The sequence below is a fragment of the Fervidicola ferrireducens genome (assembly GCF_001562425.1).
Taxonomy (GTDB): domain Bacteria; phylum Bacillota; class Thermosediminibacteria; order Thermosediminibacterales; family Thermosediminibacteraceae; genus Fervidicola; species Fervidicola ferrireducens.
The window spans coordinates 115,344-173,014 of sequence record NZ_LOED01000001.1; the positions used below are offsets into that span (position 1 = coordinate 115,344).

59 protein-coding genes and 4 pseudogenes (2 of these 63 cut by a window edge) are annotated in these 57,671 nt (G+C 43.4%); 10 read left to right on the forward strand and 53 right to left on the reverse strand.

The genetic code is table 11. The annotated features are described in order from the left end of the window. The 11 genes from AN618_RS00515 to AN618_RS00565 form a co-directional block, all read right to left on the reverse strand. Positions 1 to 321: the 5' end (the start) of an amino acid ABC transporter ATP-binding protein gene (locus AN618_RS00515; RefSeq protein ID WP_066350750.1), read on the reverse strand. The gene continues 402 nt to the left of window position 1, outside the view; only the first 321 of its 723 coding nucleotides appear in the window; its start codon is at positions 319 to 321; its stop codon lies beyond the left edge, outside the window. Beyond that, a complete protein-coding gene (locus AN618_RS00520; protein ID WP_066350751.1) occupies positions 314 to 976 on the reverse strand; it encodes an amino acid ABC transporter permease in 663 nt (220 codons plus the stop codon). Before AN618_RS00520 ends, AN618_RS00515 begins: the two co-directional genes overlap by 8 nt. A 27-nt stretch (positions 977 to 1,003) precedes the next feature. Then, on the reverse strand, positions 1,004 to 1,846 hold the full coding sequence (locus AN618_RS00525) for a basic amino acid ABC transporter substrate-binding protein (RefSeq protein ID WP_066350752.1): 843 nt from the start codon (positions 1,844 to 1,846) through the stop codon (positions 1,004 to 1,006). Positions 1,847 to 1,974: 128 nt separating this feature from the next. Then, positions 1,975 to 2,283 (reverse strand): zinc-ribbon domain containing protein, encoded by a 309-nt coding sequence (locus AN618_RS00530; protein ID WP_066350757.1) that lies wholly within the window; start codon positions 2,281 to 2,283, stop codon positions 1,975 to 1,977. 197 nt (positions 2,284 to 2,480) lie between these two features. Next, on the reverse strand, positions 2,481 to 3,038 hold the full coding sequence (locus tag AN618_RS00535) for a lytic transglycosylase domain-containing protein (protein WP_066350763.1): 558 nt from the start codon (positions 3,036 to 3,038) through the stop codon (positions 2,481 to 2,483). A gap of 27 nt (positions 3,039 to 3,065) precedes the next feature. Continuing rightward, a complete protein-coding gene (locus tag AN618_RS00540; protein ID WP_066350764.1) occupies positions 3,066 to 3,470 on the reverse strand; it encodes a hypothetical protein in 405 nt (134 codons plus the stop codon). A 41-nt stretch (positions 3,471 to 3,511) separates the two neighbouring features. Continuing rightward, a complete protein-coding gene (gene fliS, locus AN618_RS00545; protein ID WP_066350765.1) occupies positions 3,512 to 3,898 on the reverse strand; it encodes a flagellar export chaperone FliS in 387 nt (128 codons plus the stop codon). 24 nt (positions 3,899 to 3,922) lie between these two features. Then, a complete protein-coding gene (fliD, locus tag AN618_RS00550; RefSeq protein WP_066350767.1) occupies positions 3,923 to 5,503 on the reverse strand; it encodes a flagellar filament capping protein FliD in 1,581 nt (526 codons plus the stop codon). Between the two features lie 31 nt (positions 5,504 to 5,534). After that, entirely contained in the window at positions 5,535 to 5,906 is a 372-nt protein-coding gene (locus tag AN618_RS00555; RefSeq protein WP_066350768.1) for a flagellar protein FlaG, read from the reverse strand. Positions 5,907 to 6,055: 149 nt separating this feature from the next. Continuing rightward, a complete protein-coding gene (locus AN618_RS00560; RefSeq protein ID WP_066350773.1) occupies positions 6,056 to 6,781 on the reverse strand; it encodes a hypothetical protein in 726 nt (241 codons plus the stop codon). Beyond that, on the reverse strand, positions 6,778 to 7,698 hold the full coding sequence (locus AN618_RS00565) for an ABC transporter substrate-binding protein (RefSeq protein WP_066350774.1): 921 nt from the start codon (positions 7,696 to 7,698) through the stop codon (positions 6,778 to 6,780). The genes AN618_RS00560 and AN618_RS00565 overlap by 4 nt, the downstream gene beginning before the upstream one ends. A gap of 153 nt (positions 7,699 to 7,851) precedes the next feature. Here AN618_RS00565 and AN618_RS00570 point away from each other — a divergent pair, with 153 nt between their 5' ends. The 4 genes from AN618_RS00570 to AN618_RS00585 all read left to right on the forward strand — a co-directional run bounded on the left by AN618_RS00570 (position 7,852) and on the right by AN618_RS00585 (position 10,940). Further along, positions 7,852 to 8,130, forward strand: coding sequence for a response regulator (locus tag AN618_RS00570; RefSeq protein ID WP_066350776.1), 279 nt, complete (start codon positions 7,852 to 7,854; stop codon positions 8,128 to 8,130). Positions 8,131 to 8,253: 123 nt separating this feature from the next. Further along, the gene (locus tag AN618_RS00575) at positions 8,254 to 9,099 is read left to right on the forward strand and encodes a fumarate hydratase (RefSeq protein ID WP_066350777.1); all 846 of its coding nucleotides are present in this window, start codon (positions 8,254 to 8,256) and stop codon (positions 9,097 to 9,099) included. Between the two features lie 22 nt (positions 9,100 to 9,121). Further along, on the forward strand, positions 9,122 to 9,673 hold the full coding sequence (locus AN618_RS00580) for a Fe-S-containing hydro-lyase (RefSeq protein WP_187694851.1): 552 nt from the start codon (positions 9,122 to 9,124) through the stop codon (positions 9,671 to 9,673). A gap of 19 nt (positions 9,674 to 9,692) precedes the next feature. Beyond that, positions 9,693 to 10,940 (forward strand): NAD(P)-dependent malic enzyme, encoded by a 1,248-nt coding sequence (locus AN618_RS00585; RefSeq protein WP_066350780.1) that lies wholly within the window; start codon positions 9,693 to 9,695, stop codon positions 10,938 to 10,940. 109 nt (positions 10,941 to 11,049) lie between these two features. Here AN618_RS00585 and AN618_RS00590 read toward each other — a convergent pair whose 3' ends face one another. The 10 genes and pseudogenes from AN618_RS00590 to AN618_RS00635 form a co-directional block, all read right to left on the reverse strand. Further along, positions 11,050 to 11,790: an SIS domain-containing protein gene (locus AN618_RS00590; protein ID WP_066350783.1), complete on the reverse strand. Its 741-nt coding sequence runs from the start codon at positions 11,788 to 11,790 to the stop codon at positions 11,050 to 11,052. 18 nt (positions 11,791 to 11,808) lie between these two features. Then, the gene (locus AN618_RS00595) at positions 11,809 to 12,102 is read right to left on the reverse strand and encodes a PTS sugar transporter subunit IIB (protein ID WP_066350789.1); all 294 of its coding nucleotides are present in this window, start codon (positions 12,100 to 12,102) and stop codon (positions 11,809 to 11,811) included. Positions 12,103 to 12,131: 29 nt separating this feature from the next. Next, entirely contained in the window at positions 12,132 to 13,406 is a 1,275-nt protein-coding gene (locus AN618_RS00600) for a PTS ascorbate transporter subunit IIC (protein WP_066350791.1), read from the reverse strand. A 23-nt stretch (positions 13,407 to 13,429) separates the two neighbouring features. Next, a complete protein-coding gene (locus tag AN618_RS00605; protein ID WP_066350792.1) occupies positions 13,430 to 15,556 on the reverse strand; it encodes a PRD domain-containing protein in 2,127 nt (708 codons plus the stop codon). Between the two features lie 149 nt (positions 15,557 to 15,705). Beyond that, the gene (locus tag AN618_RS00610) at positions 15,706 to 16,695 is read right to left on the reverse strand and encodes an ornithine cyclodeaminase family protein (protein WP_066350793.1); all 990 of its coding nucleotides are present in this window, start codon (positions 16,693 to 16,695) and stop codon (positions 15,706 to 15,708) included. Positions 16,696 to 16,955: 260 nt separating this feature from the next. Beyond that, positions 16,956 to 17,756 (reverse strand): zinc transporter ZupT, encoded by an 801-nt coding sequence (gene zupT, locus AN618_RS00615; protein WP_066350794.1) that lies wholly within the window; start codon positions 17,754 to 17,756, stop codon positions 16,956 to 16,958. 117 nt (positions 17,757 to 17,873) lie between these two features. Next, positions 17,874 to 18,290 (reverse strand): annotated as a pseudogene (locus AN618_RS00620) (DEAD/DEAH box helicase); the annotation flags it as partial. After that, positions 18,266 to 18,640: an SWIM zinc finger family protein gene (locus AN618_RS00625; protein ID WP_066350796.1), complete on the reverse strand. Its 375-nt coding sequence runs from the start codon at positions 18,638 to 18,640 to the stop codon at positions 18,266 to 18,268. The gene AN618_RS00625 and the pseudogene AN618_RS00620, both read right to left, overlap by 25 nt. Positions 18,641 to 18,750: 110 nt before the next feature. After that, entirely contained in the window at positions 18,751 to 19,158 is a 408-nt protein-coding gene (locus tag AN618_RS00630) for a type II toxin-antitoxin system VapC family toxin (protein ID WP_066350801.1), read from the reverse strand. Then, on the reverse strand, positions 19,155 to 19,403 hold the full coding sequence (locus AN618_RS00635; RefSeq protein ID WP_066350806.1) for a hypothetical protein: 249 nt from the start codon (positions 19,401 to 19,403) through the stop codon (positions 19,155 to 19,157). The genes AN618_RS00630 and AN618_RS00635 overlap by 4 nt, the downstream gene beginning before the upstream one ends. A gap of 319 nt (positions 19,404 to 19,722) precedes the next feature. Between AN618_RS00635 and AN618_RS13935 the strand changes: the two are divergent. Beyond that, a pseudogene (locus tag AN618_RS13935) lies at positions 19,723 to 19,770 on the forward strand (hypothetical protein); the annotation flags it as partial. A 44-nt stretch (positions 19,771 to 19,814) separates the two neighbouring features. Here AN618_RS13935 and AN618_RS12985 read toward each other — a convergent pair. After that, entirely contained in the window at positions 19,815 to 21,374 is a 1,560-nt protein-coding gene (locus AN618_RS12985; protein WP_066350807.1) for an MBL fold metallo-hydrolase RNA specificity domain-containing protein, read from the reverse strand. Positions 21,375 to 21,537: 163 nt separating this feature from the next. On the opposite strand from AN618_RS12985, the gene AN618_RS00645 reads away from it, so the two are divergent. Together AN618_RS00645 and AN618_RS00650 are read left to right on the forward strand one after the other, a co-directional pair. Continuing rightward, positions 21,538 to 22,380, forward strand: a complete 843-nt coding sequence (locus tag AN618_RS00645; RefSeq protein ID WP_066350809.1) for a sulfurtransferase — start codon at positions 21,538 to 21,540, stop codon at positions 22,378 to 22,380. Positions 22,381 to 22,432: 52 nt separating this feature from the next. After that, a complete protein-coding gene (locus AN618_RS00650) occupies positions 22,433 to 23,008 on the forward strand; it encodes a Uma2 family endonuclease (protein WP_066350811.1) in 576 nt (191 codons plus the stop codon). 63 nt (positions 23,009 to 23,071) lie between these two features. Here the strand turns inward: AN618_RS00650 and AN618_RS00655 are convergent, their stop codons facing one another. The 25 genes and pseudogenes from AN618_RS00655 to AN618_RS00770 form a co-directional block, all read right to left on the reverse strand. Further along, positions 23,072 to 23,698, reverse strand: a complete 627-nt coding sequence (locus AN618_RS00655; protein WP_066350812.1) for a DUF1847 domain-containing protein — start codon at positions 23,696 to 23,698, stop codon at positions 23,072 to 23,074. Between the two features lie 77 nt (positions 23,699 to 23,775). Then, positions 23,776 to 24,339, reverse strand: a pseudogene (locus AN618_RS00660) (Uma2 family endonuclease). Between the two features lie 76 nt (positions 24,340 to 24,415). After that, positions 24,416 to 24,964: an AAA domain-containing protein gene (locus AN618_RS00665; protein WP_222926191.1), complete on the reverse strand. Its 549-nt coding sequence runs from the start codon at positions 24,962 to 24,964 to the stop codon at positions 24,416 to 24,418. 22 nt (positions 24,965 to 24,986) lie between these two features. Further along, entirely contained in the window at positions 24,987 to 25,574 is a 588-nt protein-coding gene (locus AN618_RS00670) for a class I SAM-dependent methyltransferase (RefSeq protein ID WP_066350822.1), read from the reverse strand. Further along, positions 25,559 to 28,249, reverse strand: a complete 2,691-nt coding sequence (locus tag AN618_RS00675; RefSeq protein ID WP_066350826.1) for a DEAD/DEAH box helicase family protein — start codon at positions 28,247 to 28,249, stop codon at positions 25,559 to 25,561. Before AN618_RS00675 ends, AN618_RS00670 begins: the two co-directional genes overlap by 16 nt. Positions 28,250 to 28,332: 83 nt before the next feature. Then, entirely contained in the window at positions 28,333 to 28,572 is a 240-nt protein-coding gene (locus tag AN618_RS00680; protein ID WP_066350827.1) for a hypothetical protein, read from the reverse strand. Positions 28,573 to 28,661: 89 nt separating this feature from the next. Next, entirely contained in the window at positions 28,662 to 29,954 is a 1,293-nt protein-coding gene (locus tag AN618_RS13850; protein ID WP_066350829.1) for a flagellin N-terminal helical domain-containing protein, read from the reverse strand. Positions 29,955 to 30,178: 224 nt separating this feature from the next. Beyond that, on the reverse strand, positions 30,179 to 33,973 hold the full coding sequence (locus AN618_RS12525) for a glycosyltransferase (RefSeq protein WP_083514964.1): 3,795 nt from the start codon (positions 33,971 to 33,973) through the stop codon (positions 30,179 to 30,181). A gap of 76 nt (positions 33,974 to 34,049) precedes the next feature. Next, positions 34,050 to 34,247, reverse strand: a pseudogene (locus tag AN618_RS14115) (transposase); the annotation flags it as partial. A 294-nt stretch (positions 34,248 to 34,541) separates the two neighbouring features. Further along, the gene (locus AN618_RS00695; protein WP_066350830.1) at positions 34,542 to 37,721 is read right to left on the reverse strand and encodes a glycosyltransferase; all 3,180 of its coding nucleotides are present in this window, start codon (positions 37,719 to 37,721) and stop codon (positions 34,542 to 34,544) included. Between the two features lie 15 nt (positions 37,722 to 37,736). Next, positions 37,737 to 37,973: a carbon storage regulator CsrA gene (csrA, locus tag AN618_RS00700; protein ID WP_066350831.1), complete on the reverse strand. Its 237-nt coding sequence runs from the start codon at positions 37,971 to 37,973 to the stop codon at positions 37,737 to 37,739. Positions 37,974 to 37,975: 2 nt separating this feature from the next. Next, on the reverse strand, positions 37,976 to 38,416 hold the full coding sequence (gene fliW / locus AN618_RS00705) for a flagellar assembly protein FliW (RefSeq protein ID WP_245628320.1): 441 nt from the start codon (positions 38,414 to 38,416) through the stop codon (positions 37,976 to 37,978). Between the two features lie 26 nt (positions 38,417 to 38,442). Continuing rightward, positions 38,443 to 38,838: a nucleotidyltransferase substrate binding protein gene (locus tag AN618_RS00710; protein ID WP_066350832.1), complete on the reverse strand. Its 396-nt coding sequence runs from the start codon at positions 38,836 to 38,838 to the stop codon at positions 38,443 to 38,445. Beyond that, positions 38,819 to 39,157, reverse strand: a complete 339-nt coding sequence (locus AN618_RS00715) for a nucleotidyltransferase family protein (RefSeq protein WP_066350835.1) — start codon at positions 39,155 to 39,157, stop codon at positions 38,819 to 38,821. The genes AN618_RS00710 and AN618_RS00715 overlap by 20 nt, the downstream gene beginning before the upstream one ends. A gap of 42 nt (positions 39,158 to 39,199) precedes the next feature. Then, complete coding sequence (locus tag AN618_RS00720) at positions 39,200 to 39,778, reverse strand: DUF6470 family protein (RefSeq protein ID WP_066350836.1); 579 nt, start codon at positions 39,776 to 39,778, stop codon at positions 39,200 to 39,202. A gap of 171 nt (positions 39,779 to 39,949) precedes the next feature. After that, positions 39,950 to 41,197: a flagellar hook-associated protein FlgL gene (gene flgL / locus AN618_RS12530; protein WP_083514965.1), complete on the reverse strand. Its 1,248-nt coding sequence runs from the start codon at positions 41,195 to 41,197 to the stop codon at positions 39,950 to 39,952. Positions 41,198 to 41,207: 10 nt separating this feature from the next. Then, the gene (gene flgK / locus AN618_RS00730; RefSeq protein ID WP_245628321.1) at positions 41,208 to 42,623 is read right to left on the reverse strand and encodes a flagellar hook-associated protein FlgK; all 1,416 of its coding nucleotides are present in this window, start codon (positions 42,621 to 42,623) and stop codon (positions 41,208 to 41,210) included. Positions 42,624 to 42,631: 8 nt separating this feature from the next. Beyond that, positions 42,632 to 43,117 (reverse strand): flagellar protein FlgN, encoded by a 486-nt coding sequence (locus tag AN618_RS00735; RefSeq protein ID WP_066350841.1) that lies wholly within the window; start codon positions 43,115 to 43,117, stop codon positions 42,632 to 42,634. Positions 43,118 to 43,130: 13 nt separating this feature from the next. After that, positions 43,131 to 43,427 carry a flagellar biosynthesis anti-sigma factor FlgM gene (gene flgM / locus AN618_RS00740; protein ID WP_066350843.1) on the reverse strand — a complete coding sequence of 99 codons (297 nt, stop codon included), beginning with the start codon at positions 43,425 to 43,427 and terminating at the stop codon, positions 43,131 to 43,133. Positions 43,428 to 43,557: 130 nt separating this feature from the next. Further along, the gene (locus AN618_RS00745) at positions 43,558 to 43,965 is read right to left on the reverse strand and encodes a TIGR03826 family flagellar region protein (protein WP_066350845.1); all 408 of its coding nucleotides are present in this window, start codon (positions 43,963 to 43,965) and stop codon (positions 43,558 to 43,560) included. A 19-nt stretch (positions 43,966 to 43,984) separates the two neighbouring features. Beyond that, complete coding sequence (locus tag AN618_RS00750) at positions 43,985 to 44,707, reverse strand: ComFC family protein (RefSeq protein ID WP_066350846.1); 723 nt, start codon at positions 44,705 to 44,707, stop codon at positions 43,985 to 43,987. Between the two features lie 109 nt (positions 44,708 to 44,816). Next, positions 44,817 to 45,359 (reverse strand): ribosome hibernation-promoting factor, HPF/YfiA family, encoded by a 543-nt coding sequence (hpf, locus tag AN618_RS00755; RefSeq protein ID WP_066350847.1) that lies wholly within the window; start codon positions 45,357 to 45,359, stop codon positions 44,817 to 44,819. An 81-nt stretch (positions 45,360 to 45,440) separates the two neighbouring features. Beyond that, complete coding sequence (locus tag AN618_RS00760) at positions 45,441 to 47,096, reverse strand: nucleoside kinase (protein WP_066350994.1); 1,656 nt, start codon at positions 47,094 to 47,096, stop codon at positions 45,441 to 45,443. 30 nt (positions 47,097 to 47,126) lie between these two features. After that, positions 47,127 to 47,972: a TPM domain-containing protein gene (locus AN618_RS00765; protein ID WP_066350849.1), complete on the reverse strand. Its 846-nt coding sequence runs from the start codon at positions 47,970 to 47,972 to the stop codon at positions 47,127 to 47,129. Positions 47,973 to 47,977: 5 nt separating this feature from the next. After that, positions 47,978 to 48,535: a LemA family protein gene (locus AN618_RS00770; protein ID WP_425402665.1), complete on the reverse strand. Its 558-nt coding sequence runs from the start codon at positions 48,533 to 48,535 to the stop codon at positions 47,978 to 47,980. A 400-nt stretch (positions 48,536 to 48,935) separates the two neighbouring features. On the opposite strand from AN618_RS00770, the gene AN618_RS00775 reads away from it, so the two are divergent. The 3 genes from AN618_RS00775 to AN618_RS00785 are packed head-to-tail and all read left to right on the forward strand — an operon-like array spanning position 48,936 to position 52,400. Continuing rightward, positions 48,936 to 49,919, forward strand: a complete 984-nt coding sequence (locus AN618_RS00775) for a TAXI family TRAP transporter solute-binding subunit (protein WP_066350856.1) — start codon at positions 48,936 to 48,938, stop codon at positions 49,917 to 49,919. A gap of 45 nt (positions 49,920 to 49,964) precedes the next feature. Then, positions 49,965 to 50,462 carry a DUF1850 domain-containing protein gene (locus AN618_RS00780; RefSeq protein ID WP_066350860.1) on the forward strand — a complete coding sequence of 166 codons (498 nt, stop codon included), beginning with the start codon at positions 49,965 to 49,967 and terminating at the stop codon, positions 50,460 to 50,462. A 6-nt stretch (positions 50,463 to 50,468) separates the two neighbouring features. After that, positions 50,469 to 52,400, forward strand: coding sequence for a TRAP transporter permease (locus AN618_RS00785; RefSeq protein ID WP_066350861.1), 1,932 nt, complete (start codon positions 50,469 to 50,471; stop codon positions 52,398 to 52,400). A gap of 41 nt (positions 52,401 to 52,441) precedes the next feature. On the opposite strand, the gene AN618_RS00790 is transcribed toward AN618_RS00785, so the two are convergent. From AN618_RS00790 to grdD, 6 genes are all read right to left on the reverse strand, one after another. Next, positions 52,442 to 53,308, reverse strand: a complete 867-nt coding sequence (locus AN618_RS00790) for a response regulator (RefSeq protein ID WP_066350862.1) — start codon at positions 53,306 to 53,308, stop codon at positions 52,442 to 52,444. A gap of 2 nt (positions 53,309 to 53,310) precedes the next feature. Further along, positions 53,311 to 54,609 carry a sensor histidine kinase gene (locus AN618_RS00795; RefSeq protein WP_245628323.1) on the reverse strand — a complete coding sequence of 433 codons (1,299 nt, stop codon included), beginning with the start codon at positions 54,607 to 54,609 and terminating at the stop codon, positions 53,311 to 53,313. Between the two features lie 88 nt (positions 54,610 to 54,697). Continuing rightward, entirely contained in the window at positions 54,698 to 55,501 is an 804-nt protein-coding gene (locus AN618_RS00800) for an ABC transporter ATP-binding protein (protein WP_245628324.1), read from the reverse strand. Continuing rightward, positions 55,498 to 56,334 (reverse strand): ABC transporter permease, encoded by an 837-nt coding sequence (locus tag AN618_RS00805; protein ID WP_083514966.1) that lies wholly within the window; start codon positions 56,332 to 56,334, stop codon positions 55,498 to 55,500. Before AN618_RS00805 ends, AN618_RS00800 begins: the two co-directional genes overlap by 4 nt. A gap of 59 nt (positions 56,335 to 56,393) precedes the next feature. Further along, positions 56,394 to 57,476: an ABC transporter substrate-binding protein gene (locus tag AN618_RS00810; RefSeq protein ID WP_066350871.1), complete on the reverse strand. Its 1,083-nt coding sequence runs from the start codon at positions 57,474 to 57,476 to the stop codon at positions 56,394 to 56,396. Positions 57,477 to 57,606: 130 nt separating this feature from the next. Next, on the reverse strand, positions 57,607 to 57,671 hold the 3' end of the coding sequence (grdD, locus tag AN618_RS00815) for a glycine/sarcosine/betaine reductase complex component C subunit alpha (RefSeq protein WP_222926194.1). Its footprint extends 1,084 nt past the window's final position; 65 of the gene's 1,149 nt are visible here — the last part of the coding sequence; its start codon lies off the right edge, out of view; its stop codon occupies positions 57,607 to 57,609.

Consider the following 57,671-nt stretch of genomic DNA (forward strand, 5'->3'; position numbering starts at 1 on the left):
TCCCTTTACCTTTATCGGCGCGAGAGTTATATTTTCTACCACCGTCTTGTGGGGGAAAAGGTTAAAGTGCTGGAAAACCATCCCCACGTCCTGCCTCACCTTGTTTATATCCGTCGACGGGTCGAGAAGCGACTTGCCCTCGATTTTTATCTCTCCTCTTGTGGGTTTTTCCAGGAGGTTAAGGCACCTCAAAAAGGTGCTCTTTCCGGAACCGCTGGGGCCTATGACCACCACGACTTCTCCTTTTTCTATCCTGGCGTTGATGCCTTTCAATACTTCGAGTTTTCCGAAATTCTTATAAAGGTCTTTAACTTCAATCACTGGCCGCCAGCCTCCTTTCGATAAGCGACATCAGCCACGAAAAACTGACCGTCATAACGAAGTAAAATGCAGCCGCCGTCAAGTAAGGCTCAAAAGGCCTGTAGGTGTTTCCAGCCACTATCTGGGCCGCCCTGGTAAGTTCCGGAAATCCTATCGTAGTGGCAAGAGATGAGTTCTTTAAAAGCGTCACAAATTCGTTGCCCAAAGGAGGAATCATTTTTTTAAAAGCCTGCGGCAGGATTATATACCTCATGGCCTGACCGTACGTCATCCCCAGGGACCTTGCCGCTTCCATCTGCCCCCTGTCTACGGCGAGGATTCCCCCCCTTACTATTTCAGCCACATAACCTCCGCTGTTAATTCCCAGTGCCAGCACAGCTGCCGGGAACTCGGGTATGGTAAATCCCAAAATCTGCGGAAGTCCGAAATAGAATATGAGAAGTTGTACAAGGAGCGGAGTGCCCCTTATAACCTCGACGTAAGCGCTGCAGAGAAATCTCACCGGGAAAAGCCGGGACATCTTCCCTATTCCCATAAACGTTCCTATGACGATGCCGATGAGCACCGCAAGCAGGGTAATTTCAAAGGCCGTGAGCGCTCCTCTGAAAAATAGATGGATGTAAGGTAGAACTATTGAAAAATTCAATTTATCCAACTGGATTTTCTCCTTTCGGTCCTAAACCTAATTCGAGGGTTTGTAGTCTATAAACCATTTTTTAACGAGTTTTTCATGCTCGCCGCTTCCCTTTAGCTGCTTTATGACCTTGTTTACTACTTCAAGGAGTTTTACATCCTCCTTTCGCAATACGACTGCTTTTGCCGCATCGTCCAGCATCTCACCTACGAGCTCCAATTTGTCCGGATTATTGGCGGCATAAGCCTGAGCTACGGCAAAGTCTACAATCACAGCTTCGATGCGCTTGTTCAAAAGGTCCATCATCGCTGCATCTACCGTGTCAAACTGCTTTAGTTTTGCACCTTCTATTTTCTTCGCCTCTTCTTCTCCAGTCGTGCTAATCTGCACTCCTATGGTCTTGCCCTTCAGGTCTTCTTTGCTTTTTACACCGCTTCCTTTATAGGTTATAATTTGCTGTCCTCCTTCGAGATAGGGATCGGAAAAGTTGACGCTCTTTTTCCTTTCTTCAGTTATGGTAAAACCGGCAATCCCTATGTCGACCGTCTTTGTGAGCACAGCGGGAATTATGCTCTTAAAGTCCATATCCTTTATTTCCAGCTCCACTCCCAGTTCGTCCGCTATGGCTTTGGCCAAATCGATGTCAAAGCCCACTATTTCATCCTTCCCGTTTACCACCTGGTGAAACTCAAAAGGCGGGTAGTCGGCGCTGGTCCCAACCACCAATTTCCCGGCCTTCTTTATTCTTTCAACCGCATCTTCCTGGGCGCTTCCCTGGGCATTTGTAGTCCCCTGGGAACTTTGCTGATTCGCCGTTTGCTTTTGTCCACACCCGACAGCGAACACCGCTGCAAAAACCAGAATCAATAGTATTGCGAAGATTTTTTTCATTCCAGCTTTGCCTCCTTTTTCACGCTTTTGGGTATAATTATACATTGCCCGGAATAATATTTCAATACGTTTTTAAAAAAATAAAAGGCCCGGTATCCCGGACCTCTATTTACGTTAGTTAATCTTACTTAAATTTCGCTTGCAACTCTGTGCTTCCTGAAGCATTCGCTGCAGTACACCGGCCTGTCGTTCCTGGGCTTGAAAGGTACCTTTGTTGGCGCGCCGCAGTCGGCACAAACTGCATCGTACAGTGTCCTCTGCGCTGCTTTCCTCCCGCCGAAATCCCTCCTGCTTGCCTTTCTCGCGTCCCTGCATGCCTTGCAGCGGCTGGGCTCGTTTTCAAAGCCCTTCTGCGCGTAGAATTCCTGTTCGCCTGCTGTAAAGACGAACTCCTTCCCACAGTCTTTGCATACTAATACCTTGTCCTGGAATGCCATTAAAAAAACCCCTCACTTTGATTTAGATTCTTCCGGCATTCCTTAGCTGACCTGGTCATCCCCTCCACCGGCCGCCGTGGGTATCAAATACCCGGAGGGAGTCGCTTTGCCCGCGGCAGGCTTCGACTTTCAACCACAGACCTAAGCAATGCCTTATGCTAATTATATACCTTAAAAAGAAAAAAAGCAAGAAAAATTTATTTTTCTTTCATGCTCATGTAATATTTCATTACCTTTTCCACATATTCCTGAGTCTCCCTAAAGGGGGGAATTCCTCCATATTTCTCGACATTAAAAGGCCCGGCATTGTATGCCGCCAAAGCTTTAACTACATCACCGTCGTAGCGTTCGAGGAGCTTTTTTAGATAAAAAACCCCTCCCAGCACGTTTTCTTCTACGTCGTAGGGATTCACCCCTAGACTCGCTGCAGTCGTCGGCATGAGCTGCATTATTCCTACTGCGCCTTTACTGGACACGGCATTCTGCTTAAAATTGGACTCCACCTTGGCTACTGCAAGAGCTAAATCCGCATCCACACCCAAAGCTCTTGCCGTTCGTTCTATTATTTCCTTCGCCTTCTTTTCGGGGATATCTGCCTCCTGTACATTATCTTTCGCTTTGTTTAGCTTTGTCTCATATTCACTTATCGCATTTTCTAAAATTTCGCCGAAACTCTTTTCTACATTTACGTTAAACCTTGCTTTTATCTCCTCTATTCGAGAGATTACCCGGTGTACGCCCGTCAAATCAACCATTTTTAAACCCCGCTCCCAAAAAAAGTACTATTCCCTTTTATCGATAAAAAAACCTTCGCCGAAATTCGCTTTACTGAATGGATCGGTATATCGTTGCGTTACCTTTTTAGCAAAATTTAAATCGTTAATTTTTCTCTCAATGTCTGTATAAAGTTTTTTTGCCAGCTTTACGACTTCTTCATCGTGCATTTTTATTTCCAAAAGCTTTTCTCTTATACTTCTCTTAAAGCTTTCAATGCCCTCATCCATACCGGCAAATTCTCTTTTTATTTTCTCATCTATCTTCTCGGATATTTCTATGAGCTGCCTTCTTTTTTCCACCAGCTCCAGCAATGCTGAAGTGTCCTCAGCAATTACCGCTTCTTTCATTTTTAAGGTAATGGCTAAAATTTCCTCAAGGTTTTTTATCTTTTCGCTAAATAGCACTTCCATACAATCGTCTCTTTTCCGTTTTTTATATTATTATAGCATAATTATAACGCCGTCTTTTTTGCCTTCATGACCTCGACGTAGGCCCCCTGCCATGCTTCCTTTAGCCCTTCGAGCAACCCTTCTACCTCTTCCAACTTACTTAAATCCTTTTTTATATTCGCCTCTATCAGCTTCTCGTAGATGAAGTTGTAAAGGCTTCTCAGATTTTTCGAAAGCTCGTAATTCATGTCGAGGCTCATGTTGAGTTCCATTATTATATCTTCCACTCTCACAATGTAGTTGTTTGCATCGGCATAATTTTTTTCTTCTACGGCCTTTTTGGCAAGTCTCAAAAACCTAAGCGCACCTTCATAAAGCATCAGCACCAGCCTTTCCGGCGGTGCCGTCATTACTTGATTTTCCTGATACTGCTGGTACGGATTCACCACCGAAGACCCCCCCTTTTTTTTTCTTTATGAATTTGAGCTATAAAGCCCCAGCTGGTTTGCGAGCCACATGCTCTGCTGATTCATGGCCGCTATGGCCTTTTCCATCTCCGTAAACTGCCGCCAGTAGCGGTCCTCGATTTCTTTGAGCTTTTCTTCCATTACTTTAATTTTATCGTCTACTTCCCTTATCCTCCTTGCGAGAAAACTGTTGTCGAAAACCTCAAAATCTCCGCCTCCTGCCTTATCTGTAATGCTCTTAATCCCTGCTTTAAGCACATCGTAAAGGCTTACCGCTATTCCCTTTCCGGTAGAGCTGTCACCCGCGTTCGTAAATAGCCTCATTACCGCTTCGGGGTCCTTACTCAGGGCTTCCCGTAATTTTGCCTCATCAAGGTACAGTTTTCCTTTTTCGTAATAAGATCCGGTTTTTATGCCTATGTCCAGAAGCGAATCGAATTCGGCAGGAAGCCCTTTTACCGGAGTGTACAGTATTTCTCTCATCTTATCCCGTATGGACATCACAAGCTGGTCCGAACGCAAAAGGCCGCTCCTTGCCTTTTCCTCCCATAACTTAATCTCGTCTTCCTTCATTTCCTTTTTTTGCTCCTCGGTAAGGGGAAGGTAATCCCTATAGCGCTGCTCGCTGAGCTCTTTGTTTATGTAGTCTATGGTTTCGTTGTACAACTCCACGAACTTCTTTATCGTATCGACGACACCGTCGATATCCCGCTCCACTTTGAGTATAGCGCTTTCCCCCGGAGCCATCTCCTTTCTCAGATTGAATGTAATACCGCCTATGGTAAAGGTATTGGAGGTTTTTTCTATGGTGATTTCATTCGTTCCATCTATATCACTTATTTTTACAACAGCGTTTTTACCTGTACCTGAGCCACTTATCTTAAAGGCACCTGTTTCTCCAAACAGGTTGCCACCGCCATTTTCATTTATAATGCTGATACTTGTACTTGCCCCGGTATCCTTGGTCTTAAATACAACCTTATCGGTGATAGGGTCATAATACGCTGAGACATTTATCGTGCTGTCTGATGATATTGTTGAAAGTATGTAATTCAAAGAGTCAGTCGTCTTGAAGATGAAGGTTTTGGACTTACCGTTTGCCGTGATGGTAAACTTAAATTCACTCAATGTATCGTTTCCGCCGAACGGGTCGTTTGCAAAGTAATCTCGCTGATCCTTTATGGATTTTGAGGGATCTATTTGCTTATAAGTTACTGATATAGGACTTCCGCTTTCAAGCTTCGCGCTTTCGGCAAGACTTACTACACTTACCTTATACTCCCCTGGAATGGCGGAAGCGCCGGCGCTGGCAGTAAAATAAGTGTCTGCCGATTGCCCGGAAGAAAGCGTACCCGTCGTCTTGTACTTCAAATACGTACCCTGAAGCTTCATGTTAAAGACGAAATCGTACAAAGACTTAAGCTTCAGATTGATGTTCCGGTAATCTTCTTTTTGCCACTCCAAAATCTTTTTTTGCTGGTAGAGCTTGTCAACCTTTGTGCGCTCTACTTTCATGAGGTCCGAAATTATCTGGTCAATGTCAATTCCCGAGGCAAGGCCACCTATCCTCAAGTTGCTGTAAGCCATATTTTCACCACCTGCCTTAATTTTAAACCAATCATACCTTTTTATCTATAATTAACCCCACTTGTTTCCAGATGTTCGCTATGAGGTCTAAAAACTTTTCCGGAGGTATCTCGCTTATGAGCTCGTTGCTTTCCCTGTCGTATATCCTCACTATGACCCTTTTGGTTTCCTCATGGATGGAAAATTCAAACCGCATATCTTTTATTTCTATCGCCAGATCCTCCAGGTCCTCGGCAAGATTTTTGAAGTCGCCTTCCGTAAATTCTCTGACCGGAGCATCTAAAACCTCTTTCGCATTCCTCAGACCTTCCCTGGAGTTCTCCGCGAGAACCTCCGCTTCTTTTGACCACCTGTTTGTGCCGACAAGGTGAATATCAACGCTTTTTGCGCCCTCGATACGCATAGCCTTCACCCTCTTTGATTTTCTTCCTTTTTTATATCGAATAAAAAAATAAATAAATTAAGCCGAAATATCGGCAATTTCGGCTTAATTTTTTCTAAAATCAGGGCATATTCCTCATTTTCTTTGCTAATTATTCTTTTACAAAATTTTCATTCCTTCACTGTCATAATAATTTTTATATCTCCCTTTTCAAAGCCCTTCAATTGGGACAGGAAAGCCGTTATCACCGCTTCAAAAGTTTTCTGGACAAAAGGCACCATCGGGACTTCTCTGCCATTTATCCATACCTTTACGGAGTTCTTCGCCCGGCAATCCTCCCTGGACGCCCTTTTTTTCAGTATATCTTCGGCCATCTTTCCGCAGCTTTTCCCACAACTTCCGCAACCTTTCCCTTCCAGATCGGGAAGCTTCTCAAATACCCTTTCCTCAATGAGGTCCACGAGCTCCCCTATGTTTGTCTCGGCATTAATAACTGGAACATCACCATATCTTTTCATCTTGAGTGAAACAGCACCGCTAATCGCGAAAACGGTCCCGTCCAAAACCTTCGCTATTTCCTCCTCACTTTCTGCACAAAGCAGTTTCGGAACCGCAGCAGCCAACACATCTTCCAATATCACAAAATCCTGCTTGTAAAAACCTATAATTTCGTTGAGAGAAAACTTCCTCGGAAAAGAAATTGCCGTGCTCTCTCGGCCCAAGAAAGCGATCATATCTGCACCCTCTATTTTTTCATAATTACTAATAAAATTATTCTCGCCCTTCAAAACGCCAACGGTATAACCCCGAAGCTTAAGTTCTTTTGCAATTTTGCCAGCAAGCCCATTCTTGCCTTTAACGCGACCTATTATGGAAAATACTTTCAGAAATATCACTCCCCTTTTAAAAGCTCTCCTTCATCCTTTCCGGCGTCGGGGAAAAACAGAGGTTGTCCGAATTTATCCTTCCCGAATTCCCCAATAATTTTTTGAGCTTCTTCGCTTACCATGAAATCCACAAAAGCTTTTGCACCTTCAGAGTTTATCATCCTGGCCGCATTCGGATTGGTCTTTTTTACGTATTCGGGATTTGTCTGCATGACATGGTATATATTGAGAAGCTCTTTCGCCCCTTCCACCAATATTTCCAGGCGAAGGTCATCCTTTTTTGCAAGGTACGTCCCCCTGTCGGTGAGGGTGTAGCCTCCTTTTTCGGAAGCTATATCGAGCGTAGCTCCCATGCCCTGGCCCGTCGATTGGTACCATTTACCCTCCGGATTTTCAACCCCCGCCTGTTTCCATATCTGGAGTTCCTTTTTGTGAGTGCCAGAATCGTCGCCCCTCGATATGAAGAGAGCCTGCTTTTGCGCAATCAATTTGAAGGCTTCCGCAGCGCTTTTGGCCTTTCTTATTCCTGCGGGGTCTTCCGGGGGTCCTACCACCACGAAATCGTTGTGCATGACCAGCATCCGGTTAATCGCAGCGCCTTTTTTAACCAGTTCCATCTCCGCTTCCGGCGCATGAACCAGCATTACATCGGCATCGCCCCTTTCTCCCATCGCAAGGGCCTGCCCCGTCCCCACCGCTATGGTCTTAACCTTGTAACCGGTCTTTTGTTCAAAAAGCGGGATGAGCACGTCTAAAAGTCCCGTGTCCTGGGTACTCGTGGTGGTGGCAAGAATTATTTCTCCTTTACCTTGATTTTCGCCCTGCGAATCCGAAAGACTTTTATTTCCGCAGGATGTCACGATAAACACCATCAGCAACGTCGTTAAAAAAAACACCATAAAAGCGGACTTTTTTCTTAAGTGCATAGTTCCCCCTCCATCGTTATGTATTTTTAAGCATATCGCTTTTAAATAAAATATACCAAATAATAGACGACCTGTAAAGTAAATATATCGTTTTATCAAAAAAAGTGCTAAAATTGACATAGACTATACGCAGTATTGAAAGGTGGAGGGCCCATGAGCATAAACTATACCGTCAAAATCCTGCTCGTAGAGGACAGTAAATTGAGCACCAAGATGACTGGAGTTGATTCAGAAAATCATCGACATCTCCATAGTATTTTTACGGCACACGTCGACAAGGAAATTATGGATAAAATCAAGGCTGTCACCAGTTACGGCTATATCAAAAATGGTTTCGAGGAGAATGTACTGAATTTATATACCATAGAAACGGCCTTAAAGCTTTACAGGGCTAATGTTTTGTTAACAGCAGCAGGACTGAGGATAACGTAGATGCCATCATTTCTAGGGCCGACGAGCTTTTGTATAAAGCCAAGGCCTCAGGGAGAAACTGCGTGATAAGCGAGGGTACTTAAAATATAAAAATATACTCAATCGGACAAAGGAGGAATTCAAATGCGGGAAATTCATGTGGACCAAATAATCTCCGCAGTTGAAAGGCTCTGCATCGATGCGAATGTTAAGCTTCCCGAAGATGTAAAGGCCGCCTTAAACCGCGCGCTGGAAAAAGAAACCTCCCCTCTCGGCAAAGAAATATTGAGCGATATAATCAAAAACTACCAGATTGCCGAAGAAAAAGATCTGGCAATATGTCAGGATACCGGGTTTGCCGTATTTTTCGTCAAATTAGGACAGGACGTCAGAATAGTCGGCGGCAATTTTTCGGACGCCATAAATGAAGGAGTTAGAAGAGGTTACAAGAACGGCTATCTAAGGAAATCGATAGTAGACGATCCCCTAATCTATAGAAAAAATACCGGCGACAATACTCCGGCTATAATCCACCTTGAAATGGTTCCCGGAGATAAAATCCATATCACCTTTGCTCCAAAAGGCGGCGGAAGCGAAAACATGAGCGCCCTGCGTATGTTAAAACCGGCCGACGGCGTGGAAGGCGTTAAAAAATTCGTATTGGAAACGGTAAGGCAGGCCGGCCCTAATCCGTGTCCACCCATAGTCGTCGGTGTTGGAATTGGCGGCACCATTGAAGTTGCCACATTGATAGCGAAAAAAGCGTTACTGCGCCCGATCGGCGAACATCATCCGATGCCCGAGATAGCCAAGCTGGAAAAAGAACTGCTGGAAGAGGTGAACAAACTCGGCATCGGGCCACAAGGTTTCGGCGGCAAAACCACCGCACTTGCGGTAAATATAGAAACTTTCCCGGCCCACATTGCCAGTCTGCCAGTCGCGATTAATATCCAGTGCCATGTGGCGAGACACATGGAAATAGAAATCTAGTACTCGGGAGGTGTGGTAAATCATGATAAAGCACATAACCACCCCGTTGACGCCGGAAACGATAAGTTCCCTGCAGGCGGGAGACAAAGTTTTGATAAGCGGGATAATTTATTCAGCAAGGGACGCTGCCCACAAGCGACTTTTCGAAATGATAAAGAAAGGAGAAAAAATTCCGATAGAATTAGAAGGACAGATAATATATTACGTTGGACCGTGTCCGGCAAAGCCGGGAACTGTCATTGGTTCCGCCGGTCCTACAACTAGCGGAAGGATGGACGCTTACACTCCCCTGCTCCTGGAAAAAGGTTTGAAAGGCATGATCGGCAAGGGCTTTCGCTCTAAGGAAGTCGTGGACGCCATAGTGAAAAATGAGGCCGTATATTTTGGAGCGATAGGCGGCGCGGGGGCGCTTCTTGCGGATTCTATAAAGAGCTCTAAAATAGTGGCTTTCGACGACCTGGGTCCCGAAGCTATTTACGAATTCAAAGTGGAAAACTTCCCCGCCATCGTAATTATAGACAAATACGGCAATGACCTTTATAAAATAGGCGTGGAAAAGTACAGGGAAATTTAAACTTGAGGAGGTATAACGTATGTCATTGAGAGAAGATGCATTAAAACTTCATTTTGAAAATAAAGGGAAAATCGAAGTTATAAGCAAGGTCCCGGTAAGCAGCAAGGAAGACCTTAGCTTGGCTTACACTCCGGGTGTGGCCGAACCCTGTAAGGAAATTGCTGCGGACCCCGGAAAGATATACGACTATACCGCAAAAGGAAATATGGTGGCCGTGGTAACCAACGGTACGGCTGTACTTGGCCTCGGAAACATTGGAGCAAAGGCGGCCCTCCCGGTTATGGAAGGAAAAGCCGTCCTTTTCAAGTGTTTTGCAGGTGTTGACGCTTTCCCAATATGTATAGATTCTACAGACATAGATACCATCGTCGAAACGGTAAAGCTTATTGAGCCGGTCTTCGGCGGCATCAATCTGGAGGACATCGCCGCTCCCTCCTGTTTCGAAATCGAAAACCGCCTGAAGGAAAGCCTGTCCATTCCCGTATTCCACGACGACCAGCACGGAACAGCCATAATCACTTTAGCAGCTCTCTTAAACGCTCTGAAACTGGTAAAGAAGGACATCAACGATATAACGGTGGTCATTAACGGAGCTGGCGCCGCGGGGGTCGCCATCGCGAAAATTCTATTAACCGCGGGCGTCAAGGACATCCTGCTCTGCGACCGCCAAGGAATAATATACGAGGGCAGAAAAGAGGGTATGAACTGGGCTAAAGAAGAGCTCGCAAAAGTGACTAACAAAGAAAAGAGGACTGGGAAACTAGCCGATGCGTTTGTGGATGCCGACGTCTTTATAGGCGTATCCACCGCTAACATAGTGAGCAAGGAAATGGTAAAGAGCATGAAAAAAGATCCCATAATCTTCGCAATGGCAAACCCCGTTCCCGAAATAAATCCGGCAGATGCCTTCGAAGCAGGCGCGAAGATCGTCGGCACCGGAAGGTCGGACTACCCCAACCAGATAAACAACGTCCTCGCCTTCCCCGGCGTATTCAGGGGAGCCCTCGACGTAATGGCTTCCGATATAAACGACAAGATGAAGCTGGCAGCTGCCTATGCCCTAGCCGATATAATCCCCTACAGCGAGCTGAAGGAAGACTACATAATTCCTAAGCCCTTTGATCCCAGAGTAGCACCAACCGTCGCAAAGGCCGTAGCCGTCGCCGCCATGGAGTGCAACATCGCAAGGAAAACCGTAGATCCCGCCGAAATCGAAAAGAGAACGGTAGAACTGGTAAAGAAAGCAAATTCCTATTTCAATAAATAACAAAAATCGCTACTAATCCTTAGATTTCATTTTTTAGAAATGACGTCAATCGCTTTTTTATGGGTTGGCGTCACTTTTTTATAAAAAAAACGGGCTTATCAGCCCGCAACTAAAGATGCTTAACTCTTCTTCTATATCTTTCAACTAATTTCAAGTTGTATTCTTCCGCACCGTCGACGTTTCCGCTCATGAAAACGGGAGGAACTATTCCCCTTTGCAGCATTATGGAAACTACCTCGGCAACCAACATATTGAGTATTACCGTATTAAGCACGGTCGAAAGTGGAGCAAAGGAAGTGTTAAAGCCCTCTTTTTCTATTTTCAGCGATGCATCGCCGTAGTTCCCACAGTTGTCTATTACTACATCAGCCACATCTTCCAGAAATTTACCCGAAGAATGCCTGGAAGATGTTCTTCCCTTATACTCCCTTGAAGTCACCGCCACCACTTTCAAGCCCCTTCTTTTTGCTTCATAAGCCGCTTCTACCGGAGCACCATTTCTACCCGAGTGGGATACTATGATGATGCATTCACCTTCTCTCATATCATACCTATCAAAAATTAAACTTATGATATCTTCCTTCCTTTCATAATGAGAACTTTTCAGAGCTCCTTCATGGAGCATCAACTCTGCCGGCAAAATAGGATTTACGCAAGCGAGGCCACCGGCTCGATAAAAGAGTTCCTCTGCGGCCATGTGCGAATGGCCGCAGCCGAATACGTGAAAAACGCTGTCCTCTTTTTTTAGCGAATCGGCTATTAATTCCGCTGCCTTTTTTATATTTTCAACCTGAGTTGTCTTTATTCTTTCTATACCTTTACTGACTTTTTCCAGATAATTATATAGCAAATTCCCTCCCTCCCAGTTTCACATTCCTTTCAATTCGTTAACCGCAGCTATAAGTTTTTCCCGCAATTTATCTTTATTGAAAAAATCATCGATGGCAACCACGACCTTTGCGGCATCCTTGACCTTTTCTTCGTGGAAGGTCTGAACCACCACTATGTCAGGATTTGCACTCTTTACACTCCCTATATCCGCGTGTTCTACCGATGCGTTTATACCCAATTCCCTTACAATATCTTCTATCGTCATTTTTAATATTAAACTGCTCCCCATCCCTACACCGCAGGCTGCGACGATTTTTATTTTTTCGCTCATCAATAAAAACCTCCTGTGTTAGAATTATGTTAGAATATCGATCCAATCAATTTGCCAGCTCCTATTATTATCCATGTTATTATATACCAGTCGGGGTCTGCGAGAACCGCAAGCTCAGGTGCAGTATTGCTAAGCATTGGCCATGTCAGCGCTTGACCGAAGGCCAAAAACACTCCGTTTATCGCTCCACCCAATACGGCTCCCTTCCAGCCGCCAACCGCGTTTCCAAAAACCGCAGCACCGGCCGCCGGGAAAAACAGCATTATCATCGATGGGACGATAGTGGCAAAACCCGTCAAGCCAAATATAACCATGAAAATCAAGAATACAACTGTGGAACTGATGAATCCAATCAAAACAGCTGTTGGTGCATAGGGAAATACTACCGGAACGTCCAGGGCCGGCTTGCCACCGGGAATGAGTTTTTGAGAAATTCCTCTAAAAGCGGGAACAATTTCCGCAAGAAATAGTCTCACGCCGTAGAGCAAAATCGTTATACCCGCTGCAAATCTAAATCCCTGTATCACGGACCACACTACAAAGTTTAGATCCCCGGCCTGTTTGGAAACTACGGCTTTTTCGGCAAAGAAGCTGGCAACCAACATTATAATAGTAATTATAAACGCGGTTCCAACAGTTATATCCTTCATAAACTCGATTTTCTTCGGTATTTTTATTTTTTCTGTGCTCTCCTCGGGTTTTCCAAAAAGATGCCCAAAACGTCCTGCCAGGTAAGCCGCAATAGAAGAAGTATGGCCGTATCCTATTTCGTCGCTATTGGTCACTTTTTTCATGTATCTGTGCACGTAAACCGGTTGAAAAGTAAAGTAAAGAGCTATCAAAATTGCCCCTACCAGTATTAAAGTCCCCTGATTGATATCGGGAAATGCCTCCAGCAAACTTGCGGTAATGACGAGAGAAATCCACCACATCAAATGTCCCGTAAGATATACGAACTTAGTGTTGAACACTCTTACTATTATAAGATGAATTAAAAATCCCAAAGCCATTATAGAAACTGCAGTGCTGCCGAATTTGCTCGTGAAGTCCTGCAAAGTATTGTTGGCAACGGGCGGTGCAATTTTAAATGCCGAAGATACTATAGTTTGAAAAGATGTAAGGCCGGCTATAAAGACGTCCGTTCCGGCAATCATTATCAGTATGCCAACCATCGCCTTTATGGTGCCAGAAATCGTTTCTTCAAAGCTTTTCTTCTGTAAAAGAAGTCCGATCAAGGTTACTAAACCTATTAAAACTGATACCTGGTTAAAAATATTTTTAACCAAAAAATCAATAAGTGCCATTAAAATCTACCTCCTATATTTTATTATTGGCTTATCAGACTAATAACTTCTTTTACTTCCTTAGCTTCTGATATCTTTTTAACCTTTTCTTTTTCTTTATCTCCCAAAAGCTGCACCAGTTCTGCTAAGGCCTTCAGGTGAGACGAATGGTCAACCGCACAAAGACAGACCACTATTTTTACAGGGTCATTATCCTTATTTCCAAAATTGACCGGATTTTTAAGGGTAATGAGGCTCATACCTACCCTTTTTGCACCTTCCTCAGGTCTTGCATGGGGCATGGCTATACCGGGTGCTATTACGATATAAGGTCCGGTCTTTTTTACATTATTGATCATAGCCTCTATATAACTCGGCATTGCATATCCTTTTTTTACAAGAAGCTCACCCCCTATCCTTATAGCTTCTTCCCAATCCTTTGCCTCTACGTTGAGTTTAATCGTATCCTCCACTAATACATCTTTTAACACGGGCTGAACATCTCCTCTCTCGCAGCTGTGAATACTCGGTATTTTAAACAATCTCATTAAATCCTTCTTTAACTTTTCTCTCTCCTTTATGTCCGCATATTTTTCAACAACTTTTATAATTTCATCAACCTTATTTTCTCCGTCGTATTGCCGTTTGACAGTCGTAATATAACTTTTTAGCCGCCGTATATCCCCTTCTTTCAACAAAGGATTAACAACTAATACTTTCAAACCCATTTCCTCTTCCCGCACGGGAATACTAGACACTATCAAATCAACCTTTTTTTCTTTCAAAACCTCCTTAGCCTGCCTGTAGGATACAGCATCTACAATATCTATATCAAAGATAGATTGCAATCTCGACGACAAAAGCTTTGCCGTGCCTATTCCTGTCCCGCAGACTACCAAAATTTTAGGTTTTGCGATATCCTTACTCTTTAGCCTTTCCAAAGCTGCACCAAAATGTAGCACAAAATAACCTACTTCTTCGTCGGGTATGCTTTTTTGGGTGTAGACCTCTAAAGGCTTTAACGATACTTTTACAATCTCGAAAAGCTCTTTATAATTCAACTTAATTTCGTCCAGTATAGGATTTTTTATACTAAGGTCGTGCCTCAACCTGTAAACTGTGGGTCTCAAGTGCTCTAACAACCCATCGAATAACTGTTTATCCTGGAACAAATCTACCCCCATATTATTGCTTACGAGAGAAATAATTTGCTGAACCAATATCTGATATTCCATCCAATTTTCATCTTCTATATCTTTAACTCTTGCTGTCGTACTTCCCAGCAAGTGAATTGCTATATATCCAATCTCTTCGATGGGGATCGAAATCCTATAGTGTTCTTCCAGCATTTTCGCTATATTCGAAGCTACAGCAAATTCCTTCGTTATCTTTAAAGACTCCAGTTCCTCCTGCGGCATTACTATATCCTTGCCCAACTTTATCCTCTTGATAGCCATAGCAAGATGCACTACAAACCCGGAAAAAGCGGCATCGGAAAAAACTATGTCCAGTTCCTTTTCTGCAATTTTTAAACATTCTTCGATATACTTGATGTCTATATCTTTAAAAAGCTTTGCTCCATAATTATCGAACAAATTTTCTCTTGAGAAGTGCATTGTTTCTTTAAATACATCCAAAAATCTGTATATATCAAGATTTTCCGTTAAAAGTTCAATTGCCGCCCGCCTAAGTTGTTTTTCTTCTCCTGCTATCTTCAATCCGCGCCTCGGTACCGCAGACAGTTCCAGGCCGTGACTTCTCAGCCATTCCCTTACTTTTCTAAGGTCCTTTACAACTGTACTTCTAGAAACACTGAGTTTATCCGCAAGATAATTAATATTTGTATAATCCTTCTGCTGTATGAGCTCGCTTATTATAAAATTAATTCTTTCTTTTTGAGATAAGACGTAATTTGTAAAATTGACTTGATCGAGAAGAGAAAATAGTTTCTCTTCATCTTCCAGCGTTCCATCGAACTTAACGCCTACCTTCGGCTTTCGCAATAATTGTGGCAAATTGTTATCCTTTAAAAAATTATCGATTGCATCTAAATCATACCTTACAGTCCTTTTGCTGACCTGAAACATCCCGGCAAGTTCCGCTATTTTAAGCGGCCTTTTTGAGTTTATAAGTTTTTTGAGAATCTTAATAGATCTTTCATTGAGAGGAATAGCAAATCACCTCTTCAATTTTTATTTTATTTCAACAATATTCCTCTTAAAAGCTTAACCTTTTGCAATACATTTGTGGCAAAGTGTGCACTAAATATAAAAAGGGAGCATATAAAAGCCCCCTTTTGTCAACTTTGCCATATCCATTTTTATATCTCCAGATTGCTTCCCAACCCCTGCTCCACAGCTTTCTCGTATATTTTTGCCGCCGTCACTATATCCTGCACGGCAATTCCTACGGACTTAAATATCGTTATTTCATCTTCCGAGGTCCTTCCCCGGATTTTCCCCAAAAGAACCTCTCCTATTTCCCCTGTTATCTTCTCCTCGCCCATCAACCCCTTCTTCATGGGCACAATCAAGTCTCCCGCTTCGGCAAGACAGGCCTCCCTTGAATCGACGAAAACCCTATCGGCTTTCAAAACTACCTCTTCCGGAAGCTCCTGCATTTCCGGAGTGAAGGAACCTATTGCATTTATATGAACCCCTTTTTTGACAAGCGAACCGTCGAACACGGGCGTTCTCGAAGTCGTCGCGGTCGTTATAATGTCCACCTCTGAAAGCACCCCATCCGCTTTTTCAACCGCCGTTATTTTAGCGCCATAGTCCTCAAATTCCCGACTCATTCGCCCGGCAAACTCCTTCGCCTTTTCAAAGTCCCTGCTGCAAACGTACACTTCTTCAAGCTTTCTCACTGAAAGCAGGGCCCAAAGCTGCTCCCTTGCCTGTCCTCCGGTGCCGAAAAGGATCGCCTTTTTTGCATCCTTTTTCGCAAGGAGTTCCGTCGCCGCTCCTGAAGCCGCACCGGTCCTGAGCCTCGTCAGGTACGTGCCGTCCATTACCGCCTTTACAATGCCGGTCGTGCCATCTATCAAAACCATGGTGGCCGGCACCGACGGCAACCCCTTTTTTGCATTTTCGGGATATACCGAAACTATCTTTACCCCCGCGAAACCAATTCCATCCACATAGCCCGGCATGAAGAGGATTTGTCCGCCGTGTCTTTCCGCGCTTATGTTGGTCCTAAGCGGGACATAGCACTTCCCTTCCGAAACCATTTTGTAGGCTTCCTTTACGGCTTCGATGGCCTCCTTCATGGGAAGGAGTTTTTTCATTTTTTCAGCAGTTATAATAAGCATGCGGATCACGCTCCTTTTACACGCACATTAATTTAACATTAATATTTATACTGGAGAACGAACGCCACGGAGACTTTCCGGCTAATTTTATTTGCATTTTCATTGCTATCAAAACATCTTGTTTTATGGTATTATATATGACAAAAGGTGATAGGCATATGAAAACCACATTGTATGTCAATAGAAAACTGCATTTAATTTAGACAAATCTGATTTGGAGGAAATGCGCCGGGACGAAAGATAAATATCTCGTCGAACTTTTACACAAACGCCAATAAACTGAAGGCCATGATGGCCATACCGGCCACGAAGCCGTAAACTGAAAGGTGGTGCTCACCGTATTCGCGGGCCGAGGGGAGAAGCTCATCAATGGAAATAAAAACCATTATTCCCGCGATGCAGGCAAATATCACTCCTATAACAAGGTCGTTCACGAAGGGAAACAGTATCAGATAAAATATCGCGGCGCCAAGGGGTTCCGAAAGGCCGGAAAGAAAGGAATAGAGGAAGGCCTTTTTCTTGTCCCCGGTGGCGTAGAAAATCGGCACCGATACCGCTATCCCCTCCGGGATATTGTGAATGGCTATAGCAAAGGCGATAGGGATGGCGATGGATACTTCCTGCAAGGCAGATGCGAAAGCCGCAAATCCTTCCGGAAAGTTGTGCACTGCCACCGCAACTGCTGTCAAAAATCCGGTCCTCAGAAGTTTTCCTTCTACTGCACCGCTTTCTCTTATTTTCTCCACCCGCTGCATTTCGTGGGGGTTTCCCTCGCTGGGGACAAGTTTATCGATGAGTGCTATAAGAAAAACTCCGGTAAAAAAGGAGATGATGCTGATAAAAGAGCCCAATTTTGCCCCCAAAGCTTTACTTAAAATCTCCATCGATTTCGAGAGCAATTCAACGAATGAAACGTAGACCATAACACCGGCCGAAAGGCCAAGGCTCACCGACAGAAATTTCGTGTTGGTCTTTTTGGCATAGAAGGCTATGGCACTTCCTATTCCGGTGCTCAACCCCGCAAAAAGAGTCAATAAAAAAGCCCTTATAATGTTGTTCATTATCTCCACCCTTTTTGAGTGATATAACTTTGATTGAATTCCGGTGCATAACCACATGTTATATTATATGACGGCACCAACATTTTGGTTTCCTGTAAGGCCTGTTGCTGGTCGAACTCATCCCACCCTGAAAAGCTCCATTATCTCTTCCTTCGAAAGGGCGTTTATGAATACCTCGCCTTCCGATACTATAGAGCTTATGAGGTCCTTTTTTCTTTTCTGGAGCTCGTCTATTTTTTCCTCGATGGTTCCCCGGGTTATAAGCCTGAAGACCTGCACGTTGTTCTCCTGCCCTATTCTGTATGCCCTGTCGGCGGCCTGCTCCTCCACGGCGGGATTCCACCACGGGTCAAAGTGAATCACTGTATCCGCCGATGTAAGGTTAAGGCCCACTCCGCCAGCTTTGAGCGAAAGCAGGAAGACCTGACCCTTGCCGCTATTGAAATCATCCACAATCCTTTTTCTTTCGGAGACGTCGGTGCTCCCATCAAGATAGGCGTAATCTATTTTCAATCTATCCAGGCTTCTCTTGATTTAGAAAAAAGCTCGCTTAATACTTCCGCCTCCACATCCTTCCTTTTTATCGCCCAGGGCCTTTTCAGGTCACCCTTGCTTTTATGAATATACCAGAGCGCCGCGACCACGTGTTTGCACATACTATCGTACTGTCTTACATACGGGCAGGTGCATCTGAATGCTGTCAAAACATTGCCTCTAAGCTCCAGCAAAACCTCGTAGTCACGGGTACCCCTCACAACGGCTCGAAATGTGTTCCCATGGAAGACCCCGCTTTTCACCGCTCCGACTTCGTAATACACCAGCCCTCTTTTTACAATTTCGGGTGGAATAGAGCTTAATACGTCCTGCAAATTTGCAATTTCCATAGCAACTTCCTCCAGCCGGCTTTTTTAATGAAAGATATACGACGGTCACATGTGCCTTGGAGTACGATGAACTTTCATCCCAGGCGTTTCCTCTTCATGATTTAAAATAGTTACTCGTCAATTGCTGCCACAGGAATATCCAATTTTTGAGCAATATCTATTAACTTTGAATCTAATGTTACTAATGTGGCATTCTTTCTGCGGCTTACAACTAAATACATGATATCATAGGTGGGATGTTTAAGTTTACATGCTAATGGAATTGCCTCTTCATAAAGATCCTCAGCTTTTATAAACTGATCAACCATTTCTATCATATGTCTGATTTTATGAAGCAGATCCTCAACAGGATATTTCTGAAGAATATTGTATTTCCACATTACATTGGAGGCCTCATATATGTAAAGAGAGGGGGCGATAATCCATTCCGCTTTTTCAAGAATATCTATTATTTTTTTCTGCTTTGGCCGCCCCATTACAACTTCAACTGCAGCACTTACATCGATTGTAATGATCATCTTTCACGATCCTCTCGTATTAATTTTACTGGATCTAAAGCATCTTTATAATTTTTATCCTTGGTTTCCTGGATTATATGGTTAAAAAGTAATGAACGACGTTTTTTGTTACTTTTTTCTAGTTGTAATGCTTTTTCCAACAAAATTATTGTTTCCTGGGCAATACTTCGCCTTTCAGCTTCTGCCAGTTGAATAATTTGTTGGTAAATATAATCAGGTAAATCACGCACCTGTAAAGAAGGCATCACAACCCCTCCTTTCATTGTTCTTGCTATAGTATATCAAAAAATCACGATGCATGCAATTTGCATTCAATAAGCAGGGACGTGCGTAAAATAAATGTCGCAGGAAGAGCGTCAGTTTACCGAAGAATCTGGTATAATATAATAAAATAAGGAAGTTTGTGGTGATTTTATGGAAAGTGGAAGGACTGAAAAAAAGATATGCATGAAATTGATATTAAAAAGACCCTTGATAAGACTGCTATAGAAGCTATGGTTGATATAGGTAACCACATCAAAAACTTACGCCGATACCTTTGAAATTCTATACAAAAACGGAATTATAGAAAAAAAAGACGCCGACACTTATAAGCTCATGGCCAAATTCCGAAATCGAATTGTTCATTTTTATGATGAAGTCGACGATAGAGAAGTTTATAGGATATTACATTTTCCCTTCTCCGGCCACAGTACCTTGCAAAATCCCATAAAGCGCTCGAAAAATTCCCTTTCTTCGGTGTGCACGGGAATGAGAACCTTCGGCTTTATCGTCTCCACCATCTCCTCTATCCCTGGGCCGTGGATGTGGCCGCTGGCGTGAAAGCCCGACCTTTCCCTGTCTCGGCCTAGAGTACCGTAAAGTTCAAATCCGAAGTAGTCTATCCAGTTCCTCACTCGCTGGTGGTCTATGAGCATCTCTTCGTCGAAGGCTTCGCTGGAAGAATATATGTACGTTCCGCCCTCCGGTTGTATGTCCAGAAATGCGTGAAAGTCGTAGTATGAAAAGCAAAGTATGTAACTTCTCGGGTCTTTTTTTATGTCCTCCGCCGTAACGGTCTTATCGATGGGCATCCTTTCGAAGAGGGCCGCTTCCCATTTGTCCATGCGGGATTTCGGCTTTACATACATCCTTATCCTGCCGTCAGCGTGCGGGTCGGGCACTCCATCCTCCTCTGCCGCTTTCAAAGCCTCTAGCAGGTATACGTCCTTGGCAGTGAGAACCAGCTGCCTTCCCGTCTTCCCGGCTATCTCGAGGAACGAAAGCAGGCGCTCGACATTTCTCGGGCCGAAATCCGACACAACAAGCCCTCCGGCTTTTGAAACCACGTCAAAGCAGTTTGCGGCAACTTCTTCTTCGGTGACGGGCTTTTTCGTCCCGGGGTGCGTCCCCTCGCATATAAGGGCCACTGGCTCGAGCTTTGCCGCTTCTTCGAAAAAGCGCCTGGTCAACGCCGCATTCTTCCCGTGGAGCCTGAGGTCGCCGGTGTATATTATCCACCCTTCGGAAGTCTTTACGCCAAAAGCGCTTGCGCCGGGTATGGAGTGGTCCACCGGCCAGATTTTCACCGTAAAATCACCAATTTTTGCTTCGCTGCCTTCAGCTTCCAGTTTGCGGCACTCCAGTTTCCGCGAGTGGTCGTAATTTTCCCAAAAAGTACAGGCGCTTTCCGGAATAAAATCTTTTCCAAGGATTTTATACCGCCTCTGCTTGAAAGCTGTGGACTTGTAATGGCCTGTCTGCAAAAGGCCGTCCTTGTATTCCCGGGGATTTATGTAGCATATCTCCTGCAGGCGGTTTCCGCCTCCCGTATCCTGCAACGCTTTGCAAATCACGGCGGCGGTAAGGCTCGTTATCACCGGGACGTCCTCGCGGACGTACGAAAGGTGCCCGCAGTGGTCGTAGTGGGCGTGGGAAAGGAGGATTCCCTGGACCTCGGTCTTTCGATACCGCGGATGTGAGGAATACCTTTTCCACACGCCGGGATATTCGAGGTCGGTTCTGTATAGGCCTTCCAGCGGCGGCAGAATGTCCAGGGCGAGAAGGTCGTAAAATCCAAAGCCGCTCCTCGGGCCTAAAAATTCGTCGAAGAACATGCCCTCTGCTTTGAAGTTGGTGCCGAAGTCCAGAAAAATAGCGTTTTCTTCATCTTCCAGAAGGATCTTATTGCCCCCGATGCAGCCCACACCATCATAAAAGGTAATTTTTAAGGACATTCCATCACCCCAATTCTTTCTTTGATCTATATTTCAACGGTGCGTTTTACACCGCTTTGTAATTTTATTTTAAAATTGTGAGGTGATGTGGTATATTCTTAGTAAGCAATAAATTATAGTGGTTTTGCAAACAAATTTAACGTAAAAACAAGGAGGCGTTTAAATGAAAAACTTCGTTTCGGTTGACTGGCTTTACGAAAACATCGATAACGAGAACATAAAGATTTTCGATGTGAGAAGCGATCTTTTTGATAAAGAATACGGTAAAAAGGTTTTTGAAGAAGGACATATAAAAAATGCTCGCTTTATTGATCTAGAAGAACATCTTTCAGGGCCAAAAGGAAAGCACGGTGGGAGACACCCCCTTCCGAATTTAGAAGAATTTACCGAAACGGTAAGAAGCCTCGGTATTGGAAACGATACAATCGTAATTGCCTATGATGAACAAAAAATCGCATCCGCTTCAAGATTTTGCTTTATGCTCAGGCTAATAGGCCATGAAAAAAATTTCATCCTCAACGGCGGAATAAAAAGGTGGATGGATAAAGGTTATCCTCTGGAAAAAGGAAGCGGTGATAATGAATATAAGGGTTTATCCGATTTTTCCCCCGAGTTTCACCTGGAATTGGTAGCTGATGTAAACGACGTAAGGGCGGCTATAGGCAAAGAGGATGCCGCTATCGTCGATTCCAGGATGCCTGAAAGATTCAAAGGCTTGATAGAACCCATCGATTTTAAAAAAGGCCATATTCCCTCCGCAGTAAACTTTTTCTGGAAAGAAAACTTGAAGGAAAACGGCGAACTAAAAGATATAGAAGAACTCAAAGAAAGATTTTCACCTTTGAAAGGAAAGAAAGATATAATCATCTACTGCGGTTCCGGTATAGATGCCACATTTAACTTTTTCACCTTGGATGAGCTTGGAATAAAAGCAAGGGTGTACATAGGAAGCTTCAGCGATTGGATAACTTATGATGAAAATGAAGTAATTGTTGAAGTTTGTTAATTTATATTATGTTTGCACTTTGGAAATAACATAAAAAAGGAGGATGAAGTTGATGCCCTCGCCTGAGGAAAGCAAAAAATATACTTATGCCGACTATCTGACATGGCCAGACGATGAACGTTGGGAGATCATTGATGGCATAGCCTATATGCAGGCTGCTCCTACATGGCAGCATCAGGCTGTCGTCTTAGAATTGGCAAGACAGTTTGCCGATTATCTTAGAGGTAAGTCTTGCATGGTTTTTACAGCTCCTTTTGATTTAAGGCTTCCGGAAGAAAATGAGAAAGATGAGGATACAAAAAACGTCCTTCAACCTGATATAGTTGTTATATGTAACAAAGAGGGGCTTAAAGGTACCGGCTATTACGGCATTCCTGATCTTATAATTGAGGTAACGTCACCATCTACATCACGGAAAGATAGGTTGCTTAAGTTTAATAAATACGAGAAAGTCGGCGTGAAAGAATACTGGATAGTAGATCCCGATGGGAAATTCGTTAGTGTTTTTACTCTGCAGGAAAATAAAAGATATGGCCGGCCTGAATTGTATAGCGACAAAGATAAAATAAAAGTGTCTATTTTCCCGGATCTCGTAATTGATCTTGAGCCGGTATTCGCGGGAATATAAATATATTTGGACAAAACGGCATAACTTAACTTTTAAGCAAATCAAAATTATTCCTAGCTTTTTCTATTTTTGCGGAAAAAGCCTGTCTTTGTAATAACCGTTAGCGAGGTAGACGGCAGCTAGTGGGTTGTGGCCCAGGATCCTATCCTTAACCGCCAGCACGGTCACCGGCGCCTTGGAGTATTTTATGAAAAGCGAATCATGGCCAACGCAGAGCCCCAAAATTATGTTCAAATCCGTCCTGGCCTTGTTTAAGAAAAAGGCCTGCCCGACGGGGTTGCACATAGGCTCGTAAGTCCCAGGCCGCACTTTCTCGCTCTCTTTTATCTTTATATTCTCTTTGGGGATGCTGCAGTTTTTGCACACCACCGAATTTACTGTAAAGCCGTTGGCGGTAAGGATTTCGACCACCATTTTCGCTTCCTGCCTCAGGCCTATGCAGAAAGCCAATCCCAGATTCTTAAACCCGCATTTTCGAGAAAACTCCATTATTTCTTCTATCCTCGTCCACCTGCAGTAACCTTCGCTTTCGACCAATGCCGAAAAATAAGCCAACTTTTGGTTTTCATCCGAAAAATATTTCTCCAATATTTCTTCCCTGTCTTCCTCAAGGCAGGGACAGTTTTTGGGAGCTTTCGAAAGGTCTCCGGACCTGCAGGCAAAAGCGGCACATTGAGCACAGTTGTACATTTTTTTGCCCCCTTTAGCTTGCATTTTTCAACCACAAATACGGCGGCGTACTTTACGCCGCTTTGTAGGTTGTGATTTTAAAATAGAAACTTTAAGTCTATCTCAAGATCCTCGAAAATAGAAACTTTTACTTTGTCATCCTAGGTATATAACTCAGGTCGACCGTATCTTTTGTCTTCCTGTAAAACGAACACACTCAAGATTTTACTTTCCGGTTCCACTATCCAGTATTCTTTTACGCCGTATTTTTCATATAAGTTAAACTTATGCAGTTTATCTTTCTGAGCTGTCGAAGGCGAAGTGATTTCTACAATCAAATCAGGCGCTCCAGTACACCCTTTCTCATCAAGCTTGGATTCATCGCACACAACTATTATGTCGGGCTGAACCACGGTTTTTATCTCTTTCTCGTCCTTTTCATTTCCGTCAGGAAATCTTACATCAAAAGGTGCCATATACACTTCATACGATTTATCTTTGAGATAATTGAAGAATTGGTAGAAAAGCTGTCCTAAGATTCTTTGATGGGTTCTTGAGTGGGATGTCATCAAGTAAACCTGGCCATGAATCAGTTCAATTCTTTAATTTTCAGGCCATGCTATATAATCCGCATAAGTATATATTTTATTTTCTTTTGGCAAAGGCTTTTTACACCTTCTTTCGAAAAACTACCCTCTCTTAAGATGTACCTCGCCTGCTCCTCTCCTACCAGAGATATTACGCCAAAAGTCTTATTTCGTAAGCCGGATGCTTTGCCGCCGCTACCAGCAGCGACGCCAACTCAATTGCCTCTTTTTTATTTACCTTTCTTTCAACGATTGCACCTTGCACCCGGTAGGGTACCACATGAGGTTTGAGAGGTACCCTGCTGGATTCCCTCAAAGGTCTTATACTACCGTTATAGCAAAGGTAATTGCTAAACTGTATAATCTCCGGCACACACCGGAAGTGTTCTACCAGCATGATGGTGCCTCCGAAGGACTCCCGGGCTATATCGTAAATCGACCGCCTTCCGTCATAAAGTATGGCATTCGGTATATCCTTTAAGTATTCTGCTCTAATATCCTTAATGCGTTCCAGCTCCTGTCCAACGCCTTCTGGACTTACCTGTTCGTGGTCACCCACAACAACTACTTTTTCAGCCAAATACAGCGCCGTAAGGGCCAACGAATCGCACTGGCTTGCTTCATCGATGATAACCACATCAAAGCGCGTTGTCTTTGGATCGAACTGTTCTACCACGCGGGAAAGCGACATAATCCACATTCAAATAAATAAGCAAAAATTTTTATAATTTTTTCAAAACTACATTTAGCCATTTTTCATTTTCCCTTCCTTTTCTAACGTCGTATGTCACCTTCATTTCAAGGAGTGCAAAATAAGGATGCTTTTTTAGAAGTTCATTGAACGAAAGTTCATCATAATTGTTGAAAAACCGCCCGTTTCTAATTTCCTCCTTGTTTCCATATTTATATGAGGAATAAAAAACGCCACCCTTTTTCAGGGCTAAATAAATTTTTTTAAATATAGAGTCAATTTTGCTTCTTGGTACATGCAAAAGCGAGGCACACGCCCAAATCCCATCAAATTCTTCATTAAAATTTATTTCATCAAACGTGAGGTGAAGGGTTTGCTTTCCCGTAAACTGAGTTGAAAGCTTTACCATCTCAAACGAGCCATCTATTGCTATTACATCATACCCATTTTGCAAAAAATATTTGGTATCCCTTCCCGAACCGCAGCCTAAATCAAGTATTCTAGCCTCTTTTGGCAAATATTTCAAGAAAAGCTTATATACTTCCTTCATATCTGCGTCTTTTGTGTTTTCAAAAAACGTATTTGCATTTTCATCGTAATACCTTATCGTTGAGTCCATTTTTCGTATCTCTCCTTATAGTAACGCTTTATCCTGTAATCTAATGCATCTTTGAAATGCATAAGAAAATATCTATTAGTTAAAAAAAGGGCCAATTTCTCATTTAAACAAAAATAATCCCCCTCCCTGTAGAAAAATTCGGGATTTGTCTTAATAAAATTCTCCTCAGGATTTTCTCTCGACAACTTAACATATTCTTCCTTTCCCCATGTTTTATAATCACTTCTTGTTTTGTGAACTTCCAAATCAATTGCATTTGAAGGACTTGCAAAGAATTCCTTAAATGCCTTATAAATGTCGTCGGAATTTAGCTTTAATTTCATGTTGCCATTGTTATAAAATGCAAGAAGTAGCGGCATTTTATATATCTTTGTCATTCTCGTATTCTCTACTAATTTTATAAACTCATGAGCAATCGTGTTACATAAACCGACCTCATCTGGTTCTAATTGATTATTGTTACTCAAAAAGGATAAATAATCCTTAAATACATTTATAGAAGGATCGGAAAATTTTTTCATGCTCGCGTATGTAGTTTCATCAATGTATTTAAAAAATTCCACGCGGCTTGGCCGTTTACCCAGCATTTCTTTTATCCTCAAAAATTCTTCGAAAATTAGAGCCTGAATGTTTTTAAGGCTTTCGGCCTGTTTTTTGAAGATATCTATTAATCTAAAATCGAAGTCGATAACACAATCATCAGGAAAATCAAAATCGTCTAAGGTGTATTTACTCTTTTTAATCGATTCTATATCACATTCATTGCTACTTAAAAGAAAAGGAATAATAAAAGCTCTTTTGTAGTTGCCTATAAAGTCTAACACAGTTAGATAATTTTTATTTTTAGCTTTTCTCAAACCTCTCCCGAGTTGCTGCAAAAAGATAGTTGGGGATTCTGTTGGTCTTAAAAACATTAACATATCTATCTCAGGAATGTCAACGCCTTCATTGAACATATCAACGGTGAAAACAACCTTCACTTCTCCATTTTTAAGTTTTCTAATGGCTTCATTTCTTTCTACGGCATTTTTGCCCTGCTCACCGCTGTAAACAGCACAACACTTAACTCCCTTTTGGTTAAAATATTCTGCCATAAACTCTGCATGATTTCGCGAAGCACAAAATGCCAGTGTTCTTTGCTTATTGAATTTCAGGTAGTTTTTGAGTATTAAATCCGCTCTTTTGTGAATCATGAGAACTCTTTCAAGTTCATCTTCCTTGTATTTCCCATTGATTACAGGAATCTTTGAAAAGTCTGTCTCATCGTATATACCGTAGTAGTGAAAAGGTACTAAGTAACCTTTATTAATTGCATCCTTGAGTCTCAGCTCATATACAACATTATAATCACACAGTTCAAAAACGTCCTTATTATCCAACCTTTCAGGCGTTGCCGTAAGGCCCAAGAGAAACTTTGGTCTGAAATAGTTTATAATGTTTTGGTAACTCTTTGCAACCGCATGATGAAACTCATCAATTACAATATATTCAAAATAATCACGCGCAAAATATTCCGGATTTAAATATTCTTCCTTGCCAAGGGTCTGAACCGAAGCAAAAATTATCTCCTTATTTGTATCCTTAACATCACCTTTAAAAAATCCAATTGTTGAATTTGGCCTGATGGTTTTAAAGGATAAATATGCCTGATTCAGAATTTCTTCCCTGTGAGCAACAAATAAAACTGTATTGTATTGCATCGAATCAAAGGCTGCCAAAAGAGTTTTCCCAATACCTGTCGCTGCTACAACAAGAGCCTTGTCTAATCCATCCTCGCGACTTTTCTTAAGCCAATAAAGCGCTTCTACTTGGGCATCATTTGGCTGCAAGATAGGAAACACTTTCCTCGGTCCTTTTTTTATTTCATCTGATTTTTTTACACCATCTGGTATAACAGTTGCCTCATATCTAGGGGAATTTTCAGCCACTTTAAAAACATCATTATCATGCAAAATCGAATCAGGAATATAAGACAAATTCTGATTTTCATCAGGCTGAATCTGGCGTTCAGTATCAATAAATATTTTCGGCTTTTTCCATATGCGGCTGTATTTTTTTAAAAGTTCATCGTCAATTTTTTCTGTACAATGTTCTAATATGTTAAAGAATTCCTTTTTAAATAGCTCAAAATCTTTCGGATTTGTAGTTTTTTCAATTCTATAATTCCATTCAATTCCATATGTCAAAGCAGACTCCGATAAATTTGATGACCCAATGAATATATCTCCTTTACCGTCAGGATATTCTATTATATATGCTTTTGGATGAAATGGAATGTTCTCATGCTTAAAAAATCTTAAATCAACAAAATCACCCAATCTATCTTTTATCAAATATAGAGCAGACGGTTGAGTTATGTTTAAGTACCTACCAGTTATTATTCTAATTGGACAATTCCTCTTTTTGGCCTCAATTAAATCCTCAATAATCAACCTTACCCCTGATTCCAATAAAAAAGATACAATTAAGTTTATCTCAACAGCTTTTGAAAATGACTTTTGTAGTTCTAAAAGAAAATTTTCATTTGCTCCGCAAAAACACTTTTGAATATCTATATTTTGTTTGAGCAGTAATTGATTATAAATACCTTCTAAATTTCTGTATAATTCCTCTACATCTTTAATTGTAACGTTTGTCAAACATTCCTGGATTATTTTTGTTCTTTCTTTTCCCATTTTTTATCACCCTGGATACGCTAAAAAACCCGAATAAATTGTCTGAATACATTTTATCATATTAACTCCGGATATCGAATACTTTATTTACCGGGTTTTAAAACACATCCAACCGGTGCTGCATTGTACTTTTTCATAATGCTTTCATATTCTCCGCTTTCCACCCATTTGAAAAGCTCGGAAGCCCTCATTATAGTCCAGGGATGATCCTGCCACATTATCCCAGTTGAAATTTGTAGGATTTTAAAGTATCCAATGCTTTTTTTGTCAAAGGAATGCTCGTATTGATACGATTTTAAGCCTTTTAGTATTTTTCTTTTCATACTTTGCCTCCTGAATTAGAATATTCCATATCAAAAGCCCCGGTTGCCCGGGGCTCTCGAAAATTGCTCTTGAAATATTAACTTTTAAATTAACCCAACAGCTTGAGAACCGACTGCGGCAGCATGTTTGCCTGGGCGAGCATTGCAGTTGCAGCTTGATTCAGGATGTTCATCTTGGTGAACTCCATCATTTCTTTTGCCATGTCAACGTCGCGGATGCGTGACTCGGCAGCGGTGAGGTTTTCTGATGCCACCTCAAGGTTGTTTATTGTGTGTTCTAATCGGTTCTGGTATGCACCGAGTTTGGCACGCTCAGTAGAAACTTTTTCGATGGCCTGCTGGATGGTGGTAATGGCCTGATTTGCAGCAGTCTGATTCGAAACGTTGATGCCTTTTACTTCAAAAGTGGCATTTCCGGTTAATGCCGTGCCTAAGGTAAGAATCGTTTTCCCGGATGCATCCACAAAAGTTTTGCTATCCGAAGTTGTGGCGACAACCTGGCCGCTGGAATCTTTAAGCACTTTATTTGTGGAATCATAAGTATACGTTCCAGCTTCCAGGCCGTTGTTGGTGACGCTCGGAGTAGGAGTAGGAGTAAAAGTACCTGTTATAGTTGTACCAGAGATAGAAAAAGTGACTGTGCCGCTGGTGACAGTGGTTGAGAATTGTAACGTATCATCAGCGCCAGACAATGAAAATGTTACGCCATCCGAGCTTGTTGCGCTAATATTCCCTGTGCTGTCAACCATTTCATATACACTTGAACTGCTATTAAATCTAATTGTATATGTTCCCGATGTAAAGTTACTATCAGTAGTAACTGATCCTTCCGCTATTGTGCCAGAAACTGCTACATTTACTAAATTTACATCACCTACTACGCCTAAAGCGAACCCGCGCATGTCATTAATCTGAAGTGAGAGATTCTGGTTTTCGTTAGCACCTATGTGGAACGTTCCGGCAAACGTGCCGTTCAAGAGCTTCTGTGTGTTGAACTCGGTGGTGTTGCCGATTCTAGCCAGCTCCTGGGCGAGCTGGTCGATCTCCTTCTGGATCTCGGCCCTGTCGGTGGCGGTGTTGGTGTCGCTGGCCGCCTGCACGGCAAGCTCCCTCATCCTCTGCAGGATGCTGTGGGTCTCGTTCAAAGCGCCTTCAGCTGTTTGTATGAGGGATATGGCGTCCTGAGCGTTCTTGGATGCCATGTTGAGGCCGCGGATCTGACCCCTCATCTTCTCTGAGATAGCAAGACCGGCAGCATCGTCCCCGGCTCTGTTGATCCTGTAGCCCGATGACAGCTTCTCAAGGGACTTCTGAAGCGAAGTGTTGTTTACTGATAGCTGTCTGTAAGCATTTAAGGCACTTATGTTGTGGTTAATCCTCATAAGATCTTCCTCCTTGATCTTATTTCCCGCTTCCCTGCGGGATGTCTTTGTTCGGCCGGCCGGACCGAACTTTTCATTCACTTATTTTATCGATGAAAGATTTGCAAAAATTAATGTCCGATATAGCTCGAATTTCCCATTTTTCTTTGTTCTTCTAGTTTTAATTTCTTTTTTCTATTAATTTCTTCTTTCTTTGTAGATTTTTTGGGATTTTTACCATAATTTTATTGAACAATTTCTTCAAGCTCTATTTCGGGGTAAATTTCCTTTATTGATTTACTTACTCTTTCCGCTTCATCATTTCGCCCCGTCACTTTATATATCTTATACATCAAAGCATAATTGTCCACATCCATTCTATCGATATTAAAAGCTCTTGCCGTAAAGACCAAAGCTTCGTCAGTCATATTTTGCTCCAATGCTTTTTTGGCAAGGTATCTGTAAACTGAAGAGTCTTCGCAATTAAGGTCAGCGGCTTTTATATAGGCGGCTACCGCAAGTTCATCAAAACCTTTATCTTTCATCATATGTCCGTATCTCACATAATCGTCTCTGGTAAAAAGTCCTGAATAAAGCTTCAACAGTTTATTGAACAAATCGAATTCACCAAATTGAATTAGTTTTTCTAAGAGCTTAAAATAACTATCTTTAACTTCATCATACCTTGCTTTCATTTCACCGATTATCGTAAGAAAAAGTTTTTTATCGGTAGAATCTTCGATTTCCCATAAGATCCTTTTTGCCATTTCAAGTTCTTTAAGTATTAAATGGCATAAGATTTTATGGTAAAGCGCCTCGCTTTTTGCCTTTTCGTGTTCTTTGTCAAAAAACTCAATGGCTTTTTGATAGTCCTTCATCCCCATACACGCAATGCCTTTTAAAGTATTCAGCCCTGCTATGTCCATATCGACTTCATCGAGATATTCCTTTGCAATATCGAATCTTCCACTATTCATGTAAAGCTTTGCAAGGATGGCAAAATTTGCAGGATTTCTCTTGTCAACGTATTTATCAAAAAATTCCCTTACACTCTCAGGTTTTTCATTTTGCACGAATAAGTCAAAAAGCTTCACAAAAACATCCTGATAATTGGGATTGCTTTTTAAAATTTCGATATACTCTTTAACAGCATCATGAAGTCTGCCTAGCTTTTCATAACAATAAGCAATCATGTAGCGTGCCCTGTAGCTGCCCGTACCACCCATGGTGATAAATAAACCTTTATATTCGCCCATCGCTATGCATTCTTTGAACATCTCAATAGCTTTTTTATAACGTTTCTGTTCGACGTATAACATACCCTCCAGGAATTTAAAATCCGGGATATCTATGTAATAAGCCTTTGCATCATTTATCAGCTTTAATGCCGTCTCATAATCTTTCAGAGCGGTATATGTCTGTATTAAATATCTCAAGAGCCTGGGAGCAGAATAGGAATTTACATTCATTCCTTTCGTAGCAATTAGAAGATGTTTTAGGGCTTTCTTATAATCCCTTGCATTGAAATATTCCACCCCTAGGTTTCCGTGTTGGAATTTATCATTAGGATGTTTCATGAGATATTTTAAAAGCATATTTATATATCTTTCGGTCTTATTTTTTTCAATTCGCGTTTCACTTAAATAACCGTAATGTAAAATAGTGACATCTGCATTCTTGAAGACAGGTACTCGATTTTCCTCTATATTTCTTAGATTCTCATGAATCGGATATACGTACTTTAACTTTCCGTTATTTCTGAACAACCTAAAATTATAGTGTATTTCGGTGAGCCCGCTAGAAACGCTCGCACCTCCATAGTTTACGATTTTGAACATGTACGCTTCCACAGTATCGTCATTGAGAAGCGGCCGTATTTTTCCTACATCCTCCTTTTTAATCTCCTCATCAGCATCAAGGAACAATATCCAATCCGACGTAGCGTTCTCGATTGCAATATTTCTTGCCTTGCTGTAATCATCTTCCCATTTCGCATGGATAACCTTTGCGCCGAGGCTTTGTGCGATTTCCACCGTGCTATCTTTAGAACCCGTATCCACGACCACTATTTCGTCTACGATGTCCTTGACGCTGTTTATGCATCGAGCTATGTTTTTCTCTTCGTCCTTTGTGATGAGGCAGAGGGAAAGAGTAATTTTCCCCTTTTTACCAAAATTTCTTACATCGTGATTTCCAATTAAAAGAGAAAAATATGTCACCATGTTTTTAATCTCTTCATTTTCAATATGCGTTAGCATTTCGCTGAATTTTTTAATAAAATATATTCCTCGAAAAGTTATGGTCACCGGATAATATTTTTGTGCCAATTCGAAGGCTTCTTTCAGGTCATTTAGCGCATAATCGAATAATCTCCTTCTTGCCATTGCATAGGCCCTTTCAATTAAAGCAGAAACCCTTAAACCGCTATTGCAGTTTTCTTCTTTTAATTCGGGAAAAATCTCGGAAAGCGGTATCTCATTATACACTTTTTCAAAGATGATTTTTTCATATTCCATAGTGGCTTCGGCAACCTTTTCCACCGGAATAGGGTTTTCTTTAGAACCTCTCACCTTATTGTGCTGCCTGTACGTAACGGTCGGCAAAAGTATTTTCCCGACATTGCAGTGGTTTTTAACAAGCCTTATCCACATATCGTAATCTTGAACTCTTATTAATCGTTCGTCATATTTTCCAGTTTTCAAAAAGGCTTCCTTTTTAACTAAAACCGTACTTCCGTGAAAAATGCACCCGTGCAGCAAGCTTTTCAATAGGTCATTCTGCTCAATTTCTGAAGGCTCCCATACAAGTAGAGGAACTTTATTACTTGAATCCGTGTATATCGACGAAGTATGTATCAAATCTAAATGGGGTTTTCTGAGAAAATGCCTCATCTGCACTTCCAATTTGCGCGGTAATGCCGTATCATCATCATCAAAAATCCAGATATAATCGCCGGTTGCAAACTCTAAAGCTGTGTTAATAGCACAAGGTTTGCCTTTATTTTCTTGAGATATGTATTTTATCTGTTCTCTTTCTATATACGGCTTTAATTTTTCGTAAGTTTTATCGGTAGAACCGTCATTTACCACTATTATTTCGAAATTTTTATAGGTTTGGTTCAATATGCTGTCGATGGATTCCTGGATGTATTTTTCACCATTATATGTTGGCAATATGATAGAAACCTTCCCCGCGCCCTTTAAATCTTCAAGAGGATGAGGCGGCAAAAAATATTTTGCTAAGTCTTCATCCTTTTTTTCTTTAATGTCCTCTTTATTATTATTAAACCAACACAATATCCACTCATCGGGCACTCTATCATCCCAATTTATATCGTCCTCATTTACTCCTATTTTGCTTAATAGTTCTTTCAACACATCTAAATTGAAAATGTGCAAATAATCAGGCGAAAGAATTCTATAGCCATTAGGCACACTTATAATAATTTTTCCTCCACTTTTACAAAGGCGCTTAGCCTCCATTAAAATTTTTAGTGGATCTTTTACATGTTCTAGCACTTCCGCTAAAACAACTGTATCAAAAGAACTATCCGGTATAGGAATGTTATTTGTATTTGCATCAACTACATCAAAAAAGCAGTCGCTTAAACCAAAATGCCAAACCTTAAATCTTGCTATTTCAACAGCTACAGGGTCTATATCTATACCAAACACTCTGTTGCCATACATTGAAATATAAGATGATAAGTCTCCACTGCCACAACCAACCTCAAGAACATCACCAGTACATAGAGACGCTACAACAGCAAATTTTTTCTTCTCACTTTGACTCCGATTATGCCTATATTTCAGATTTTTAGAATGATTTTTATAGTCAATTATCAACTGTAAAATATTTGATGAGATGCTAATCTTATTGCTTTCTGAAGACAACTCAACATACTCTTTTAATTCTTTTAAATATAGTTTAAAAACATCAAAATTTTCTACGGCTACGTTTAATAATGCAAGATCAACAATCTCTTTAGGGGTATATTCCAACTTTAACCTTTGTAGTCTTTTCGTCAATTCACTTTTCAATTTCTTTTTCCTCCACTCCGAAAAAGGTAAGCTTTTTCTCTAAAAAACTTTAAACTTTAAGCTATAATTGGGTGGTTTTACAAAGTTCAGAAATCGTGGTTTTTGAAACTTGGTATCGCAAAGTTCATAAGTTATTTCTTTAATTTTCTGGTAGATATCCTATTAACCACCATTCCCATTAAGCCAGTAAGAGTGCCTGTTTGTTTCTCTTGTAACAGCGAAAGATATCAGTAGTGAGCTTACAGTTACGGACCCTTGAAACTCTTAACGTAAGAAACCTCGACTCTCGTAAGTTAATTTCTCTAACAGTAGCCGTTACAGTAGGCTGTGTTCCTTCGGTTCTTTCACAAAATTTCGGGGGCCTGGAGCTTGCAGTATGTGATGCAAAATTTCAAGACAATGGAAATATCATATTGAACCATTTCTTATCCCTTCTATTAGGTTTTTAGGTTTGTTACGTTTAAAATTATATAACCAAAGGGTAAGAGTATCTCAATACTTTTTTAAAAACTTCCTTTTCACACAATTTGCGGACTTAACTCTTGCCTTCCCTTAGTAATTTCTCATTTCACAACTTTGCTGTGAACATCGATTTATAATATTTGAAATTGTTATGGAATACTTTAAATAAACTTTCACCGTAAATTTGCATTGCCCGACTTAAAATTTTATTTTCAAGCTCATTCAACTCATTTTCACCAAATATCTCTTTTTTCTTCAAATTTACAAGTACATACGCACACTGGATTGGTATATCTTTTGCCCTCTGTTCTATCTGCTTTGACATTGAAAAACTATTCCCAATTTCATAACCTAGATATGTATAAAAAACAGGAATTATTCTTTTAACCATTTTACCAAGGAGAAATTCATCCACTATTATTGTATCTTCAGCAACTTTCATTTTCTCAATACCAATATCGTCAAATAATGCCATTAATTTCTGATAAACTTCCTTTAATAATTTTTTATTTAACAAAGTATTTATAAGTGAAATTCTGCCGCTTAATAAATTTAATTCTAGTAAAACATAGTCCATTAAATCAGGTAAAAATTGGCGATACCATACTTCTCCTGTAAAGTCAGAACCTCTTTTTAAGGCACAAGATACTGCAATATAGTAATCGTCCCCAATGTTTGCTTTATGTAAAGCCAATTTCTCTAATGATCTTGTAAAAATAACATCATCTATATCATGAAAGAATATATATTCTCCGTTACAAGCTTTTACCCCTTCATATCGTGCTCTAAACGTCCCAATATTTTTTTCCAAATTATGGATAACGACTTTATCCCGTAAGGCTTTATATTTTTTTAGCCCATCTTTTAATAGTTCATCAGAACCGTCTTCAGAACCATCATTCACAAACACTACCTCAAAATCTGGATATTTAATATGGGATATATTTTCCAAAGCCTGGCTGATATAATTTTTACCATTGTAAAACGGTATTATTATAGACACACTCGGAAATTTTACTTCCTTTATAATTACTTTCCCTTCTTGAAAACGAATTTTTCTATTATCATTTACATCTTCAAATAGACGAGCATACTTTTGATCTTTCGTCCCAATTGAGATCAGCCAAGAACCCACAGGAGAATAACCTTCAAAGTACTTTTTCAAATTATGTGCTATTGCAATATTAGTTGCTTCTGGATTAATTCTTCTCACATACCCCGCTTCAGAAATAACTCCAATAACTTCCTCATACAAAGGAATAATTCCTGCTTCTTTGAACAACTGTTTAAATGTGAAGAAATCCCGCTCAACTCCATATTCCCAAGTATTCTTCTTTTGTGAATAATCTTTTGCTAATTTATATACTGCGGAACCGCTATACGGCACTCCGATAATAATATACTTGCCTGATTCAGCCATTTCTTTTAACATTTTAATAATATGAGTATCATCAAAATGTTCAAGAACTCCTACATTAAATACAATATCGTAATCTTTAAAACCTTGCTTCGTTAATTCAAATCCATTTCCCAACTTGAAATTACAATCATGTATATCATATCTTTCAGCTATCATTTTAGCCAGTTTAATAGACTCTTCCTCAATATCTATACCTGTTACTTTTGCTCCCCACAAAGATAATTCTAATGACGTTAATCCTGTACCAGTACCAACCTCCAAGATTTTGGCATCTTTTATATAGAAAAACCTACTCAATAGCTCTGCAAATTCTGAACGGAGAGTAACTCCAAATATTTCGTTAGCTATTTTAACAGGATCAGTCCGTAAATAATTTGACCATAATTTTTTCCAACAACTAACATTATCTTCAACCTGGCTTATATTCGCATCATTATTTCTCAGATTTATAAAACTGCCATCGTTTTTAGTTTTAGTTAATAACAACCCGTCTTTGTCAACCATATTTTTTAATATCTGCTTTATATTTTCAATCTGTTTTTCTAACGAGAACCTCTCGATAAACTCCCTATATTCTTTTGAATTATACTCATCTGAAGTAATCATTTTTACCGCTTCGTCAACAGTATCGTAAATGTACTTATCAGGATATAATTCCTTTACTCCGTAAAAATTATGAATTATCGGCTTTATACCTTTTGACATAGCTTCTGCAATATTATACCCGAAACTTTCATGTATGCTCGTCGACAATAAATAATTCTTATCTTCCCACCATTCATCCATATCATCTACCCAACCGTAGAAAATAACGTTATCCTCAAGACCCATCTCTTTTACCATGTATTTTAAATAATATTCATATCTTTTATCTTGAAAGCTACCAGCAACATGCAACTTATAGTTAGAATTTATCTCCTTTAATTTTTTAATTATTTGCAACATCATAGGAGGATTTTTCTTATAACTTATATCTGCAACCCAAGCAATATTATATCCTGGTTTTCTTTCCTTAAATGTCAACTTATTTAAATCTACCCCATTAAAAACTACTTCTGTCGCTACTCTTCCTGCAACATCCGAAAATTCCCTAAAAAATATTTCTTTTATATGAGGAGCAACAAATATTAGTTTGTCTACATTACTCCAGTTTATTCTTCTAGGTAGCTCACTGAATACTTCATAGCTATGTAACCTTACAATTATCTTTTTCCCTATAATTCCTGGATAATTTGTCCCAACTATTGCTACCTGATCTGCCCACTCAAACCAAACTATATCAGCCCAATCTATCGCTTTATAAATCTCTCTATCAGTTTTAACTATAAACTTTCTAACCCAGTAGTCATTTGATAAACCTTCAATTATATCATTTATAAACTTATCTCCACCAACGATGCAAACAATGGCTAATTTTGGTTTTTGGGTTGCAGTTTGTATCCTTTCTTTTAGCAAATAAAATTTATTTTTCAACTCTACTAACAATTTTTCAGGAACATTTTTTAATGCTAATCCCATATGCTTTAAAGCTTTTTCAAAATTGCCTTCAAAAACATAAAGGTCAGAAAGAATGTCATTTATCTCCCATGAATTTTCATCTAACCTAAAATACTGCTCAGCATATTCCTTTACTTTATTCCAGTTTTTTAACTGGTAATATATTATCGACAGGTTAAAAAGAGCATCTGGATTACCCGGAAACTTCTTTAACATTTCTTTTAATACGCCTATAGCCTTATTCTTTTTATTGAGATTATAATAGGACAAAGCATAAAGCAAATAATCGCTCTGTGTTACAGGTTTTTCATTGGAAAAAATATCTATTATTTCCTCATATTTACCCGAATCGTATAATTCTTTAATCATAGGTACCTCCTCTTTTTAATTTTCCTTTTCCTTTACTTTCCCTTCTATTATCTCAAAGGCCTTGTAAGACATATCAAAGGCCGCTTTGTTTTCGCCTCTTATCTCATCCAAAAGCTCAGCCCGCAGGATTTTAACCCCCTTTGGAGCTTTTATGCCGAGCTTCACCCTGTCCCCGTCGACTTCGACAACGGTTATCTCCACCTCATCGCCTATAAAGAGCCTTTCTCCCCTTCTCCGCGAAATGACCAGCATGTTTAAGTCTCCTTTTTATTGAAAATCGCAACAGGCTGTTTTATCTTATACTCCGGGTTTTCGGCGATTAGCTGGGCTCCGAGTCGTTCGTGGGGATTCAGGACTATGGGGCCTTTAAGGTTTACCGTCGTCCTTTCCACATCCTGAGGGACAGTGAGAACGGCAAGCACCACGCCATCTTCAACAGAGCCGAGCTTTAACTTTTTCAGGTCACTTTCACATAGTGCCGGTGCATAATCCGGGAAAAATCCTACCGGTTCCACAACCGGCAGGGCAAAATCCTTTTCGTCCACCGACTGAAGCCATTTTATAGTTTCACTTCCCGGATGGTCAATGAGGATAAACCTTTTTAAATTTTCAAAGCCTATTATGCCGTTTGGGAAGTTTATTATTTTTTCTTCCTCCACTTCGATCTCGCCGAAAAATTTCGTTTTTATCTTCATTATGTTTTTCCTCCGGTTTTTCGGTTTTACTTTTCGATATACTTTTCCGCACAATCTTTTAGCTCTCTTAATAAACCAACGTAAAAAGACTTTATCTTGTTGTAAATCGCCCTGGCTTCATTTTCGTCGTATATATGGGAAGTCTTACTCCTGTCTATCAACATTTCTATCCACGCTTCTCCATCGGATATAATCCCGGCTTTGAAGCCTTCTCTTATTGCGCTTCTCGGGCTTTTTACTTCAATTCCTTCATATTCAAGGCAATCCTTGATAAGCTTCCATGCAAGTTCAAAGGCAAACTCGAACCTCTGGATAACTCCATCTATAATTATCTCATTCGAAGGGTCGATATTCACACCTTCTTCCAGCCTCTTTAAGGCATTTACAAAATCATTAAACCTTTCAATTATCCTTTCTCTCATAAATCAAAACCCCATCTTTTAATATTTTTTCTTTAAGGGAATCTTTTTTTAGCTTCTCAAAATGGACCACATCGAAGGAGAGCGGGGTATCTATTTCATCTATTTCATCTACTATGAGGCTAAATTCTCTATCGGTAATATTTTCCGAAAAAATGGCTAAATCCACATCCGACGTTTTTTTGAAATCTCCTCTTGCCCTTGAGCCGAAAAGGAGAACTTTTTGCACCGCGTACTTTTCAAATATCCGCCGCAGTTCATTTAGTATCTTTTCATCAATATGGATGCCCTTTCCTTTACCGTCCTGATTATTCAAAAGCATTAAGATACCACCCTAGTATATCTTGCCATATTCATCCAATATTTAAACCCTGACATCCATATATTCCCCTACTTTTACGGGGGTTATCTTTATGTAAGGGGGTTTTTCAAGATAAGGCCTTACCTTAGCGTATTCGTAGGATATATCCACCGGGAAGGGGTTTACGCTTACCTTCACATAGCCCTCCTTCAGCCCTATATCCACCTTCCCTTCGCTGAAGTGGATGTCCGGCGGGGTTTTGGGGATTAAATCCACATTGAAGTCCTTTTCGGGAAAGGCATCCTGCTCTGCCAGATCGGCAATGGATATCTCCTTTTCTATGGCGCCCAGCGTGTCGCCTTCCTGCACTATTTTTTCCACCGCCTGCCAGGTAAGGTCCTTTGCCTCGTAAAACCACTGCCTTGCGAGGGTCGGCATATCGGCAAGGCCGATTTCCGAAAAGGGGGCTTCGAGGTCAATCCTTTCTATTCTCGGGTGCTCGACCTTAACTTCTAGATCGGGAGATTTTTTCTCAAGGTCGAAGCCCCCGGTAATATCCTTTTTTATTTCCATATTTCCCTTTTTGTAGTCTATGCCGAGCTCCCCAAAGGAAAATTGGATGTCGAGGGTGTAAATTTGCATGAGATTTTCACCTTCCGCAGGTGCAGACTAAAAGAAACCTTTGAGACAAAAATCGGCCTTGAATTCAGGCCGCACATAAATATCGATTAGCGTCCCGTACTCAAACGCCACTTTTTATATCGCTGCTAATTGTAATAACTATACATAATACCTAAAGCGCCATAACCATACCTACCTCAAAAAGTCCACAAGGGTGGGCTGGATTATCCTTGCTCCCACCGCAAGGGATGCCCTGTACACATTTTCTTCCATCTTAAGGTCCATTATGACCTGCGCTATGTCTATGTCCTCGGTCTTTGAAAGGAGCGCTGTATAGTCGATCCTATTGTTTTCTACCCTGGTTCTTGTGGCTTCCAGGCGGTTTATCTTTGCACCTACCTGGGAGCGGAATTTTAAAAGGACATTTATGGCATCGTCTAGGCCTGAGAGCCTCGAGGAGAGCGAAGTCGGGTCGTTGTTCTGAAGGTCTTTTTCTATGCTCTCCACTATTTCGAATATCCTGCCGAAGACTTCGTCGCCGTATAATGCAACGTCCATGGTGTTGAGCCTTCCAAGGTTGTACGAATTTCTCCTTTCGACGGAAAGGCTTAAAACTACCGTGCCTTCGCCCTTCAGGGGGAAGTTTTTGAAATTGAGGACGAAATTCCGAGAAGGATCTTCGATTTCGTTGCCATTCTGGTCTTTCGTGACCCCTTTTATAGTCTGTCCGTCCTCATCTATCTTAACTCCCTGGGCCTTCGCAATTGTATTTCCATCGGCATCCTTTATTTCAATATCCGCAGTCATATTCGAGCTGTTGTAATTTGAAATTATTATCGTGTATTCACCCAGGTCTATTGCGCTTCCTAGCTTTGCCATGTCCACCGACGCCGCTTTAAAGCCGGTTTGCTCGCTTGCTCCTTTCCCAGTGTCGGACAGTACTTCCACCTTAGTGAGGAAGGCAAAAGCCGGATTTGCAACTATCTTTCCGCTTGCATCGTAGGAAAAGGGCCTGATGTTGGCAGAGTAGCCGCCAAAGAGGTACTTGTTGTTGTAGGAGGCGTTGGCTTCCTGCAAAATCTGCTCCTTGAGCTGGGTTATCTCATCGAGAATGGCTTTTCTATCGCTTTCCGTCAGAGTGCCGTTGGCACCGTACACCACCAGCTCCCTTATCCTCTGGAGGATTTCGCCTGTATTCTGCAGGGCCGTTTCGGTGTTTTGCAGCCAAGTCACCGCATCGTCCACGTTCTTGGCGTACTGGTCGACGGAAAGGAGGGTATTCCTGAGGCGCATGGCAAGCACCGCAGAAACCGGGTCGTCGGAAGGAAGCCTCACCCTCTTTCCGGAGGAAAGCTGGTCCTGTTTTTCTCCAAGCCTCCTCAAATTGTTGGAGAGGTTCCTCATGAAGGCTTCAGTTAGCATACTCTGGGTTATCCTCATCTACTCATCCCTACCTTCCTGCAACGCCCATGCGGTTTACTATGGTTTCCAGCATCTCGTCTAACGCCGTTATCATCCTGGCTGCGGCGTTGTAAGCGTGTTGGTACATTATCATCTTGGTCATCTCTTCATCTATGGAAACGGAGGAAATCTCCTTTCGCCTCTCGTCAAGCTGGCTCACCATGTAATCCTGGGCTTCGGCCATCCTCTTTGCTTCCTGGGAATCTATGCCTATCCTCGAAATCAAGGCACTGTAGTAGTCGTCTATTGTGCCGTTTAGGTCTGAAAGGTAAGCGTACCTCAAGTCGGCGAGCTTCAAGGCATTTCGGTTATCCCCCGGAATTCCTGTCGATGTCTCCGCCGCCGCTATCCTTTTTACGTCATTCAAAATGTCCGGGCTTACGAACATGAGGGAACCGTCGTCCATTTCGCTTAAAACGAAAAACTCTCTTCCCGGCTCGCCGTAGAGGTCGTAGCCTCCTTTGTGGATTTCGTTGAAATTTTGGGCGAAAACTTCTGCAAATGTCTTTAGGCTATCCAAATACCCTGAAACTTTATCCCTCAAATCTAAAAGTCCCTTTAGTTCCCCGGATTTCATCGAGAGCGGCAGGTTGTAGTCCTTCCAGATGGGCAGGTCATCGGGATTTGCCGCATCAAAAGTTACGGGAGACGTCTTGCTGCCCTTTACCAGGATGGCCCCTCCTACGTTAATAGTAAAAATACCGTTTTCGTCCTCGTAGGTCTTGATATCCACGATTTTCGAAAGCTGGTCGAGCAAAAGGTCCCTCTTATCCCTCAGGTCGGAAGCTGTCACACCCTTTATCTCAAGCTGCTGGATTTCGGAATTCAAGGCGGCGATTTGCCTCGCGAGGGTGTTTATTTCGTTCACTTTCACCGAAATGTTGAAGTTCACGTCTTCTATTATCTCTTTAAGCTGTCTTGCAGTATGGTTTATCGTATCCGCCAGAGTCACGGCCCGTTCCTTCACCGTCTCCCTTATTTCTATGGCCTCCGGATTCTTCGAAAGCTCTTCAAGAGCCTGCCAGAACTGGGTGAGCACTGATGAGACGCCTATATCGGAAGGTTCGTTGAACACCGCCTCTACTTGTCTTAGTATATCGGCCTGCACCGACCATTGGCCCAGGGAGGAGTTTTCGTCCCTGTACTGCATGTCGGCAAAGTCGTCCCTTATCCTCACGATGTCGGCCACTTTCACCCCGGTGCCTGGCTGGAAAACGCCGGCTCCCGTTGAAATCATGCCGTAGGGCTTCATGAAAGTAGCTTCCATCACGGGCCTCTGGCGGGAGTAACCCGGGGTGTTGGCGTTGGCGACGTTATGGGCTACATTTTCCTGCGCCCTCTGCTGGGCAAATAGCGCCCTTTTTGCGATTTCTATGCCGAAAAAGCTGGAATACAAATATATCACCGTCCCGTCTACGCTTTCCTATCTATTATCCTCAAGGTCTCCTCTTCGGAAGTCCTTCCCCCTGCATCATAGCCCGTGGCTTTTTTTGCAGCAGAAGTCATGAGCTCTATGGAAAAGTTTATGTATTCAAGGGCCCTCCGGATGAGCTTTTCGTTGATTTCGTTCCGGTGCTGAAGCTTTAAAAGGATTTCTTTCAGTTCCTCCGCAATTCTGTCAAACTCTTTCTTTTTCTCCTCCGGGAGTATCTCTTTCAGCTTTTCCGCGGTGGTTTCTCCGCCGCAAAGCGACTGTGCTATTTTCATCCTCTCGCTTTCCATTTTCCCGAGCTTTAATATCATTTCCTGCTCTACGTCCGTTATTTCTCCCAGGGTCTTCACATCGCCCTTTACGAGGACGTCGGTTTTTTTTTCGGAAAGCGAAAGGAGCTCCCGGTAAAGTTCCGTTTGATTTTTCAAATTCCCGATGAGCTGGTCAACTAAGCCCTCAAAGTTCATAAAAAAGCCCCCGCTATATCAATCTTCCCTTAAGGTAATCTTCCACCATCTTTTCGGCGATAAGCCTTCCCTCAACGTTATAGGTGCCCTTTTGTATTTGTTCTTTGAGTCTTGCGACCTTTTCCTGCCTTATCTCGCTTACTTTCGACGCATATTCCAGGGCTTTTTTTATTTCCAGCGCGTCGGAGGAAAGGCTTACGCCGTCTTCAGCGTGGCTTTCGCCTCTTTCTGTTGACTTTTTTTCAATCCTCTTTGCCAGGTTTTCGTAAACCCTTACTATGCCTTCCAAGCCGGTCCGGTTTATGTTCATGGTTTTTTCCCCTTTCGCCTGCTTTCATATATTTTTATCGAATAAAAAAACGAAGGGATGAGCGGGGAAAAAGCTTAAATATGCCTTTTTTCTCCACGTACTTCACGAAATCTTTGATTTCCTTGCCTTTTTATCTTGATTTTTCGTCCTGATAGCGCGAAAGGTGGATTTTCCCCTTCATGTCTTCCCTTTGCTGTAAAGGGACTTTAGCCACGCCGAATTTTTTCTTCATTTCGTTTGCGCATTTGTCGCAAAACCTGCCTGTGAGAATTGGGGTACCGCACATTTCGCAGCGAAGGATCATATTTACGTTTTCTTTCTTTAAAATAAGCCTGCCTTCCCTCAAAAACTCCAGGATCTTCTTTGGAGGCACTCCTGTCTTTTCGGAAATTTCTTCCATGGTGGCCCCAGGCACTTCGTATAGATACTCCTTTACCTTTCGGAATTCCTCTTCCTCTTTGGCGGCGCACTCGGGGCAAAGGTTTCTCGTGACATAAACGAAAACCTTACCGCACACCGGACAGTTCCTGAGCTCCAACTTACACACCTCCCAAAAATTAACCTCTTGCGGCACAAAGCACGTAAACCCCGGCCGCTCCGGCAGAAAGCAGCGCCCTCGAGCATTCGTCCGCCGTGCTGCCGGTGGTATATACGTCGTCGATTAAAAGAAGCGTTTTCCCATTTATCGCAGGGCCGTGCTTTACCGCAAAGGCTCCCGCCACGTTGGCCTCTCTCAGGCCTTTCTCGAGGAGGCTCTGGTGTTCAGTCGGCCTTGTCCTGATAAGGCCTCTGAAAACGGGGACGCCGGTCCTTTGGCTTATTTTCCTGGCAAGAAGCAGAGACTGGTTAAAGCCCCTTTCTCTTTCCCTTTCCGGGTGCAGGGGGACGGGTATCAAATAATCAAAAGGCGGCCAGTTTTGATTTTTTAAAGTTTCGCACATTTTTTCGCCTATCAGTTCGCAAAGGCCGGACTCTCCCCGGTACTTGTAAAGGTGGATGATATCTTTTAAAACCCCTTTGTAGGCGCCGAAAGCCCTGGCCTCCACGAAGTGGCGGTTTTTCCCCATGCAGTCGTCGCAAATCGAATTTTCCCGTTCTAAAGGCCTTCCGCATTTCAAACACAAAGGAGGCTTTACCGGTTCTATCTTTCTTCGGCATGCTTCGCACAAAAATTTTTCGCCTTTGTCAAGCTTTGAGCTGCAAAGCAGGCAGAAGGGCTTTCCCGGGAAAAGGGCATCTATAAAAAAGCCGGCGATCTTATGGATTTCATCACGCAGCATAACTTTTTAGCCTTCCTAGCAAAACCTTCTATTCTTGGGTATAGTTCGACATATTTTTATTTTTCTCCTGCTTTTGGGCAAAAAATAAAGCCCGCCCGGGCAGGGCAGGCTACATCATTTCAGGGACGATGAGTCCGTAGTCCCCGTCTTTTCTTTTGTACACCACGTTTATCTCGTCGGTTTCGGCGTTGGTGAAAACGAAGAAGTTGTGCCCGAGGAGGTTCATCTGAAGAACCGCCTCGTCCACGCTCATGGGCTTTACCGCAAATCTCTTTACCTTCACTACTTTTAGTTCTTCATCTTCCGCTTCTTCCTCAAGCATAGCGCCGTTCGTTTTCTGGGAATCCCTCCGCAAGGCTTTTGTGAGCCTGGTCTTGAACTTCTCTATCTGCCTTTCGAGCTTTTCCACCACCAGGTCAATGGAAGAATACATGTCCTGGGTTTCCTCTTCGCCCCTCAAGATTATGTCGTTCACTGGAATGGTCACTTCCACGATGTGCCTGTCTTTTTCCACGTGGAATGTCACCTGGGCCTCCAAATTATCGCTATTCAGGTAATTGAAATGCCTGCTCAGTTTTCCGATTTTTTTCTCAGCGTATTCCCTCAGAGCCGGGGTTACCTCAATGTTTTTGCCGCTCACCGATACTTTCATAAGCAAGCTCCCCTTCTTTATTAAATGTTCTGTGTCTACAATTATACCAATATTTGCCGACAAAATCCAGCCCGGATGTATTTATCCTACCTTGAAGCAGCTACCCCCTATAAATTCGCGGATTATCGACGTTGCGGGTATTTCCCATTCGTCCTCGAGGGGCTCGAAGTACTCGAGGAGCTTTAAAAGGTACCTTGCCGTCACGTGTTCGGGGAATTCCTCGCCTATTTTCTTAAGAAGAGGCTCCGCGTATTTTTTCATTACCGCAAATTCATAGACCAGGGCCGAGTTGAACATAACGTCGGCCTCTTCCTGGAAGGGGAAGATATATTTTTTTGCTCCCTTTTGAACGGATGGCCACATCGCTATGGTCTTTAAGGCATCCGCCCCCCGGGTGCGGCTATCCCTGACTATGCGCCTCAAAAGCCTCGTATGGGTAGTGGAGATGTAATTGTGGTTGTCTATGGAAAGCTGGGTGAGTGCGCTCACGTAAATTTTGAACTTATCCTTTTTGGGGATGGCAAAGGTGAGCTTTTCGTTTAACGCGTGGATGCCCTCTATTATTATGGGCTGGTCCTTTTCGATTTTTACGGGGTCCTTGCGAAACTCCCTTTTGCCCGTTATAAAATCGTACCGTGGCAGGTATACCTCTTTTCCCTGTATCAAAGCCGCAAGCTGCCTGTTGAAAAGCTCGATGTCTATGGCTTCTAAAGCTTCAAAGTCGGGCTTTCCATCCTCTCCCAAAGGCGTCTTTTCTCGGTCCACGAAATAGTCATCGAGCGATATGGCAAGGGGCTTTGCGCCGTTTACCATGAGGTGCACCATAAGCCTCTGGGCGAAGGTGGTCTTTCCGGAAGAAGACGGGCCTGCTATCAGTATTACCCTCAGCATATCCCTGTTTTCGCAAATCAAATCGGCAATCTGAGCTATTTTCTTTTCGTGGAGCGCCTCCGCAATCCTTATGATTTCGCCGGCTCTCCCAGAGGTTATATAATCGTTTAACGCTCCGGCGTCGGCTATCCCCAATATGTGGGCCCAGCGCTCGGACTCCCAGAATACTTTGAAAAGTTTGGGCTGTTCGTCAAAGGGCGGGATTTCTAGTGGGACCTCCGGTTCCGGGTGCTGCAGTATGACTCCTGGAAGATAATACTTCAGTGCAAACCATCGCACGTACCCAGTGGAGGGTAGCATAATCCCTGCAAAGTAGTCCATCATCCCATCTAGCTCGTATAAGTCGATGTAGTCTCCCTTTAAGTATTTGAAGAGCCTTACCTTGTCGTCCCAACCCATTTTTTTGAAATACACCGCAGCCTCTTCGGTCGGGACCCTTTTTTTGATTATGGGAAGGTCCTTTTCAACAAGCTCCCGCATCCTCATTTCTACGGCCTTAACGTCGTCTGAGTCAATCGGCTCTTTCCACTGGATTTCAGAGTAGATTCCATTTCCTATAGAGTGTTCCACCATCACCCGGCAGCCGGGGAGGACGTCGCTCGCCGCCTTTATGAAAATGAAAGCAAGGGTCCTCACGTATATCCTCATGCCGGTTTCGCTGGAAAGGTCGAGAAATTCCACGTCAGCATCGCCTTCTATGACGTGGTTGAGGTCATAGACGCGGTTTTTTAACACAGCGCAAGTCACCGGAGAAGAAAAGGCATCCTTTACTCCTTCGGCAATTTCGCGCAAAGTTACGGGGCTTTCGTAAGTTTTTTCACCCACACCTTTTATATGAACCTTCATTGCATCTTCACCTCTATAAATTGCCAAATCCTACCTGCTTGCGCCACCGCCACCGCTGGAGCCTCCTCCAAATCCTCCTCCACCGCTGCCGAAACCTCCGCCGAAACCACCGCCAAAGCCTCCGCCAAATCCTCCTCCGAAAAAGCCGCCGCCGAAGGGGCCGCGAAAGGGGCCGAATCCACCGGGCGGCCTGCGCCAGATACCCGCCCACAGACCGGATAAGATTATCATCCACGTAACGATGAAGAACATTATGGCGAGTATCAATTCCAGCGGAATTCCCTCTTCGCCGGAGTAGGCGGAAAGTTCCGCAAATTCACCTTCTCTAAGATCCAGGTTGTATTCCCCAGCGACCTGCGCCGCAACAGCCATGAAGGTATCCGCAATTCCTTTTGAATATTCCCCTTCTTCAAAGGCGGGAAGGGCATAGGTATCCAATATCCACCCTGCCTTCCCGTCGGTTATGGCCCCCTCAAGGCCGTATCCCACTTCGATGCGGATCCTGCCGCTTTTTCCGGAAAGCAGGTTTTCCTTGTTTACCAGTATTAAAACGCCGTTGTTTTTCTCCCTCTCCCCTATTCCCCAGCTTCTAAAAAGCTCTAATGCGTAGTCCTCTATCGTCCTCCCCGAAAGGTCGTTTACCGTCACCACTACTATCTGGGCGCCGGTCTTGCTATCGATGGCCTTTGCAACGGCCCTCATCTTCGCCTCATCAGCCTCATCGATGAGGTCCGCATAATCGTAGACGTAGACGAGTTCCAAAGGCCTTGACGGTACTGGCTCTTGTGCCGCAGCTTCTTTTAAAAATGTTGAAAAACAAAGAAGTAAAACCGCTGCGGCTGCGAGCCAAAGAGCATAAAGCTTTATCTTTTTCATCCCGATTATTCTCCTTTACCGCTGAAGTCCACCTTCGGTACCTCGTAAGCCCCCTCTTCAGCTTTGAAGTACTCCTTTTTCTCAAACCCCATAATCCTGGCGATTATAACCGTAGGGAAGCTCCTTATTCTGCTGTTGTACCTCTGAACCGCATTGTTGTAGTCCATCCTAGCCACTGCAATTCGGTTCTCTGTACCGGCAAGCTCGTCGGCCAGCTGCCTGAAGTTGGCATCGGCTTTAAGCGTTGGGTAGTTTTCCACTATGGCCAAAAGCCTGGAAAGGGCCTGTGTGAGTTCTGCGTCTGCCTGGGCCTTTTCTGCGACAGACCCTGCACTAATTAGCTTTTCACGGGCCCTCGTAACCTCGGTAAAGATTTCCTGTTCATGGGCAGCATATCCCTTTACCGTCTCCACCAGATTGGGTATGAGGTCAGCTCTCCTTTGAAGCTGATTTTCCACCTGGCTCCACTTGCTGTTCACGTTCTCCTCGGCAGCTACGAGGCCGTTGTAGCTTCCGAAGGCAAAAATCAAAAAGGCTGCTATCAGTACAGCAATGATTATCACCGCATTTGCTCTTCCAAACAATGAAGACCCCCCTTTGTTTTTGATACTTTAATTATATCATCAATTTAAAGCTAATGCATCTTTTTGAGCCCCTACTTATAAAATACTGTATACATATATACCTTTTTGAAGGATTGAGTGGTAAATTGTATAATTTGCGTTACTTGACCATTAAAATTAGAATTGATTAAATTTATTCAACGATTCTAGCGGAGAAACTTTCATGGTTATGCCAGCTTCACCCATATTCGGAGTTTTTGCCCTAGAATCAACAATGTGTAAGTTTTATATTTTTAATGTCAAGTTTATTATAAAAAACCTTACATTTATTTGACATTTAAATTTTATAAGCATATAATTCTACAAAAATAAATTAAAATCATTGAAGGGAGGCCGAATTATGACGAGAAAGATAGTTGCGCTTCTTGTCGTCGTGCTTTTTGCGGCCGCCTTCGTGGCCGGCTGCGGTGGCAGCAGCAATACGGGAGGGCAGAGCTCCGGCGGGCAAAAGTTCATAAACATAGCCACCGGCGGAACTGCAGGCACCTATTTCCCGCTGGGTGGAGCGCTCGCGGAAATCTGGAACAAAAACATACCGGGAGCCAACGCCACAGCCCAGAGCACGGGGGCCTCGGTAGCCAATGTTAACCTCCTCAAGGACGGCAAAGCGGAAGTGATTTTCGTCCAGAACGACATCGCCTACTACGCCTACAACGGAACCGAGATGTTCAAGAACAACAAGTATGAAGATATCAGGGGTCTTGCCACCTTGTATCCCGAGACGATTCAGATTGTGACCACGGCCAATACGGGAATAAAGAGCATACATGACCTCAAGGGTAAGAGGGTGGCCGTGGGCGCTGCAGGAAGCGGCACCGAGGCAAACGCCAGGCAGATCCTGGAAGCCGCCGGCATAACCTACAACGACATCCAGGTCCAGTACCTCAGCTTCGCCGAAGCTGCCAATAACCTGAAGGACGGCAACGTAGATGTAGCATTCGTAACCGCGGGGTTCCCGACGGCTGCCATCCGCGACATCGCGGCCCAGCACAAGATTGTGCTCATACCCCTTGATGACAAGACTGTTGAAAACCTCATTTCCAAGTATCCGTTCTATACCAAGACGGTGATACCGGCCAACACCTACAGCGGACAGACTGAAGACGTGACCGCCGTCTCGGTAAAATCCATGCTGGCCGTCAGCTCCAAGTTAGACGAAGAGCTGGCCTACCAGATGCTCAAGACCATGTATGAGAACCGGGACCGCCTGATTGCGGCTCACGAACAGAGCGGAAAGCAGATTTTGCCTGAAACCGGAAAAGAAGGCATGTCCATACCGCTCCATCCCGGAGCCGAAAAATACTTCAAAGAGATAGGAAAGTAACCAGAGGGGGTTTTTGAGCATTGGAGCAATTCCAATGCTCATTTTATGAAAGAAAGAAGAATCCCGTTCCTGATTATAATAGCAATCGTTTTGCTGGCGGGTTTTTTCGCCTTTTTTAGAATTGAACGCGAAAAAGTCCTGATAATAGAAAACGAGCGCGATAAAACCAGGACAGTAGTCGGGGTAAAGAGCGGGGAATTTGCCATTACTTTCGTGCACTCCATCGAAAGGACGCCGGTTTATGAGTTTTACCGCATAAATGACGACGGCACCCTAACGCTGAAGGAGGCGCGGTTTTATTCGCTCGGAACGGGGTTGCCTTTTTACGCTGATGGCGGCTTTAAAAATGAAGGCGGTGCTTTTGTAGTTTCGATGTCGAGGACCCTCAGACAGATACCCCTCAGGGTTTCGCCGGTACCAGGCCACGCGGTTTTAGTTGACGGAAGAAAAATATACTTTACGGATATCGCCAAAACGGAAGATCTCCTCACCATCTCCGCAGGACATCGATTTAAAATAAAAAGATTACGGGGAAAGGAGTGAATTTAAATGAGCCAAAACACCAATCTTAATTCGGATGCTGAAAAAATTGCCGAGGAAATTCTCCGAAAGGTCGACGCCGAATCCGACTACAGGATCCTGAGCGGATTTGCGGCGAAAGTAATAGCTGCGATAGCCATAACTTTCTCCGTTTTTCAGCTTTACACTGCAGCCTTCGGGGTCCTGGACGCCATGATTCAAAGGTCCATTCACCTTGCGTTCGCGCTCTGTTTAATCTTTCTCCTGTATCCCACGAGGAAGTCGTGGCCGCGAAACAGCATACATCCCGTCGATTTAGTTTTAGCCATTCTGGGTGCCTTGGTCCCGCTTTATATACCCGCCTTTTATCAGGAACTGGTTCGCCGGGCGGGCACCGTGACCACCCTCGACTATGTCGTCGGCCTTATAGGGATTTTGCTGGTGCTGGAAGCCGTAAGGAGGGTGGTCGGACTTCCGATGGTAATAGTCGCCTCGACCTTTATCATATATGCCCTCCTGGGGCCTAAAATACCCGGACCTTTCGCCCACAGAGGAGTGGACCTGCCCACCCTGGTGCAGCACCAGTTTTTTACGACCGAAGGCCTCTTCGGGATACCGATAGGAGTTTCTTCCCAGTTCATCTTCCTATTCATACTCTTCGGGGCGTATCTTGAAAAGACGGGCCTGGGACAGCTTTTCATAGACCTCGCCAATGCTCTGGCCGGATGGGCTGCAGGAGGACCAGCCAAAGTGGCGGTCATTTCATCCGCTCTGGAGGGCACCGTATCGGGAAGTTCGGTGGCCAATACCGCCGGCTCTGGAAGTTTTACCATTCCGATGATGAAAAGCCTCGGCTACAGGCCCGAATTTGCGGGGGCCGTAGAGGCTGTGGCTTCCACCGGCGGTCAGCTCATGCCTCCCATCATGGGGGCGGCAGCCTTTCTGATGGCAGAATTCGTCGGGGTGGAATACCTCCGGATTATCCAGGCAGCGGTAATCCCAGCTCTCCTTTATTATTTCGGGGTATGGACTCAGGTTCACTTCGAGGCCAAAAAACTGGGGCTAAAGGGCATGAAGCGCGAGGAACTCCCGAAACTCGGCGTCATCATGAAGGAGAGGGGGCACCTCCTCATACCGCTCATAGCTATCATCTACCTTCTGGTGGAAGGTTTTACCCCGATGAAGGCGGCACTTTACGCCATCGTCCTCGCAATCCTTTCTTCGATGATGAGGAAAAACACCCGCATAAGCTTTTACGATATAGTAAAAGGCCTGGAGCAGGGAGCCAGAAACGCCCTCGGTGTAGTGGCAGCTACGGCGTGCGCCGGCATCATAGTCGGAGTCGTCACCCAGACGGGGCTGGGTTTGAAACTCGGCTCAACGCTGGTGGACCTCGCCAACAACAACCTCTTCCTGACGCTGTTTTTCACCATGATAACGTCCCTCATCCTGGGCATGGGGGTGCCGACCACCGCCAACTACGTCATCACTTCGACCATAGCAGCTCCGGCGCTGGTAATGCTTAACGTCCCGGTTCTTGCAGCCCACATGTTCGCTTTTTACTTCGGAATAATCGCAGACGTTACTCCGCCCGTGGCACTGGCGGCTTTTGTCGGCGCGGGAATCGCAAAAGCAAACCCCTTCAAGACCGGCATCGAAGCCTCGAAGCTGGCAATCGCGGCTTTCCTGGTGCCTTACGTCTTCGTCTACCACCCGGCTATGCTGCTCATAAATGTCACGCCTGTTGACATCGTTGAGATCGTCATAACCTCCATCATAGGTATTATAGGGGTCGGTGCAGCGGTATGCGGGTACTTCCTCACCAATCAATCAATACTGGAGCGTATTATCTTCTTTGTCGGCGGTATTTTAATGGTGACTCCGGGTATCGAAACCGACCTTGTAGGTTTGGGGTTGCTTATCGTAGGATATTTTATCCAGAAACGGAAGGTAAAGAAATAAATTCAATTTTACCCCCGAAAATATATGTCGGGGGTGTTCTTTTAAGTCCTGCACAAAAAGGCTATTCCTTCCAAAAATTTCTTCACGTTGATTTTTCCGCCTTCGGATGTTTTGCCCCTTAAAAAATCCATTTGTTTTTTAACTTCTTTGAACTCAAAAAGAACCGAGGCGTACCTCAAAAACTGTTCGCCGTCGAAATCTTCCATACCCATGGACGCTATATTGCCCAATGCCTTTGTTATCGCTCTCCTTATCCTCATTTCGATGGCCTTCAGGTCGGAAGATTTTTTCCTGCCGGTCTTCATGTAATATTCCTGAAGGAAACGGTATATTTCCTGCAGATTTGAAGTTGTCTTTTTCACCCTGTCGAAGTTTTCTACGAGCACCTTGATGTCCTCGCTCCCGGTCTCGCCGAGAATCCCCAGTTCCGCCAGGAGCAGATCGATCTTCGTCATCTCCGGTTTATTTATGTCGAACCTTTCCAGCATTCCCAGGCCCGAGACGGTCTCCTTTATCTTCATAAAGGTGGTTTTCAGCTTTATCATTTCCTCCACCTTTGAAATCACGTTGACGGTTTCGGTGACGTTTATCGGCTTGTGGACGAAAAACTCAATCCCGGCTTCGTAAGCCTTGCTTATCATATCCTGAGCTTCTACCTGGGAAATCATTATGAAATAGGTTGTAACCCCTTTTTCCCTGGATTCCCGTATCACCTCTATCCCGTCTTTGGAAGGCAGCAAAAGGTCTATCAGCGCGATGTCGGGATTCAGGGCGATAATCTTTCTTTCGGCCTCCTCGCCGTCGCCCGCCTCGGCTATCACCTCGCCGAGGCCGTTGTTTTCTATAATTCCAGTCAGCATCCTCCTTACAGCCCTGTCGTCATCCACCACGATTATTCTAAAATCCATTCTCATTCCTCCTGACCAGCAATCTTCACGAACCTGCCATCTAGGGGGATTTCCAGGTCAAACCTGCTCCCCTCACCGACCTTCGATGTCACATAAACCTTTCCGCCCATTTCCTCCACCAGATTTTTTACGTGGGTAAGCCCGAGTCCGGTGGAAACCGACCCGTCTTCCAGCACCTTCGTGGAAAATCCCGGCTCAAAAATGAAAGGCAGGTCCTTGGAGTGTATACCGCACCCGTTGTCCTCCACCGATATGACCATCCGGTCAAAATATCGGCGAACCCTTACTTCGATTCTTCCACCTTCTTTGTCCAGAGCTTCCAGAGCGTTGTATATCAAATTGCTGAGTATTGAAAAGAAGGCAAAGTAATTCGCTATTATAAAATCTTTCTCCAGGCGGAATTTAAATTCCACCTGTTTTTTTTGCTCTTTCATCCACCTTTCGGTGTTAGTTTTCAGTAAAGACAAAATGGCGCTGAGTTTCATGCCTTTTTTGTCTTCTTCGGGAAGCAGCTGGGAAAAACCCCGGCTAATCCTGAGGTAGTCCTTTTTTATTTCGTGAATTTCCCTTGCGAGATTCAAGGCCTTTTTCCTGAGTTCCCCCGCTTCCTTTTCGTCAAGAGGCCCCTGCAGTTTGCTGTATATGTCGTAGCTTTGCTTCATGGCATCTTCCAGGTCTTTAGTCGATTTTTTGAGGAAAATCAGCTCTGTTTTGAGCTCCGATATGAGCTCCAGAAGTTCTGCGTACCGCTTTTCGTGCTCTTCCTTTATTATGAGAAGTTTATATCTTTCCATCATCAAGTAAAGCGAAAAGGTGACCATGCTTCGAAACAGGCCCACCGCCACAACCGGTGTAAAAATCTCCTGGAAGTATTCGAAATTCAACTCGCGTCTCACGAAAAGTTCGACGAAATTAGCGGATATGTCCGAAAGGGCCATGACAGCTATGAAATTTACCGGAGAGCCGGGGAGCTTTTTTATATTGCCCAGTCTCAAAAAAACACCGTAGGCGAGATAATAGAAAAAGGCCGGATAATGAAGGCTTACAGCTTTTGAAAAATCATACCTGCCGATGGCACTCCACAAAAATACCCTGAAAAGGAAAACCACCACTCCCGAAAATGGTATCAACACTATTTCCGGGATTTCTTTAAAATAGAGCATCAGAAACGATATAGCTATAACGCCTGCAGTGAACCTGAAAGCCGTGCCGAAAGGATAAAAGTAGACCTCACCTATTAAAGCCGTAAAAAGTGCCACAAATAACATTTCTTTGAGGTAAAACCTTTTCAAAATCAACATCCGTCCTCCCGAGCAGTGCTTGTCTATAATTAGTATAAAAAATAATAAAATTTTCCGCAAAACTTTTTTGTTAAACACCGATTTGCCTTCATCTCATGTTTCTCGCCTTCATGACTTCTTCCCTCAAAAGTTCCCATATCTCCCGGTAAAGCTCTATAAAAACGGGGGAAGACTTTATCAAAATTATGTCCCTGGGCCTTTCGATTTTCACTTCCAGCATGGCCTTTACCCTCCCCGGCTGGGCCGTCATTACAAGAATTTTGTCCCCCAAAAGGAGCGCCTCGTCGATGCTGTGAGTTATGAATACAGTGGTCTTATAGCTCCCTTCCCATATGCGCAAGAGTTCCTGCTGCAGAATAAGCTTGTTTTGTTCATCCAGTGCCCCAAAAGGTTCATCCATCAGCAGAATTTCCGGGTCGCTGGCAAAGGCCCTCGCCACATTTATTCTCTGTTTCATGCCACCGGAAAGTTGATAAGGATAAAGGTCGGCAAATCGCTCAAGTCCCATTTTTTTTAAGTATTCCAGAGCTATCGCGCGCCTTTCCTCCAAAGGAATCCCCCTGATCCTAAGGCCGTACTCCACATTTTCTACAACTTTCATCCAGGGAAAGATGGAGTCCCCTTGGAACACCACCGCAGTCGGAGGTTTTCCTGCATTTCTGGCCTTGATATATACCCTGCCGCTCGTCGGTTTTTCCAATCCTGCCAGAATCCTGAGCATGGTGGTCTTCCCGCATCCGCTCGGCCCCACTACACAGAGAAATTCGCCATCTTCGACCGTGAGATTTACGTTTTCAAGAGCAACTACACTGGTCCTTCCGGTATTGAAAATTTTCGTAAGGTTCTCAACCCTTATTTTCTCCGCACCGTCCAAGTTAACCCCACCTTTCACCGTTTTTTCCACGGAATTACTATTTTTTCCAAAAGGTCCAAAAGGTAGGAAAAGACGAACCCCAGGAAGGCAAGGACTATGAGGGCGCAAAACATCCTCTCTATGTCAAACATGTCGTAGGCCCGCCATATCATCCAGCCCACTCCGGCACGGGCGGCAGAAAGCTCGGCAGCGACAATCAGCAAGAGGGCGGTTCCCATGCCCAATTTTAACCCGGCGAAAATCATCGGAAGGGCACCCGGAAAGGCTACTGTGGTGTAAAACTGTATTTTGCTGGCCCCAAAGCTTTTGGCCACGTCAATGTATATGGGGTCGATATTTAATACGCCGGCCATAGTGTTTATGAGCACTAAGTAAAATACACCGATAGCAATCGTGAATATTTTAGAACTTTCTCCCAGGCCGAAAACTATGAGTATTAAAGGCATAATCGCCAGCTTGGGTATGGGAAAGGTGACGGCCACCAGGGGCATGAGCAAAGCCCTGACCGGCGGGAAAAGCCCCATGGAAAGGCCCAGGATCACTCCGGGCACGGCACCCGCCACGAACCCTAAAACAATTCTCGAAGTGCTTATCAGCGTGTGGTAAAGCAGTTCTCCCGAAGAAACAAGGGGGATTAGCGTTTCAAAAATTCTCGAGGGGCTTGAAAAGAGCCTGACGTCTATCAGTTTTAAAGCGGCCATAACCTCCCATAGCAAGAGCAAAAATAAGGGGGAAAGGAAGGAGAAAGTTTTCAGGAAAAAAGCCTTTTTCTGCCTGGAATTATTTTCGGCATCATCGGCTAGATCTTCCATCTTAATTGTCTGATTCAACTTTTCTTGCACCGCATTCACGTCATTTCCCCCTTTCAGAAAATGTAGCACAAAAACCCACTATATCATGTTATTCATAATTATTCATACTTACCGAGGACGCTCAGAGCATAGTCTACGTAACTATTGTCCACCACATCTTCGGCCTTGAGTTCACCTTTCAAAAGGCCTCTCTTGATGTACCAATCCAGGTCCATCTGAATTCCCTTCATCCTGACGTAGCCGTTCGGGTTGAGCCCTACCGGAAACATCTTATCGTAAAGCGCCTTATCCTTCACCGAAGAATATTCCGCAAGAATGGATATTATTTCGCCCTTGTTTTTGTTCTTGAAAAATGCGTCATTGTAGTCCCTCAGGGATTTTATATAGGCAAGCATGAACCTCTTTGCGACTTCGGGGCGTTCTATCATGCTCTTTCCGTATACCAAAAGGGCGGTCTGGGCATCCGGGTCATATTCGGAGGGGTCCTTCCACGGATCTCCTATGCCTTCTTCTACCGCCGCTGCTATAAAGGGCTCTATGAGCATTCCGCCATCGATGCTCTTGTTGCTCATCGCAGCGACTATATCCGGAAACGACCTTATAACCTGAAGATCGACGTCTGCGGTGGTCATGCCGCCTTTGTTGAGCACCCGGTCTAAGGCAATTTCGTCCAGCGACGCGGTCCCCACAATGGCAAGCTTCCTGCCTTTCAGGTCTTTGTAATCTTTTATTTCGTCCACCAGGTCCTTTCTGATAACCAGCCTGTAATAGCCCATGCCCGGGACGTTTATGCCCTTGTCGGCCACTATTTTGATGGGTATTCCCCGCAAGATGGCGTTAAACAGGCCAGATGCAGTCACGGTGCATCCGACATCGAGCTGGCCTGCCCCGAGGGCGTTTATCATGTCCTGACCCGTGTTAAACTGCACCGGCTCGATTTCTATCCCGAGTTCCTTGTAGTATCCCTTCGCCATCCCTATGAGCACTCCCGCATCGGACACCACCTGCTTCATTCCCACGGTCACCTTTACCGGGGGTGAAAGGGGCTCTACGCCCGGGAAGTTGCCGGCCTGGGCTTTACCTTCACCCGAAGGCTCTTGTTTTGCCACCTGCTTTCCGCACCCCGATGCAAAAACCGAAAGAAGCAGCAGAACTACCAGAAGCATTGCTATTTTTCTCATCTTTCCCACTCCCTCCAGCTAAAAATTCATCTCTTGATATAATATTTTTTAAGACACGTTCTGGTTACACTAAAAATAAAAAAGCCCGGTCTTTCTTAGACTCGGGCTTTTCGTCATATTTTTCAAATGTCTACAAATATCCCGCGGCCTTCAATATGTCCACAGCGGATTTCAGGTCTTCATGGGCCACCATGA

Bases quoted from the DNA above. Each gene is read 5' to 3' on its own strand.
- AN618_RS00525 (WP_066350752.1), bottom strand. From the start codon at position 1,846: ATGAAAAAAATCTTCGCAATACTATTGATTCTGGTTTTTGCAGCGGTG.
- AN618_RS00530 (WP_066350757.1), bottom strand. From the start codon at position 2,283: ATGGCATTCCAGGACAAGGTATTAGTATGCAAAGACTGTGGGAAGGAG.
- AN618_RS00535 (WP_066350763.1), bottom strand. From the start codon at position 3,038: ATGGTTGATTTGACGGGCGTACACCGGGTAATCTCTCGAATAGAGGAG.
- AN618_RS00540 (WP_066350764.1), bottom strand. From the start codon at position 3,470: ATGGAAGTGCTATTTAGCGAAAAGATAAAAAACCTTGAGGAAATTTTA.
- fliD (WP_066350767.1), bottom strand. From the start codon at position 5,503: ATGGCTTACAGCAACTTGAGGATAGGTGGCCTTGCCTCGGGAATTGAC.
- AN618_RS00555 (WP_066350768.1), bottom strand. From the start codon at position 5,906: ATGCGTATCGAGGGCGCAAAAAGCGTTGATATTCACCTTGTCGGCACA.
- AN618_RS00565 (WP_066350774.1), bottom strand. From the start codon at position 7,698: ATGCACTTAAGAAAAAAGTCCGCTTTTATGGTGTTTTTTTTAACGACG.
- AN618_RS00570 (WP_066350776.1), top strand. From the start codon at position 7,852: ATGAGCATAAACTATACCGTCAAAATCCTGCTCGTAGAGGACAGTAAA.
- AN618_RS00575 (WP_066350777.1), top strand. From the start codon at position 8,254: ATGCGGGAAATTCATGTGGACCAAATAATCTCCGCAGTTGAAAGGCTC.
- AN618_RS00580 (WP_187694851.1), top strand. From the start codon at position 9,122: ATGATAAAGCACATAACCACCCCGTTGACGCCGGAAACGATAAGTTCC.
- AN618_RS00585 (WP_066350780.1), top strand. From the start codon at position 9,693: ATGTCATTGAGAGAAGATGCATTAAAACTTCATTTTGAAAATAAAGGG.
- AN618_RS00595 (WP_066350789.1), bottom strand. From the start codon at position 12,102: ATGAGCGAAAAAATAAAAATCGTCGCAGCCTGCGGTGTAGGGATGGGG.
- AN618_RS00600 (WP_066350791.1), bottom strand. From the start codon at position 13,406: ATGGCACTTATTGATTTTTTGGTTAAAAATATTTTTAACCAGGTATCA.
- AN618_RS00610 (WP_066350793.1), bottom strand. From the start codon at position 16,695: ATGCTTATTATAACTGCTGAAAAAATGAAAAAACTCCTTCCCATGAAG.
- zupT (WP_066350794.1), bottom strand. From the start codon at position 17,756: ATGAACAACATTATAAGGGCTTTTTTATTGACTCTTTTTGCGGGGTTG.
- AN618_RS00625 (WP_066350796.1), bottom strand. From the start codon at position 18,640: ATGGAAATTGCAAATTTGCAGGACGTATTAAGCTCTATTCCACCCGAA.
- AN618_RS00630 (WP_066350801.1), bottom strand. From the start codon at position 19,158: ATGATCATTACAATCGATGTAAGTGCTGCAGTTGAAGTTGTAATGGGG.
- AN618_RS00635 (WP_066350806.1), bottom strand. From the start codon at position 19,403: ATGCCTTCTTTACAGGTGCGTGATTTACCTGATTATATTTACCAACAA.
- AN618_RS12985 (WP_066350807.1), bottom strand. From the start codon at position 21,374: ATGTCCTTAAAAATTACCTTTTATGATGGTGTGGGCTGCATCGGGGGC.
- AN618_RS00645 (WP_066350809.1), top strand. From the start codon at position 21,538: ATGAAAAACTTCGTTTCGGTTGACTGGCTTTACGAAAACATCGATAAC.
- AN618_RS00650 (WP_066350811.1), top strand. From the start codon at position 22,433: ATGCCCTCGCCTGAGGAAAGCAAAAAATATACTTATGCCGACTATCTG.
- AN618_RS00655 (WP_066350812.1), bottom strand. From the start codon at position 23,698: ATGTACAACTGTGCTCAATGTGCCGCTTTTGCCTGCAGGTCCGGAGAC.
- AN618_RS00665 (WP_222926191.1), bottom strand. From the start codon at position 24,964: ATGTGGATTATGTCGCTTTCCCGCGTGGTAGAACAGTTCGATCCAAAG.
- AN618_RS00670 (WP_066350822.1), bottom strand. From the start codon at position 25,574: ATGGACTCAACGATAAGGTATTACGATGAAAATGCAAATACGTTTTTT.
- AN618_RS00675 (WP_066350826.1), bottom strand. From the start codon at position 28,249: ATGGGAAAAGAAAGAACAAAAATAATCCAGGAATGTTTGACAAACGTT.
- AN618_RS00680 (WP_066350827.1), bottom strand. From the start codon at position 28,572: ATGAAAAGAAAAATACTAAAAGGCTTAAAATCGTATCAATACGAGCAT.
- AN618_RS13850 (WP_066350829.1), bottom strand. From the start codon at position 29,954: ATGAGGATTAACCACAACATAAGTGCCTTAAATGCTTACAGACAGCTA.
- AN618_RS00695 (WP_066350830.1), bottom strand. From the start codon at position 37,721: ATGATTAAAGAATTATACGATTCGGGTAAATATGAGGAAATAATAGAT.
- csrA (WP_066350831.1), bottom strand. From the start codon at position 37,973: ATGCTGGTCATTTCGCGGAGAAGGGGAGAAAGGCTCTTTATAGGCGAT.
- fliW (WP_245628320.1), bottom strand. From the start codon at position 38,416: ATGAAGATAAAAACGAAATTTTTCGGCGAGATCGAAGTGGAGGAAGAA.
- AN618_RS00710 (WP_066350832.1), bottom strand. From the start codon at position 38,838: ATGAGAGAAAGGATAATTGAAAGGTTTAATGATTTTGTAAATGCCTTA.
- AN618_RS00715 (WP_066350835.1), bottom strand. From the start codon at position 39,157: ATGCTTTTGAATAATCAGGACGGTAAAGGAAAGGGCATCCATATTGAT.
- AN618_RS00720 (WP_066350836.1), bottom strand. From the start codon at position 39,778: ATGCAAATTTACACCCTCGACATCCAATTTTCCTTTGGGGAGCTCGGC.
- flgL (WP_083514965.1), bottom strand. From the start codon at position 41,197: ATGAGGATAACCCAGAGTATGCTAACTGAAGCCTTCATGAGGAACCTC.
- AN618_RS00735 (WP_066350841.1), bottom strand. From the start codon at position 43,117: ATGAACTTTGAGGGCTTAGTTGACCAGCTCATCGGGAATTTGAAAAAT.
- flgM (WP_066350843.1), bottom strand. From the start codon at position 43,427: ATGAACATAAACCGGACCGGCTTGGAAGGCATAGTAAGGGTTTACGAA.
- AN618_RS00750 (WP_066350846.1), bottom strand. From the start codon at position 44,707: ATGCTGCGTGATGAAATCCATAAGATCGCCGGCTTTTTTATAGATGCC.
- hpf (WP_066350847.1), bottom strand. From the start codon at position 45,359: ATGAAAGTATCGGTGAGCGGCAAAAACATTGAGGTAACCCCGGCTCTG.
- AN618_RS00760 (WP_066350994.1), bottom strand. From the start codon at position 47,096: ATGAAGGTTCATATAAAAGGTGTGGGTGAAAAAACTTACGAAAGCCCC.
- AN618_RS00765 (WP_066350849.1), bottom strand. From the start codon at position 47,972: ATGAAAAAGATAAAGCTTTATGCTCTTTGGCTCGCAGCCGCAGCGGTT.
- AN618_RS00775 (WP_066350856.1), top strand. From the start codon at position 48,936: ATGACGAGAAAGATAGTTGCGCTTCTTGTCGTCGTGCTTTTTGCGGCC.
- AN618_RS00780 (WP_066350860.1), top strand. From the start codon at position 49,965: ATGAAAGAAAGAAGAATCCCGTTCCTGATTATAATAGCAATCGTTTTG.
- AN618_RS00785 (WP_066350861.1), top strand. From the start codon at position 50,469: ATGAGCCAAAACACCAATCTTAATTCGGATGCTGAAAAAATTGCCGAG.
- AN618_RS00790 (WP_066350862.1), bottom strand. From the start codon at position 53,308: ATGGATTTTAGAATAATCGTGGTGGATGACGACAGGGCTGTAAGGAGG.
- AN618_RS00795 (WP_245628323.1), bottom strand. From the start codon at position 54,609: ATGTTGATTTTGAAAAGGTTTTACCTCAAAGAAATGTTATTTGTGGCA.
- AN618_RS00810 (WP_066350871.1), bottom strand. From the start codon at position 57,476: ATGAGAAAAATAGCAATGCTTCTGGTAGTTCTGCTGCTTCTTTCGGTT.